Consider the following 57671-nt stretch of genomic DNA (forward strand, 5'->3'; position numbering starts at 1 on the left):
AATCAGATCACTACGTTTCTCTTCGTCCAGGTTCTGACGTTGCGTTTATCTGGGGTGTGTTATGGCACGTCTTTGCAAACCAATGGGAAGACAAAGAGTTCATTAAACAACGTGTATTCGGCATGGACGAGATCCGTGAAGAAGTCGCGAAGTGGAACCCAGCAGAAGTTGAACGCGTAACTGGTGTTAGTGAAAAAGACGTATACCACACCGCGAAACTACTTTCTGAAAACCGTCCGGGTTGTATCGTTTGGTGTATGGGTGGTACTCAGCACACGACTGGTAACAACAACACACGCGCTTACTGTGTACTTGAGCTTGCGCTAGGTAACATCGGTAAATCAGGCGGCGGTGCAAACATCTTCCGTGGTCACGATAACGTACAGGGCGCAACTGACCTTGGCGTACTGTCAGACACACTTCCAGGCTACTACGGCTTGTCTGAAGGTTCTTGGCGTCACTGGTCAAAAGTTTGGGATATCGACTTTGACTGGGTGAAAGGCCGTTTCGACGACAACGCATACGGCGGTCAAAAACCAATGAACAGTGCAGGTATTCCTGTATCTCGTTGGGTTGATGGCGTACTTGAAGACAAAGACAAGATTCGCCAACGCGAAAACATCCGTGCCATGTTCTACTGGGGTCACGCGGTGAACTCTCAGACTCGTGGTCCAGAGATGAAAAAAGCGATGCAGAAGCTGGATATGATGGTTATTGTTGACCCATACCCAACGGTTGCAGCGGTAATGAATGATCGTACCGACGGCGTTTACCTGCTACCAGCAACGACTCAGTTTGAAACCTACGGCAGTGTAACGGCGTCAAACCGTTCTCTACAGTGGCGTGACAAGGTTGTTGATCCTCTATTCGAATCTAAACCTGACCACGAAATCATGTACCTGCTTTCTAAGAAGCTTGGTTTCTCTGATCAGCTGTTCAAAAACATCCGTGTTGAGAACAACCAACCACTGATTGAAGATATTACACGTGAATTCAACAAAGGTATGTGGACAATCGGCTACACAGGTCAAAGCCCTGAGCGTTTGAAAGAACACCAACAGAATTGGCACACATTCCACAAAACGTCTCTAGAAGCAGAAGGCGGTCCAGCAAATGGCGAGACTTACGGTCTACCTTGGCCATGTTGGGGCACACCAGAGATGAAACATCCGGGTACACACATCCTTTACGATACGTCTAAGACGGTTGCTGAAGGTGGTGGTAACTTCCGTACTCGTTTTGGTGTTGAGTTTGAAGGTCAAAGCCTACTAGCAGAAGACAGCTACTCGAAAGGCTGTGAGATCAAAGACGGCTACCCAGAGTTCAGTGACAAACTACTGAAACAACTGGGTTGGTGGGATGATCTAACGGCAGAAGAGAAAGCGGCTGCTGAAGGCAAAAACTGGAAGACTGACGTTTCAGGTGGTATCCAACGTGTGGCAATTAAACACGGCTGTATCCCATTTGGTAATGCGAAAGCACGTGCGATTGTTTGGACATTCCCAGATCGTGTACCACTGCACCGTGAGCCGCTTTACACGCCACGTCGCGACCTAGTTGCTGATTACCCAACATGGGACGACAAAGAAGCTATCTTCCGTGTTCCTACGCTTTACAAGTCGATTCAAGAGCAAGACAAATCTGGCGAATACCCGATTATCCTGACCTCTGGTCGTTTGGTTGAGTACGAAGGTGGTGGTGAAGAAACCCGTTCTAACCCATGGCTAGCAGAACTACAGCAAGAGATGTTTGTTGAAGTGAACCCGAAAGATGCAAACGACATCGGCTTTAAAGACGGTGACGATGTTTGGGTTGAGGGTGCAGAGAAGGGCCGTATTAAGGTGAAAGCGATGGTTACACGTCGTGTGAAACCGGGTCTGGCATTCATCCCATTCCACTTCGGTGGTAAGTTCCAAGGCGAAGATTTGCGTTCTAAATACCCAGAAGGCACTGATCCTTACGTTATTGGTGAAGCTGCTAACACAGCAACCACATACGGTTACGACCCTGTCACGTTGATGCAGGAAACGAAAGTAACCCTTTGTAATATTCGTAAAGCGTAAGGAGTCTTAAAATGGCTAGAATGAAATTTCTTTGTGACACCAAGCGTTGTATCGAATGTAACGGTTGTGTCACTGCATGTAAGAATGAAAATGATGATGCTCTGGAATGGGGTATTCAACGTCGTCGCGTTGTAACACTGAACGATGGCGAACCAGGTGAAAACTCAATCTCAGTAGCGTGTATGCACTGTACTGATGCCCCTTGTATGGCAGTTTGCCCGGCAGACTGTTTTGAACATACGGAAGACGGCATCGTACTTCACAATAAAGATCTGTGTATCGGTTGTGGTTACTGCTTGTTTGCTTGTCCGTTTGGCGCACCTCAATTTCCTAAACAGGAAGCCTTTGGTGAGCGCGGTAAGATGGACAAGTGTACCTTCTGTGCTGGCGGCCCAGAAACAGAGCCAGGTTCTGTTGAAGAGCGTCAAAAATACGGTGCGAACCGTATTGCTGAAGGCAAACTGCCAATGTGTGCTTCGCTTTGTTCAACTAAGGCACTGCTAGCGGGTGACGCAGAGAAAGTTTCTGATGTTTTCCGTCAGCGTGTTGTTGAACGTGGTGCGAAAGGTGCAGGTTGGACAGACGGCAACGACCTTTCTTACGATGCGACTAAGAGCTAAGTAGGAGAGACATATGCTTACAATGTTTAAGCGTCTCTTCCTTGTAGTGCTGCCAATGTTGGCAGCACTAACAATGCTTTCTCCTATGAGTCATGCATCTGAGACGAACTCATCACAAACTCAATCGAGCTCTGCTCAACGAGAAATCACACAACTTGCTGGCGCCGATTTTTGGCGACAAGTGAGAAACGGTGAGGAAGGTTACACCACATCTCAATCAGCTGAGCATGGTGTGTTGATCAGTACTCCAGGTCAAACGTGGTACATATTGAAAGAGAAGTGGATGTCACCAGCCGGTGCCGTCGCTATCTTTGGCAGTATTGCTTTCGTGACTTTGATGTACGTTGTGATTGGCCCGCTAATGCTAAGCGCGCCAAGAACAGGCCGTAAGATCAAACGTTGGTCTCGACTAGACCGTGCCTTGCACTGGAGTATGGCGTTTACCTTCTTAACACTGGCGTTCAGTGGTTTGATGTTGGTTTACGGTAAGCACTTCTTGAAGCCGTACATTCCAACAGACCTTTGGGGCTTCATCGTTCTATTGGCGAAGCAATACCACAACTACATCGGCCCGATTTTCTATGTGCTGTTGATGGCTGTTCTCATCAAGTGGTGGCGCAAGTCTATTTTCAAGATGGTCGATGTACAGTGGTTCATGAAACTGGGTGGTATGGTCGGGAAACATAAAGGTTCTCATCCATCTGCAGAGTTTTCGAACGCGGGTGAAAAAGCACTGTTCTGGCTATTGATTGTTATGGGTAGTGTGGCTGCGATCAGTGGCTTGGTTTTAGACTTCCCAATCTTCGGTCAAACCCGTCGAGATATGGAGCTCTCAAACCTAGTCCACATGTTGGCTGCTTTGATCCTTATCTGTGGTTTCGTGTTCCACATCTACATCGGCTTGTTCGGTATGGAAGGGGCACTAGAAGGCATGGTAACAGGCGAAGTTGATGAGACTTGGGCTAAAGAGCACCATGATCTTTGGTACAAAGAAGTGATGGAACAAGAGAAAAACGGCGTTGAACAAAGCGCTAACGCAGCAACAGAGAAAACGGAAGGGGTGAATAAGAATGAACAAACCTCATAAAGGTATTTGGGTCGCTTACATACTAAGCTGCTTTACGCCATTTACTTGTCTTCTCTCTGGTGTGGTTGCCATCATCTACGCGGGCTATCGTTTAGATAAAGGTGAAGACGGCGAAGTAGTGGATACCCATTACTACGGCTTGATTCGCTCGTTCTTCTTGAACCTGACGTTCTTCGTCGTTCTTATCGTAACGGTAGCGACCTCTAACGGGGTGTTAATCGGTGTGAACGATTACTGGTATCAAAACCATATTATCGATGACATCGCTTACTACATTCCGTATGTAGGCATGCTGTTTGGTGGTGTTGCGATTGTGGTCTGGTTTATCCGCATGTATCAAGGTATGCAGCGTTTAAGTCAAAACCTACCGCAAAACCCATCAACAGGACCAAACCTGTAACGCCAGTGCGTTAGCTAAAACTCAAAAGCAAAGCCCAATGATTATTTCACTGGGCTTTTTGTTTTTAGGTCTCCGGCTCGAAACATAGTAGTCAGCTGTTCTCTGTATTGAATCTATCCATTGACCGCTTCAATATGGTGCAACTCCCTTATTTGGTGCAATTGTCGTTGTGATTTTTTTTGGTTTTTAAGAACCATAAAAGTGCACCTAAATATTTAGAGATTAATAATCAACAACTTAAAGAAAGAAGCTGTTGCACGAAAATTACCCTTCACACTTGGAACACATCTTGCGTTCACTGTTGAGTCTTTAATTAATTACAACATTGAATCGCACGATATCAGTGCAAATCAGATAAAGCGAAGGAGAATGCTTTAATGAGTGAAACGGTGACTCAAGTTCATAGTGCAGTACAAACCCTTACCCAAAGTTCAGATACTTTATTCCTATTACTCGGCGCAATCATGGTCTTCCTGATGCATGCTGGCTTTGCGTTTCTCGAAGTCGGTACCGTGCGAAAGAAGAACCAAGTCAACGCGCTGGTTAAGATCCTTTCCGACTTTGGTGTCTCCGCCATTGCTTACTTCTTTATCGGTTACTGGGTTGCTTACGGTGCACACTTTTTTGCAGACGCAGAAACACTTTCGCAAGGCAACGGATATGAACTGGTTAAGTTCTTCTTCCTAATGACATTCGCAGCGGCAATTCCTGCGATTGTTTCTGGTGGTATCGCAGAGCGTGCTCGTTTCTATCCAATTTTGATTGCGACACTGTTTACGGTTGGTTTCATCTATCCATTTTTTGAAGGTATCATTTGGAACGGCAACTTTGGATTCCAAGATTGGCTAGAAGGTCAGTTTGGTTACGTGTTCCATGACTTCGCAGGCTCGGTAGTGGTTCACGGCGTAGGTGGTTGGATTGCTTTGGTCGCAGTTTACTTCTTAGGGATGCGTAAAGGTCGAATCCGTGCAGGCAAACACACCAACTTCGCACCATCGAATATCCCATTCTTAGCACTAGGCTCTTGGATCTTATGTGTGGGTTGGTTTGGCTTTAACGTGATGTCAGCTCAAGCGATCAATGGCATCAGCGGTCTCGTGGCAATGAACTCTCTCATGGCCATGGTTGGCGGTATTCTTGCGGCTCTAATTGCAGGTAAAAATGACCCGGGCTTCATCCACAATGGTCCTTTGGCTGGTCTCGTCGCTATCTGTGCGGGCTCAGATTTGATGCACCCACTTGGCGCTTTGCTGACGGGCGGTGTGGCAGGTGCGCTGTTTGTTTACCTATTTACTTATATGCAAAACAAAACACAGATCGATGATGTACTGGGTGTATGGCCTCTACACGGCGTATGTGGTGCCTGGGGTGGCGTTGCTGCTGGTATCTTCGGCCAACAAGCTTTCTGGGGTCTAGGCGGCGTGAGCTTTGCTTCTCAGTTGATTGGTACAGTCGCAGGTGTTGCTGTTGCTTTCGTCGGCGCGTTAATCGTATACGGTGTGTTGAGCAAACTAACAGGCCTACGCTTAAGTGAAGAAGATGAATTCAACGGTGCGGATCTTTCTATCCATAAGATCTCTTCTATCAACGAAGACTAACGTTGTTCACTTGGTGTGGTAAAGCACATCAAGTAGACAACTGTTGAACAGAACTAAGCGGCTTCGGTCGCTTTTTTGTTTCTATGGATAGCAAAACAGAGAATTTGAGTAACAACAACCACAACTATCAAGCGAGTTATGTCACAAATAGCCAATGAATTCAGTTGCCTAAGACTATGGTCTAATCCCCAAAACTATTGTTGGAATTTGAACAGTGCTAAGCTGTTACAAAGTGACATATCTAAAAGGACGTTATATGCATTTCCCATATCGAAATATCGTAATTCTTACTGGCGCTGGCATCTCTGCAGAGTCGGGGATACAAACATTCCGAGCACAAGACGGGCTATGGGAAAACCACAAAATCGAAGATGTAGCGACGCCTGAAGGGTTCGCAAAAGATCCTGACTTGGTACAAGCCTTCTATAACAAGCGTCGTCACGGCCTGCAAAGTGAGAGCATTCAGCCCAATTCAGCCCACAAGGCGCTAGGAGAGCTCGAAGACAAGCTTGATGGCAAAGTTACCATCATTACTCAAAACATCGACAATTTGCACGAGAGAGGCGGTAGCAACAACATTATTCACATGCATGGTGAACTTTTAAAAGCGCGTTGCAGTGAATCCAATCAAGTTGTAGAGCACAAAGGCGATATTGAAACGGGTGAACTTTGTCATTGCTGCCAAATCCCTGCACAAATGCGTCCACATATTGTTTGGTTTGGCGAAATGCCACTAAGAATGGGCGACATTTATTCCGCACTGGAAGAAGCGGATCTGTTTATCTCTATCGGAACTTCAGGTGTTGTTTATCCAGCGGCAGGCTTTGTTCACGATGCGAAAATGCATGGTGCACATACTATCGAGATAAACCTCGAACCAAGTGCGGTTGAAAGTGAATTTGAAGAGAAGCGCTACGGCAAGGCGAGTATCGAGGTGCCTAAACTGGTTGGCGAGTTATTATGTACAGAGAAAGGTTCTTTAACGGCCTAAGCCTTGTCTTTAATAACACACATCAGTTTCTGAATCTGAAAAAATAAAGCGGCTTACGCCGCTTTATTTACTTAACTTCTTAACTAACAATAACTTAGTTGTTTACTTTAAGTTTTTGGAAGTACTCGTCATAAATAACGCTCGCTTCACCAACTTCATCTTGCCACACACCGTTATCCATCACTGATTGTGGTGGGAAAACGTTCTTGTCTTCAGCAAATTCTTTAGGAAGAAGAGGGTAAGCGGTTTTAACTGGTGTCGGGTAACCGATCTCTAGAGCAATTTTCGCAGCGTTCTCTGGGCGAAGAAGGAAGTCGATCATCTTATGAGCCGCTTCAGTGTTCTTAGCGCCTGCTGGAATTGCTAGGCTGTCCATCCAGAAGATAGCGCCTTTTTCTGGCCAGATAATGTCAATCGTTGCGCCTTCTTGGCGTGCCATGTAAGCAGAACCATTCCAAAGCATACCAAGAGACACTTCACCTGCTAGGTAAGGGTTCGCTGGGAAATCTGAGTTAAATACCAATACGTTTGGCATTAGCTTACGAAGTTCTTCGTAGGCTTCTTTGATTTCTTCAGGGTTAGTCGTGTTTGGAGAGTAGCCCAGTTTAGATAGAGCGATATGGAAAACCTCACGAGAGTCATCCATCATCATCAGTTGACCTTCCCACTGCGTATCCCACAGATCGCCCCAGTTTTTAACTGAAGACTTGTCTAGCATGTCTGAGTTGATACCAATACCCGTCGCACCCCAGATGTATGGGATTGAGTAGTTGTTATTTGGGTCAAATGGCTTATCTAAGTAATTTGGATCCAAATCTGCAAAGTGGCTTAGCTTGGTTTTATCAAGCTCTTGAAGCATGCCTTCTTTACGCATCTTAGAAACGAAGTAAGTAGAAGGAACCACTAAGTCGTAACCCGTACCTTGAGTTTTTAACTTAGCGTACATGCTTTCGTTAGACTCATAAGTTGAGTAGTAGACTTTAATGCCCGTCTCTTCTGTGAAGTCTTCTAGTACTTCATTTGGAATATATTCAGACCAGTTGTAAAAATACAGTTCTTGGTCAGCTGCGAAAGAGGGTGTAGAAAGTAAAGTAGCAGCACACAATGCGCCGGTATACAGTGTTTTTTTCATTACTGTTCCGTTCATTTGTTTGATTTGGAGCTGGGTAGTGAACCCAAGGTAAAGGATTTCGAAAAATCGCGCTATATTATAGCAGCGATATAATAAAATAGGCAGCCTAAGCTGCCTATTCATTGATATTCTTATTTTTAACTTATTGATTATCTACGTTGACCTGTTAAGTAAACTGGTTACTTAGCCACAGTTAGATAATAAGCTAAATTACTGACCTGCTTTAAGTTTCATGAAGTAATCTTCGTACTTCACTGTCTTATCGCCAACCGCAGCTTGCCATTCAACACGATCAAGGTCTTCTTGCGATGGGAATAGCGCAGGGCTATCTTTGAACTTCTCGTTAGACGCTTTAACGGCCGTTAGGTAGCCTGTGTCACGAGAAATTTGCTCAGCAATTTCAGGGCGAAGTAGGAAATCAATCATCTTATGAGCTGCTTCTACGTTTACCGCACCAGAGCTAATCGCAAAGTTATCAACCCAACCGATACCGCCTTCTTTAGGGAAAACCAGTTTGATTGGTAGACCTTCGTTTTGCGCTGCAGCAGCAGAACCGTTCCACAGCATACCAAGACCCACTTCACCAGACATGTAAGGCGCGCCTGGGTTGTCTGAGTTAAATACTAGAACGTTTGGCATAAGCTTTTGTAGCTCAGCGTACGCTTCGTCGATCTCTTTTTCGTTGGTTGTGTTACCAGAGTAACCTAACTTACGCAGTGCGATGTGGAACACTTCACGAGTGTCGTCCATCATCATCAGTTGACCTTCAAGCTCTGGCTTCCATAGATCAGCCCAGCTTTGGAAATCTTCTGGATCGTACATGTCAGTGTTAACAGCAAGACCTGTGATCGCAACTACGTGTGGAATAGAGTAGTCGTTGCTTGGGTCGTACGGCTTATCTAGATAGTTAGTATCTAGATTCTTGAAGTTGTTCAGCTTAGTTTTGTCGATCTTTTGTAGCATACCTTCGTCACGCATCTTAGATACGAAGTAAGTCGACGGCACAACTAGGTCATAGCCTTTGTTGTGTGTTTTTAGCTTTGCGTACAGGGTTTCGTTCGACTCGTAAGTCGAGTAGATCACCTTGATACCAGTTTCATCAGTGAACTGTTCTAGAATCTCACTGTTGATGTAAGGTCCCCAATTCATGAATACCAATTCTTTGTTATCTTTTGCAAATGATGGTGCAGATAACATTGAAAGCGCACATGCACTACCAGCTAATAGAGTAGCCCATTTTTTCATTGACGTTAGCTCCAAACTAAACGTTGCCCGAAGGCAGTAGATAGAAAAACAGAATGGCAATTTACCATTCTGTTTATGATTAACACTTTTTTTGAACTTGAAGTCTCTTAACTTCTTAATCAAGCCAGTCTCTATATAGAGTAGGAGACTTACTTGATTTTTTCTCTCGCTAATGACTGAGAAATGATCACCAGTATTAACGACACCACTAACATCACTGTTGCTAGGGCGTTTACCTCAGGAGAGATACCCACTTTAACCATTGAGTAAATCTTCAGTGGTAAGATTTCATACGTTGGGCCGGTTACGAAAGAGCTAATGATTACATCGTCCAAAGACAGAGTGAAGCTCAATAACCAACCCGCAGCAACCGCTGGCTTAGCAAGAGGCAGAATGATCTGTTTTAGAATCGTCCATTCACTTGCACCTAAGTCTTTTGCTGCTTCTAGCATCTTCACATCGAAGCCATTCAAGCGACTGTATACCGTTACTACAACAAACGGTAGACAGAAGGTAATGTGAGCAGCAAGTAGGGTAAAGAACCCAAGTTGAACACCCATTACCAGAAATAGCGCAAGAAGCGAAATCGCCATTACGATATCTGGAGACATCATTACGATGAACAGCATGCCATTTACGATGCCTTTACCTTTAAATTGGTAACGGAATAGGGCTACTGCTGTAAGGCTCCCGACAATCGTTGCGGCTGTTGCTGAGAACACCGCTACGTTGATCGAGTGCCACGCAGCCTGCATTAGGCTGTCGTTGTTAATAAGCGCGTCATACCATTTAGTGGTGAAGCCACCCCATTTCATACCAAACTTATTGGCATTAAACGAGTTAGCGATCAATACGATAATAGGTAGGTATAGAAAGGCGTATACCAGCGCCATAAAGCTGAACTTAACTGTGCGCCCCATTAGTCTAGCTCCACTTTCTTGTTCAATAGCTTACCTGCTCGGTAGTAGGCATACAGCATCACAGCCATTGCCATGGTCAGTGCGATACTCGTCGCTGCGCCAAACGGCCAGTCTCGAGCGTTGAGCACTTGGCTCTTAATCACGTTACCAATCAATAGGTTCTTAGCTCCGCCTAATAGGTCAGAGATGTAGAACATACCTAACGCTGGCAGTAGCACTAACAAACAGCCGCCAATAATGCCCGGCATTGTTAGTGGTAGTACCACTTTCAATAGCGTTTGCAGTTTGTTCGCACCTAAATCTTTAGCCGCTTCTAAATACGTATCGTCCAGTTTTTCAATCGCTGAATACAGCGGCAGAATCATAAACGGAAGTAGGATGTACACTAAACCGATCATTACTGCGGTTTCTGAGTACATGATACGTAGCGGTTTATCAATGATATCTAACGCTAACAAGCTTTTGTTCAAGACACCTTGCGTACCCAGTACAATTTTTAATCCGTATGTACGAATCAAAGAGTTCGTCCAGAATGGTACTATCACTAGGAACAACATGATTGGACGCCACTTCGCCGGCATTTTTGCCACGATGTAAGCGAATGGGTAACCAATAATCAAACAAAGTAGGGTTGCGACAATTGCCATATAGAAAGAGTGCATCAACACTTTAAAATACAGCGGGTCAGCCAAACGCACGTAGTTATCGAGAGTGAAGGTCATCTCGATCAAGTTCGCTTCATCACGAGTTAAGAAGCTAGTACCAATGATCATGATGTTTGGAATCATCACGAACAACACTAACCAACCTGTGATTAAAGCAACAATTGCGTTTTGTAAATTAAACTTCTTGCTCATCTTCTAATACCACTTCCCAGCTCTCAACCCAAGTTACTGCAACTTTTTGGCCCAGTGAGTGATCAACATCAGGGTCATCTTCGTTGAAGAATTCGCTAACCATGACACGCATACCAGATTCAAGTTCTACGACTGAATCTAATGTCATGCCTTTATAGGTTCGCTCGACAATGTGGCCAACAATACCGCGTTGCTCTGACTCTTTAATTTCTTCGATTCGAAGATCTTCAGGGCGAAGCAATACTTGCAGTTTTTGACCCGGTGTTACGTCTTTATCGTGATAGATAATGGACTCTTCACCTTCGATTGTCGCAACAATGCGTTTTTCATCTTGACGAGATTTCGCTGTCGCTTCGAATACGTTAATTTCACCAATGAAACGCGCTACAAATAGGTTCTTAGGCTCTTCGTAGATCTCTCTTGGTGTTCCGTCTTGTTCAATCACGCCATCACGCATAACAATAATACGGTCAGACATAGACAGCGCCTCTTCTTGGTCATGCGTTACAAAAATGAACGTGATACCAAGTTGGCGTTGTAATTGTTTCAGCTCGATTTGCATCTGTTTACGTAGTTTGTAATCCAGAGCAGATAGAGATTCATCCAACAAAAGAACTTTAGGCTTATTAACGACAGCACGAGCGATTGCGATACGTTGCTGTTGACCACCAGATAGCTGGTGTGGCTTTCGTTGTGCCATTTGTTCTAGGCGCACCATTTTCAAAGCATCCATTACACGAGGTTCAATCTCGCTGTTTGGAACTTTCTGCATGCGTAAGCCAAATGCCACATTGTCGAAAACGGTCATATGCGGGAATAGGGCATAGCTTTGGAATACAGTGTTTACATGCCTTTGTTCAGCAGGAACTTGGGTTACGTTTTGTTCAGCTAATAGTATTTGACCACTATCTGCCGTTTCAAAACCCGCAATCATTCTTAGCACGGTTGTTTTACCACAACCTGATGGGCCTAAAATCGTGAGAAACTCACCATGATTTACGTTTAAATCCAGATTGCCGATGACTTCCTTACCATCGAAACTTTTACTGATGCCAGTTAGCTGTACTACTGGCTTTCCTACTGATTTTTTAGCGTTCAACGTCTGTTTTTCTCCACCTTGGTTCTATTTGAGACCTGTTGCTATACACCTTTAAGGCGCGCATCATAATCACCAAAAACGTGAATTCAAAGCATTTTTTACCTTTCGAAGATAAAAAATTTCGCAGGTAAAAGTAAACATCCTTTACCATACTGTTATTTACTGGGTCTACACCCTAACAAGTGTCTAATTATTAACCATTAAGACGCAAAAGCAAGCCTTGTTACAGATTCATATTTTAGTTTGTATCCGACATATGAGTATAATGAAGGTAATTTTTTATCAATAAGTTAGGTGGCTTCGCTTAATCGGCACACCTAGGTATCAATATGAACAACGACATCGAAAAAGATTTTAATTTGGGCGGTAGTATCAACCGTGCACTTTCTGGCGATTATGAGCTCAAAGCAACGGCTGTATTCCAAGAAGCTTGGAAACATACGATAAGTCACTTTCTTTCGTTTTCCCCAGCGATTATTGCTTTGATGTTTGTGCAGCTCGCTATCTTTTATATCGCACTAAAACTACAGCTTGGTGATCCTGCGGTTATCTTGGATGCGGTTATCGACCCAGAGTCGTTCACGCCACAAATCGTTGAATCGATTTTTATTGCGAACTTTAGCTATGAAGTGATCAGCGCGCCTATCTATGCCGGTATCTGTTTAATGGCAATGAGCCACGCCGCTGGCCTACAAACCAAAGTACGCCACATCGGTAAAGGTTTGCAGTTTACGGTTCCGGTTATTCTAGTGACTTTGTTTAGCCTAATGCTTCAAGGCATCGCAGGTATGATTCTGCCGTTCTTGTCTATCTACTTCTCACTGGCGTTCAGCCATTCGATTCTGCTGATTTGTGATAAGAAAGTGCCGCCAATGCAATCGCTGCTGCTTTCTCTGCGTGCTGTCAACAAAAAAATCTTCACCGTTGCTTCTATCTACCTATTAGTAATGCTGATGTTCATCGTCGCGGCAATGATGTACGGCATTGGCCTTATCTTCGTTTTACCTTTCTTCTTCCACGTGAAAGGGATTCTTTACCGCGAGATGTTTGGCATTAAACTCAAACTGATCGCGTCAGACAGACCAAAGAGCGACGACGACCACAACGGTAGCAACAATAAAGACCCACAGGTATTCGATGCATAACAACTCTAAATTAAGCGCAAGTAAATCACTTGCGCTAAAAGTGACAGCATTAGCCTTAGTTGGCTCGATCTCGTTAGTTGGCCCAATGCTTTACCAACAAGAAGAAGAGCGCAGGCGAGCGGGGCAAAAGGCTCCAGACTCAGAGCAAAACTTTGGTGACTTGACCGTCTCTTCTGATAAGCCAGATTTCGCAGCGATTGAAGATGTAAATAAAAAGAAAGACACCTTCTTTTCTTATCTTCGCCCAAGTATCAACATCGAAAACAAGCGAATCACCAAAGAACGTGCGTTTCTAACCAAGCTTTCAGAGACGGGGTTGAACAATGTTGACTCTGAAGACGCGTCATACGCAAAGAGACTAGGGAAGCTGTATAGCCTGCCTGTACCTTCATCGGGCTTAGATGACGCTTGGCTGAAAGAAATGTTGAATCGTGTAAACGTGCTACCTGAAGCGCTTGTGTTAACTCAGGCGGCCAATGAATCAGCTTGGGGTACATCTCGTTTCGCCACTAAAGCAAATAACTATTTTGGACACTGGTGTTACACCAAAGGTTGTGGCCTTGTTCCGCTACAACGTAACGAAGGTAGCTCGCATGAAGTCGCAACATTCTCTTCAAGCCAAGAATCCGTACATCGGTATTTCATGAACCTTAATCGTAATCGTGCTTACGCCGATCTAAGAGTGATTCGTGCAAAACTTGATGCGCAAGGTGATGATCTTTTAACAACCGCAACGGCGACAGAGCTCACCAATGGCTTGTTAAAATATTCTGAGCGAGGTTCCGACTATGTGACTGATTTACAAGCTATGATCCGTCACAACGAGGTATACTGGAAAAAGTAACTCATTTTGATACCAACTTGGTTGCCTTCGATAGTCGGCTTATACCAGTAATATCACAAAAAGAGCAGCTCATTGGCTGCTCTTTCTATTTATAAACGCTCAACTTCGACAAGATTATAATAATGAAAAAGACAGCACTCGCTTTATTAGCCTCATTAAGCCTTGGGGTTTCTCTTCCTGCTTCAGCGCAAGAATACATGTTCACGTATTCTAAGCTTTATACTCAGCTGAAAAACAACACCAAAGAAGGGCATGATGATGTCAAAGTTGCGGTCTTCTTTGTTGATCAACAAGCTCAGCAAACCTGTCACATCAGCAAAGCTTGGATGGAAAAAGAAGAGCACTACGAAGAGCTAAAAGTCTCTCCAGCCAATGAACTGCTTCTACCGGTAGATCAAAATCTACGCTCGGCAAATCCTCTTATCTTTGTACAAACTAAAGAACAAGAGTGTGCGTATTCTTTAGTTGTGATGACTCAAGAGCCTTTAGCTGGCACAGTAGAAGTTGCACAGATAGAAAACCTATTGCCACAGATGCAGGCGATGCTTGAAGACGTCAGCGGCATGTTCTCTGGTTGGTTCACGCCAGATATCCAAGGGTTAACGCTAGAGTTCGCTAATAAGCTGGAAGGTAACATCGAGCTTTCAAATGGTAAGCAACTACCAATCAAAGAAGGGCGAGCGAAATTCACCTTAGAAGAACTGAATGGAAGTGACAGCATCACGTTGCCTGAACCAACAGTTCGCGTATTGCCGTACATTCCCGCGCAATAATTTTTAACGGAATCATTGTTAGTGAAGTAAAAGCTTAGCGGAATCATTCCCCTAAGCTTTTACGACATATCTTAAAGCAGCCTCATCGAATAAGAGCAGGCTGCTTTTCTTTATCTGCGATACCAACCGAGAGCTTGTGAAGCCGCGTTTCTCTGCCGTTTAGAGAGCTTATCGAATAATAAAAGCAGAATCTTTCTATTACTCAGCTTGTTTATCCTACCGTTACTATTTCAACATCAAATAAAAATCCGTATAATCCACGCCCTAAAACAGTCCCACTAGCAATCTACAGTCGGTAATACGACGGTGTGAGAGTCGCAATGAACCAAAACGATAATAGAAAAGAAACACTTGAATTCAACAAACTTCAGAAACGTCTGAGAAGAAATGTTGGAAATGCCATCATCGACTACAACATGATCGAAGAGAATGACGTAGTAATGGCATGTATTAGTGGCGGTAAAGATTCATTTGCGATGCTAGACATTTTGCTACGTTTACGTGAAGCAGCACCGATCAAATTTGATGTTGTTGCAGTAAACCTAGATCAAAAACAACCTGGGTTCCCTGAACACATTCTTCCTGAGTATTTTGAAACGCTGAACATTCCTTACTACATCGTAGATAAAGATACGTATTCAGTGGTTAAAGAGAAAGTGCCAGAAGGCAAAACAACGTGTGGCCTATGTTCTCGTCTTCGTCGTGGTACTTTGTACTCATTCGCAGAGAAGATTGGTGCAACTAAGATCGCTCTGGGTCACCACCTAGACGACATCGTTGAGACCATGTTCCTAAACATGTTCCACGGTGCGCGCCTAAAGGCTATGCCACCAAAGCTTCGTTCAGATGATGGTCGTAACGTTGTTATTCGTCCACTGACTTACTGTCGTGAAACGGACCTAATCAAATACGCAGAACATAAAGAGTTCCCAATCATTCCTTGTAACCTATGTGGCTCTCAAGAGAATCTACAGCGTCAGAACATTAAAGCGATGCTAATTGATTGGGATAAGAAAACGCCTGGTCGTGTTGAGAAGATCTTCAAGTCAATCCAAAACGTAAGCCCAAGCCAACTGGCTGACCGCGAGCTGTTTGACTTCGTTAACCTTCCACTAGACCGTAGTGAAGACCGCAAAGCGTACGAATTCGAAGAAGCTGAAATTTCATCTTCAAACATTGATGAGTCAATGTTCATCGACGTAACGAACGTTTAACTATTTGAGTCGATAAAGATGATATTAGCCATTCTGTATTTGGAATGGCGTTGCTCTAGACAAACAGAAACGCCTCAAGCAATGCTTGAGGCGTTTTTTATAAGTAAAACTTGTCGCCGACTTAACCTTTCGAAAGATTAGGATCTAATGGGCTCACGTAACCAGACGGCTTAAGAGCCAACACATCACAGTTAATCTTGTCGATAACATGTTCCGCGGTATTACCAATAAACACGGCAGACAAGCCAGTACGACCCGTTGTACCCAGAATCACCATCGCTGCGTTATTTTCAGAAGCGACGCGAGGAATAACATCTTCAGGCAAGCCTTGCTCAACCACAGTTTGTTCTTCACACATACCATGCTTCTGGCGTAATGCTTTCATCGCCGTTAAGTGATGGCCACGAACCGCGTCGGTATAAGACGTTGGATCAAACTCTGGCAGTTCAATGGTAATATTCGCAGGTGTCACAGGGTAGGCATTCACCAAGAACGGTTCCGCATCCAAACGACCGGTGATCTCTAGCAATCTGTCGACCATCGTATCGTTAAGCTCTAAATGAGCTTCTGTTTCAGAACCTACATGAACGGAAGCAAAAATCTTCGCGTGATCTGGCCAGAAATCGTTTTTAACCAATAGCACTGGGCTAGGGCACTTTCTCAATAGATGCCAATCGGTTGGAGTGAAGATGACAGATTCCAAAGTATCATGCTTACGCGTGCCTTTGATTAAGATGTCGTGTTCGCCACTGTAAACCTCGGCTATGATCGCTTCGTACGGGCGGTTGTGCCAAACCACTTGTACGTTAAATTCAATAGAATCATCTAGGTAAGGTTCTGCGACTTTATTCATCCAAATTTCGCGTTGGTGAATTACGCCTTTGCGCATTGCGTCTCTTTCATCGATAGAGAGCATAGATGTCATTTCATACGAGAAGTCGTATATCGACAAAAAGAAAGTGATGTGGCTTGTTGAGGTGCTTTTCTTAGCAAGTTGGATAGCACGAACTAGAGCAGGTTGCTCATCGTGATTAATGTCTGCGACAACTAAAATTTTGTTATAGATACTCATAACTAAGCCTACTTTTCAGACCGAACATATAAATAATGTAGCGTAGTTATGGAGAGATTAAGAGAAATATAAGAGGTTTTAAGAGAGAAACATGATGTAGCTCATTATTGAACTACATCATTGATATCTAGACTATTCTTTTGAAACGCCAGCAAGTTCCATCAACGCATCGTGATCTTCGATAGTGATATATTTGCCTTTAACGCTCAAGATGTCTGCTTTTTGGAAGCGACCTAGAAGACGGCTGATTGTTTCAACAGTCAAACCAAGGTAGTTACCAATATCGCCACGAGTCATCGTTAGGCGGAACTCACGCGGGCTGAAGCCACGTTGAGAGAAGCGAGTCGAAAGGTTGTAAAGGAATGCAGCAAGACGCTCTTCCGCGTTCTTCTTAGAAAGAAGCAGAATCATTTCTTGGTCACCTTTAATCTCGTTACTCATCAGGCGCATAATTTGCTGACGCAATTTAGGCATTTTTCCTGATAGGTCATCAAGAATCTCATATGGGATTTCACATACCATAGAAGTTTCTAGCGCTTGTGCAAAACTAGGGTGTTGGTCACCAGTAATCGCATCGAAGCCAACAAGATCGCCCGCTAGGTGGAATGCAGTAATCTGCTCATCACCTTGCTCGGTAATCGTGTAGCTCTTGATCGTTCCAGAGCGAATAGCATATAGAGATTTAAGCTCGTCACCGGCTTTAAATAACTCTTGGCCTTTTTGAATAGGCTTTTTTCTCTCAATGATCTGATCAAGTTGATCGAGTTCAGATTCATTCAAAGTAAACGGAATACAGAGCTGGCTAATACTACAATCCTGGCAATGGATCGCACAGCCACCAGACTGAACACGTTTCGTCACAGGCTTTTCAGAAATCATAACAATCTTTCACTATTTGATATACGTCAATATTTTAGCATTCCTTTATCCAGTTGGGTAGTAAAAAAACCGGATTTAAAGAATGGCTATACGGTATAAATAATGAGCTGTAGTGCCATATAACCGGTATAGAAACCGTAAATGAGAATTAAAATTGCGCCTAGTTGGCGAAATAAGTCAGCTTGTTGCAGTTTTTTGAGGAAATTAGCGCCCATGCCTACTGTGAGCATTGCTGGAAGCGTACCTAAACCGAAAGCAAGCATGATACCGGCACCGTTGTACCAACTTCCTGATACGGCCGCCCACGTAAGCATTGAGTAAACTAAGCCACATGGTAGCCAACCCCAAATAAAGCCAAACGGCAAAGCATGGCTAGGGTGCTTCAAGGGTAGAAATGATTTACCTAAAGGAGAGATATAGCGCCATAGTTTCTGCCCGACTTTTTCAAAGAACAACAAGCCGAACCACCATTTACCGATATACAAACCTAAGACGATCATAAAGCCAGCTGCAAATAATCGCAGCCAACCTAGCAGAGCGTTAAAATCGCTTAGCTGACCTATCGAAGAGATTGCACCGCCAATCACACCACCAATCACGGCATAACTTAGCAAGCGCCCTAGGTTATAAAGTAGGGGAATAACAGGGGAAGGTTTACTGTTGCCAATCGAAAGAAGCGACGCAATACCACCACACATTCCCATGCAATGGCCTGCGCCGATCAATCCAACAACAAAGGCTCCGATCCAATCAGGCGTCATCGTTCTTTTTGTCTACGTTAGTTTGGCTTTCGCTGTTAGCTTTCTCATTCTTGACAGGTTTACTATCAGAATGGTTGTGAGCCTTTTCGTCTTCATCAAACAGTATATTGTGACCTTGACGTTCTAGGTCTTCAAACTGTTCGCTCTTCACCGCCCATAGAAAAATACCAACAGCGATGCACACCAGTACAATCGCAATGGGGATCAGGATGTATAAACTTTCCATTATTTACCTTGCTCTTTTAAAAGCCTTAACGAGTTAGACACAACAATAATAGAGCTGGCAGACATGCCCACAACGGCAATGTATGGAGCAACCAAACCCGCGACAGCCAATGGAAGGATCAGTAAGTTATATCCTAATGACCAAGCTAGGTTTTCACGAATTATCTTACGTGTTTTTAACGCCAAAGTACGCGACTTAAGTAATCTATCGAGCTTATCACCCAGTAACACCATATCCGCAGAAGCTTTCGCCACGTCTGTACCGCCACCCATAGCGACAGAAAGGTGGGCACCTGCAAGAATAGGGGCATCGTTAATGCCATCGCCAACCATCATGGTAATGTCACTTGCATCTCGAGAGTTCAGGTAAGCAAGTTTATCTTCAGGTTTCGCGTTAGCAACAATATCAGTAATACCAATCTCTTCAGCAACAGGCTTCGCGTTAATCAAAGAATCGCCAGTAAGCAGAGTTGTTTTGATGCCCGCTTCTTTAAATTGCTTAATAAACTCGATGCTTTCTTTACGGATTGGATCTTCATAAGTAAATGTAGCGATATGACGACCCGCCATCGACAAGTAAATGCCGTTGCTTTCCGATGGTTGAGCTTCACCTAGAATGAATTCACTACTACCAATCGCAACTTCTTGGCCATTCCACTCACCAGTGATACCTGAACCAATCACGTTATTAACTGACTCTACTTCGATCTCATCAGAAAGATGAGTCTTGAACGCTTTAGCGATAGGGTGGTTAGCGTGTTGTTCCAGGCTCGCCGCTACTTTGAGACAAGTGTCTTTATCAAGTTCAGCGAAGGTTTCAACTTGGCTGATACGAATATCACCCTCAGTCAATGTACCTGTTTTATCGATGATCAAGTGATTCACTTTGCACAAGGTTTCGAATACGTGGCCTTTGCGCAGCAAAATACCGAAGTTACCCATGCGAGACGTTGAACAAGTAATCGCCGTCGGTGTTGCCAGTGACAGAGCACAAGGACACGTTGCTACCAATACCGAAAGCATGATCCAGAAAGCGTCTTCTGGTCGTGTTTGGTGCCAGTAAAACCAAGTACCGAATGAGATGATTAAGATCACCGCAACAAAGTATCGAGCCACAACATCAGCAATTTCTGCAATGCGGGGTTTAGACAATTGCGCTTCGTCTTGCAGGCGAACGATATTGGAAATAACCGAATCCGCTTTTGACGTCATTACTTCCAATTCAAATGATTCATCACCATTCAATGTACCAGCAAAGACGGTATCGCCTTCGTTTTTGACCACATGGATAGATTCGCCAGTCAGCATCGATTCATCGATATGAACTCTGCCAGACAATACTTTGCCATCGGCAGGAATGTGCTCACCCGGTAGAACGCGAATTTGGTCGCCAACTTTTAAGGTTTTGACTGGAACTTGTTCGCCATCTAACGTTGTTGCCATAGCAGGAACGAGCTTAAGCAGGTTACCACTAGCAGCGGCGGCTTTACGACGAGCGCGCATTTCAAGGAAACGACCAAGCAGTAGGAAGAAGGTAAACATCGAGATAGATTCGAAGAATACTTCACCTTTCTCTGTCACCGTTGCGACCAAACTTGCAACGTAGGCAAACAAAAGAGCGATCGACACAGGTACATCCATACCCAATGTTCGACCTTTGAGGCTACGCCACGCGTTGATATAGAAAGGCAATGCAGAGTAGAGCAGAACCGGTGTTGCAAAGATTAAGCTCACCCAACGGAAGTAGCTTTTGAATTCGGGCTCAAGGTTACCGAAGACTTCAAGATACAACGCCACAGCCAGCATCATGACCTGCATGGTTGCTAAACCAGCAATACCAAGACGATAGAGATAATTCTTCATCGATCGATGATAGGCGGCTTCTTGTTGATCAGCCTCAAAAGGTGCGGCTTTGTAGCCTAAGGTATGGATTGCAGACAACAGCTCGCTCAGTTTCGTCTGAGTGTTGTCCCAACTGAGCAGGGCGCGGTTAGTCGTGGTATTAACACGAATACTAACAACCCCTAACTTTGAAGAGACTTGCTTTTCAATAAGCCAAGCACAAGCAGCACAAGAGACACCTTCTAGTGACAATGTCACTTCAGAGGTGTTTTCAGAGTTACGGACGAACTCCAATTGAACATCTTCGTTGTCGTAATGACTGAGTGCCAGAAGTTGCTCTGGCACGAGATCCGCTTTTTCAGCTGGAGCGGTACGATATTGGTAGTAAGAGACCAGACCGCTATCAACGATTGTCTGGGCTACGGTTTCGCAACCCGGACAACACATAGGTCGCACCGATCCTAAGATTTCTACTTTAAAATCCGTTTCCGCTGGTACATCTTCACCGCAGTGATAACAGGATTCACACATAAGATTTAGTTCGTTAGTTGAGTAGGAGTATCAATAGGGAAGTTCATGCGACCTTGCACTAACCATTCAGAATCATGCGGAGAAAGCTCGATAAACCATGGACCTTGCATTTCATGATCCAGAGTCAACGTGTAGTTGCCTCTCGCATCAGCGGTCAGTAGCTGAGTAAAATCACGGTCAGGCAGCGTTCGGTGCACGAACATTGCGCTAATAGCAGGGAAGTGGTCTAGTTTGCCTTTGTCGAGAGTAATGATAACTGAGTTACCTTTCTCGCTAACTGAAGCTGATAAGCCAAGCTCTTTAGCAACATTTACTTTCGAAATGTCGACATTAATACCTTTACCTTTTTTATAGTAATCTTCAGTGACAACGTTAACTGAATGGTTGGTAAGTATCGCGACTCGAACCAATGTTAGCATAGAAACGCCAACGGTTAGGAAGATCAAAAACCACGGCCAAAACTGCTTATACCAAGGTTGTTCCATATTATTATTCTCAATATATACAATGAAATAAAACTAATTTTTACAAACACTTAAGGTTATAACTGTAAAAGAAAGACAGCCCCTTAAGAAGGGGCTGTTATTATTATGTTACTCTTTATCTGAGTTGCTGAGGCTCCAGACGTAGGCAGAGACGAGCTGAACCTTATCCTCACCGAGGATGTCCTTCCAAGCCGGCATTACACCAGAACGTCCGTACATGACTGTTTCCGTCACATCAGCGCGAGAATCGCCGAATAGCCAGTCGCGGTCAGTCAGGTCAGGGGCGCCAACAGCAGGGTTACCCTTACCATCAGTACCGTGACACGCTGCACACACTACAAAGCGAGCTTTACCAGCCTCTGCTTCACGTGCGTTTACGCTACGACCAGAAAGGCTAAGCGTGTAGCTAACTACTTCTTTTACGCCTTCTTCGCCAAGAGCGTCTTTCCAACCTGGCATTTGACCGACACGACCATGCATGATGGTAGTAACGATAGCTTGTGGTTCACCACCATATAACCATGCGTCATCAGTTAGGTTCGGGAAACCTTTCTGACCACGTGCATCAGAGCCGTGACACTGAGAACAGTTTTGTAGGAACAAACGTTGGCCCACTTTGATTGCATCAGCATCTGATGCAATGTCAGGGACGGAACGTAGACCATTTTCGTCGTGAGCTAGCTTTCTGAATGCTTCACCAAAGTAGGTGTCTGCATCATCAAGCTCTTTCGCGTATGCGTCTAACTGTTTGTTTGCTTGCGCAGCAGCGATTGCAGAGCGAGACTCTTCTACGCTACGAACTGTTTGGTTTGAACTCGTCCAACCTAGTAGACCTTTAAAGTTGCCAAGGCCTGGGTATAGAGCTAGATAAACAGCTGCAAACACAATTGTGCTAACGAAAAGGTATGTCCACCATTTAGGTAGCGGGTTATTAAGCTCACGAATACCATCGTATTCATGGCCCATATCCTGACCTTCTTCTACACCTGTTTTATCGTTGGAACACCAACGAAGTAAGGCTGCACAGCCAATCAATGTACCGATTGTGATTACTGTTACCCAAATACTCCAGAATGTACTCATTACTTCGTCACTCCTTGATTTTTATCTTTCGCAGGTGCTTCATCAGCGAACACTAGGTTTGCATCTTCGTCGAAGCGCGACTTACGATTTTTACCGAAAGCCCACCAAACGATGCCGATGAAACAAGCAAAAACAGTAACAGTCCAAACACTTTGAAATGTAATAATGTCCATAATTATTCCTTATTTCATTGCGTGGCCAAGCGATTGAAGGTAAGCGATGATTGCATCCATCTCTGTTTTTCCTTCAACATCTTGTTTAGCGTTAGCAATTTGTTCGTCTGTGTAAGGAACACCAAATTGATTACGGAAGATTTCAAGCTTCTGTTTAGTCAATTTGCCATCAAGTACATTCTCAGCAAGCCATGGGAAACCAGGCATGTTTGATTCAGGAACAAGTTCGCGAGGGTCGATAAGGTGAACGCGGTGCCACTCATCAGAGTAACGATCACCAACACGCGCTAAATCAGGACCAGTACGCTTAGAACCCCATAGGAATGGGTGTTCCCAAACGCTTTCGCCAGCTACAGAGTAGTGACCGTAACGTTCAGTTTCAGAGCGGAAAGGACGAATCATTTGGCTGTGACATACGTTACAACCTTCGCGAATGTAGATATCACGACCTTCCATTTCCAGAGCAGAGTAAACACGTAGATTTTCTACAGGTTCAGTAGTCTGCTTTTGGAAAATAAGTGGGGTAATTTCTACTAAAGCACCAAAACTGATAGCAATAACGATAAGAATCGCTAGTAGGCCAACATTCTTCTCTACCAACTCATGGCGATTATTTGAATTTGAGCTCATTCTAAATCTCCTTAAGCCGGTTGAGGGATAGCTTTAAGGCTATCTTTAGGTGCAGAAACAGTTTTGTACGTGTTGTATGCCATTAAGAACATACCAGATAGGAAGATGAAACCACCTAAGAAACGTACAAAGTAGAACGGGTAAGACGCTTCTACAGATTCAACGAAGCTGTAAGTTAATGTACCGTCAGAGTTAACTGCACGCCACATCAGACCTTGCATCACGCCAGAGATCCACATTGCTACAATGTAGAAAACCGTACCAATCGTTGCTAACCAGAAGTGAACATTGATTAGAGATACAGAGTACATACGCTCTTGACCAAATAGTTTAGGAACTAAGTGGTAAACCGAACCGATAGAAACCATTGCAACCCAACCTAACGCACCAGAGTGAACGTGACCGATAGTCCAGTCCGTGTAGTGAGATAGTGCGTTAACCGTTTTGATTGCCATCATTGGGCCTTCGAAAGTCGACATGCCGTAGAATGATAGAGAAACGATTAGGAAACGTAGGATTGGGTCGTAGCGAAGCTTATGCCACGCACCAGATAGAGTCATAATACCGTTGATCATGCCACCCCAAGATGGAGCAAACAGAACCAAAGACATAACCATACCTAGAGATTGAGTCCAGTCAGGAAGTGCAGTGTAGTGTAGGTGGTGAGGACCAGCCCAGATATACAGAGACACGAGAGCCCAGAAGTGAACAATCGACAAACGGTAAGAGTAAACAGGGCGACCAGCTTGTTTAGGAACGAAGTAGTACATCATGCCTAGGAAACCAGCTGTCAATAGGAAGCCTACCGCATTGTGTCCGTACCACCATTGCACCATTGCATCGATCGCTCCGGAATAAATCGAGTACGATTTAAACGCAGAGACAGGAACAGCTAGGCTGTTAACGATGTGCAACACGGCAACCGTGATAATGAAGGCTCCGAAGAACCAGTTTGCTACGTAAATGTGCGATGTCTTACGTTTAATCATGGTTCCGAAGAACACGACCGCATAAGCTACCCACACAAGAGTAATAGCAATATCGATTGGCCATTCAAGTTCTGCGTATTCTTTACCAGAGGTTAAACCTAACGGTAAAGTAATTGCAGCGGACAGGATAATCGCTTGCCAACCCCAAAAGGTAAAGGCTACGAGAGGGCCACCAAAGAGACGCGTCTGACAGGTACGTTGTACAACATAATATGATGTTGCAAACAGCGCACTTGTACCGAACGCAAAAATAACCGCATTAGTATGCAGGGGACGTAAACGACTGTACGTCAACCACGGCGTATCAAAGTTTAGCTGTGGCCAAACTAATTGAGCGGCAATCAAAACACCAACGCCCATACCGACAATACCCCACAAAATTGTAACTAGGGTAAATTGACGGACGACCGTATAGTTGTAGTTTTGTTCAAGCTGCTTTTCTTGGCTCATTTGCATGCTTCCAATTTCTTATTTACTACACTTTACTTCCAACACGACTCACGTCGTAATGCCACCCAAATTAGAAAAGGAAATTCAGCCTATTCAGGGCTTTATTTCCACTTGCTGATTTTAAAAAAAAGTGGCATTTTCAACGCGACACTATACTTGAATTAACAAATCAATGACAGAGTAGTAACCTTACGCTTGGTCTGGAATTGGATTTTTATTTAAAAACTTTGAACTTTGTAACAAGGAGTAAAGATTATAATGGCGGCACAAAAGCTAACAAAAGGCAGGCTTGTTCAAATTATCGTCATGTTGGTTATTTTAATAGCTGCATTTACTTGGAGAACAGTAACATACGATAATAACGAAACAGTAAACTGTATAGTTTCAAAACCTTGTAAATTTGGTATTGATAATCATAATGTTTCAGTTTCAAGCAATAACCTAGGGTATTCGATCGAAACATCTAAAACTGGCAAATTTATCATTAGCTATAATGAAAGCGGAATTCTGGAAGAAAAAGGACCATCAAATTGGCTGTTACAAACTAGTGATAAGACCTCCTCAATAACGGTTACATTTCCACAACAGGTGAGCACGTTTTCTGTAAACCTTTCTAAGGAGTAACAGAGAGAAACTGGGGCACACCTCGGTTCTTTTGATAGAAACATGTACCAAATCAGTGAAACACAATGCATTAAAGTGTTATAAAGAGAGCATTAATAAAGTTACCCAGAATCTATGAAATTTCTATCAAAAGTCTCTTACTCCCTAGACGATAAAATCGCAGTAGATGAGTTGCTCAGCGGGGTGGAAAACCCTGACGATATTGCTTGTCTTATTTGCTACTGCACAGAAGAGTATTCGACACTCGCTGTGCAGAGATATTTCGTAGATGCTCTCCCGAACACTCCCATACATGGCTGTACTACTTGTCACGGCATTATGACCGAAACTGGTTTTCATTCTGGTCCAGTCATTGGCGTCCTCATTATTTATGACTCGGGGATCAACGCCTATGGTACGGGAATCGAACATTTCAGCGACTCCATAGACCGCAGTACCTTCAGCGCGATAGACAAAGCACTCAAGAACGCCAACCGAGAAGGTGAAATTCCTGATCTTATCTTGCTGCATTCCACACCGGGTAACGAAGAAAAGGTGATGGCGGCTATCGATAAGAAATTTGGTACTGAAGTGCCAATTATTGGTGGCAGTGCTGCAGACAACCAGGTTTCCGGAAATTGGAGTATCTTCACCGAAGAGTCGCTGTCTATAAATGGTGTGTCTTTAACGGTAGTGTTTGCGTCTCAGTCCATCTATTCCTCTTTCAGCGCGGGTCATACGCCTACGCGGTATTCAGGCACCGTGACCAAAGTAAGAAACCGAATTTTGTTGGAGATAGACCACAGGCCAGCCGTCACCGTTTACAACGAATGGACTAATTTCCACTTAGATGGCAGTGATGATGGCTACATATTCGAAAAGTCGTCAGTCTACCCATTAGGCAGGAAAGTCGGCTCTTCTTACGATTACCCATATTTCAAATTGTCTCATTCGATCAGAGAGACGGAGTGTAATGGGATTGAGCTGTTCACAGACATCAGTGAAGGCGACACCATCTACCTGATGCAAGGGTCTAAGCAGCAGTTGATTAGCCGCGCCGCGAATATCATTCACTCCTCATACTACAACGACATGGATCTTGAAGAGAAACTAGGGGCGATCAATATCTTTTGTGCAGGCTCAATGTTGAACCTTAAACAAGATATGGATGAGGTTTGTGACCAAATAAATCAAGCACTTAATGGGCTCCCATACATATGTCCATTTACGTTTGGTGAACAAGGCAGGCTCTCTGGTGGCGAGAATGCACACGGGAATTTAATGGTATCGTCTGCAACGTTTTATAGGTTGAAAAAGTAATGGGTTCTGAAGGTCAAGAAGCGCTGCAAGAAGCACGTATTGAACTGCAAAAACTAAAAGCCCGTGAGCGAAAGCTGGCTGAAGAGAACAGGGTGATCTTATCAACCATCTCTGCGATCAGTAAGGCAAGTAACATATCTGAGATATTCTCCAGTCTCGAGTTCGTGCTCAAAAAATACATTAAGTTTGATGACTTTATCGTGGTATCAAGGGTAGGGAACGAAGGCAGTTTCAAAACCCTGCTAAGCAATAACAAAGTCTTCGAACAGATGAATTGGAGTGATTGTGGCAAGTTATCTCGAGTGATCAATGGAGAATGCGCCATCCTTTTTGAACCCAAGTCTCTGGGTGAATTCAATTCCTTACATCCCATTATCCTCGATCAAATCAACTCTGTTCTAATTACTGGTATCGATAGCGGACTAACACAATCCGTCATCATCTTTATCCACTCGAATACCAAGCACTTTAGTATTGAAACTAAGGCCACACTAAACCGTTTTCGACCGTTGATAGAGCGTGCTGTTTTCGATATTGAGAACAAAGAAAAGCTTGAAGCAACCGTTCGAGAACGTACCGCAGAGCTTGTCACAGCAAGAAAAGACGCAGAAAGAGCCAACAAGGCCAAGTCTGAATTCCTCGCGATGATGAGTCATGAATTAAGAACACCGCTAAATGCCATAATTGGCCTAATAGACGCCCTAAAATCCACATCATTGAACGAAGAACAACAGTCTATACTGCTTAATATGAGCACATCATCTGAGCTATTGCTGGCAATTATCAGTGACGTATTGGATTTTTCTAAGATTGAATCTGGGTGTTTCTCGTTGGCTCCTCGATGGAGCAACGTAAGAGACACTGTAACTTTTGTATTATCTGAACAAAAGAAGACAGCAGACGATAAAGGTTTGCCGCTAACAGTAACTAGCGATATCCCTGAAGGTGAACTTCATTACATCGACCCAAGTCGCTTGGCACAGATCCTATTTAATTTGATCGGTAACGCGATTAAGTTCACTGAGCGTGGGCATGTCCATGTTTCTATAAAGTACCAGCAGAGCTCTTTCTATATAACGGTGGAAGACACAGGGATTGGCATTAGCTCGCAACAACTTTCGTCGCTGTTCAGTCCATTTGTGCAAGCTGATAGCACAATCACACGTAGATTTGGTGGCACAGGTTTAGGCTTGGCCATCACTAAAAGACTGGTTGAACTGATGCGCGGGCGCATATCGGTAAAGAGTGAGCCTGGAAAAGGCTCCAAATTCGAAGTACAGTTGCCAGTGCTTACTAGAGTTACGAATAATCTGGCTAACAAAGAAGACGAATCTTCACGAGAGTTAAGAAGCCGTTATTCAGTGTTAGTTGTCGAAGACAATCCAACGAATCAAATGGTGATAAAGTTAATCCTTACAAGACAAGGCCACGAGGTTTTCATCGCAAGTAATGGTGAAGAAGCGATTGGCTTTATTGAAAGAGGCAACGAATCAATAGACATTATCTTAATGGATGTGTCGATGCCGGTCATGGATGGATTAACCACAACCAAATACATGAGAGACGCAAACATCAAAACACCAATCGTTGCGCTAACAGCACACACATCAGTAGAAGACAAATGTTCGTGCTTAGATGTCGGCATGAATGATTTCGTGACCAAGCCAGTAAGAACTAAAGAGATCACAGAAGCAATTGATCGATTAATGCTTGAAGTCTAATAAACGTATTCTTAATCGAAGATTAGGAAATATGTTTATTAGGTATTTTATGGTAAATAGCTTTACTGTTAAATAGAACATCGATTTGGTAGATAAACAAGAGGCAGGGCATCGCACAAAGATACCTGCCTTATAAATACCAAACACCATTTAACATAATATACATAATACGCACCAAAGAGGAGATTGAAATCTGAGAGGTTTCAGGGCCTGTTACTCGCGTAATTTTACGTACAGCGCCGCATGAATCTATCTATTTAATTACTGGCTGGCTTTGACTCCGCGTTAATTGGATTAAATCGTGATGGCTTTATCACATGTCTGCTCAAACTTAATTAAGACTTCTAATTACGGATGCCTCTCCAAAGTTAGTCCAGAGTCTCTGCTGGTTGAGTGTTAAAAGCTATTACCCTGATTTTGCTTACCAAAAGAACCTAGATGATTAACGCTTCCACTAACTCTCGGTCTATTGTCCGTACTACCAATAAACTGAAAAGACTTGGTTACTCTTGTTCGCTAGATTTAAGGGTCCCAAAAGACCAAGCGAACTCCCGAATCATCTAGTCTTGTTTACCTATGTTGGCTTGTTCTTCACCAAATTGAATCAACTATCAACGTCATCAGTAACATCCGTACTCGTTTTTCAAACCACTAACTTTGAATTTTCTGATGCCCAACGGTCATTGTTACCAAACTGCGTTGCCATCCAAAACGAACTTCTATAAACGACTTGGCTAATCGTAAGTTACAGTGCAACATAAATTCTATTAACCTCTGTCTGGACTATATTAACTTGTCTCATAACTGCGATAATGACACTTCTATTACCAACAAGTCTTTAAAATCAGATCTTTAGGCTAGTTCTCAATTAGTTAGAGTATCTTTTGTTTGTTAACATATTCTGGAACAGAATAACTTATTATCTTAGAAGGCTTTACATGAAAATCAGTACAATCGCCCTATCGCTATTCACCGCTTTTTTTGGCATCAGCTCGCAGGCGCTTGCTAGTGAAAACGAAAACTCACCTAGAGAGCATGGTCATTTTTATGCTGGTGTTGATATCGGCTTTTATAATGAAACTGAATTAGAATATCGTGGCAGCGCCATTGAAGATTCATCTGATCTATCAGACTTTAGCTATAACTTGGTTGGAGGCTACGAATTCAATACACATGATGTCGTCAAACTGGGGCTAGAAGCCGAGTACCGAAAAATCGGAAAAGTTAGCTATAACGACTTAATGGATATTGAAGGCCATGCTTTCTTCGTAAACATTAAACCAAAGTTTATTGTTGAAGGTGACGTATTAGATCTGTATGTATCTTTATTAGCCGGTGTTGGCTCTATGGATATGGAAGCGAAAGCTTTTGGAGTATCAGACTCTAAGTCTGAAGCAGCCTACCAAGTTGGTGCTGAGCTTGGTGCGATGGTAACAGACAACATCGATATCCATATTGGTTACCGCTATGCAAACGTTGAAATTGAATCCATCGATGTGTCACCTCAAACCGCTTACCTAGGTGCAAGGTACCACTTCTAAACTTGATTCACTCGTAGGCTCAATACTACTAAAGCCGTCCTTTTAAAGCTCGGCTTTAATTTTGATCACCTATTTCCCTACTCGACCTCTACTTTGACAATTCAATTCAACCATAAATAAAGTTACGTTGTATCTTCTGTAAAAAGTTACAACTTGAAAGCTTTGTCCTAACGCAAAATAAACCACTTTAACAGGCTACTATTTCGTGTTTAAATTTTGATCTATCAAACAGTTATATGAATAAATTTGGTGATTAAGCAATCAAATGCTATGCATTCAATCCTTAAAAATAAATTAAAGTGTTAACATCAGGCAATTTTGTAAACTAGGTGTTTGATATGTTGCCTAAACTTTATAAGTTCAGATCGCTCCACGACAGAAACATACAATCTATTTCCGAGTGTTCGTTGTGGTTTGATTACGCTAAAACTTTTAATAACCCTTTTGAATCTAACCACGCATTCAACAAAGAGCGTCAACAAAACTTTAAGATCATGTGTTTCTCTCAGTCGAACGACCACCCAATACTATGGTCGCAGTATGGTGACAACTTTAAAGGCATGTGTATCGAGTATGATCTCAACTGCTATAACGGTGAGGCCAATCTCAACTGTTTTGAAGTCCAGTATGAAGACGAACCGAATATGTTCCGCCCGGCATCGCTAAGAGGTTTACAAACATCAAGACTGGGAGCTGAGATATTCAAAATTAAGCATTCTAATTGGCGTTATGAAAAGGAATACCGCTGGGTATTACCTGATGACGAGATGATCGGAAATAAACTCTACCTTAATAGAGAGTGCCTAAGCTCGGTGATTCTGTCAGAGCACGCTCCTGCCGACAGGAAATTGAAAGTTCTGATGACTTGCCAGCGCCTTGGTATCCCTGTTAAACACGCAATAGCAAAGCAAGAGTCGTTTACCTTCGAAGTGGTCAGTTAAGTAGAGTGTAATCCTACTGTTTAGCGCCAAAACAAGACATTCACATAAAGTTACAGCGCAACAAAAAAGAGAGCGACATTAATGAGACTCTCTCTTTTTATTACATGTTCACCGTAAGCTTTCCCAATCCTTTATCTTGCATCTGCTCAATCGTCGCGATAGACATTTGAACAGTTGAAAACCAATAAGGTCGGTGCTTAACGTTAAATAGTTCACTATTATCTAACGCCTCGAAAACAGAATATTTTCTACCTTGAGCCAAAGCTGCACCATAAACCGTTCGCTCAAGTACTGGAATGTCATTCACTTCCTCTAGAAGTGCCCTCTTGATGAACTGATTTCCAGGGCTCCAATCTATAAATTCAACGAGGTTTTTTAGTAGCTTAAGCTCTAGCTGCTCGACCATTGATTCAAGAAACTGTGTGTTTGGCATCACCTCAGTACAAGCATAATATTCGTCATGCTTGTCACTTGCTTCACGATAACCAAGCATCGTTTTTACCAATGCGTCTTCAAACGTTGAAGAAAAGTGGTTACAAATTAAAAACAAAGGCAGAACTCTCAACACACCAAGTAAAATGCCTACGTTAGGATCTTTAACCGACGTTTCTTGAAGTCGAATTCGAGTCGCATTTGACGTCACGACCAAGTGTTGCCAAACCTTAGGTGTGATGTGTTTAATGTTGCCATCATTCCACTTAATCAGCTGTTGACTCATTAACAATGGGAACAATAAACGACAATTTTCTATTCCTATTTGTCGTGCTGCAACTTTTGGATCGAGAATTACCTTAGATTTCTTTCCATATTTATCTGCAAACTCTTGATTGGAAACAAACTCGATTAAACTTGAGCTCAATGGCCTACTTTTCGCGGATATTTCATGGAGTTTGGAAAAGTTTAAAGATGGCGAATACGCAACACTAGCGAACTGATTGTAATCGGGTAAGTCTGAAAACAACGAACTTATTAAGGTACCTTGAAGCTTCTCAAGCATTAGCGCAGAAGCGGCATTGCTGACATCATCGATAACGTATCGTAAGGTTTGTTGCTTCGCGTCGACTTTTTCACGATGAGCATTGACTCTATCCTGCTCGCAGCGCAATAAAATACGTTGATTGTGAGATATGCGGTCAGATTCATCAAATATGACACTATCACAATACCTATTTTCCAAACTTAGTAACGTGTCTACTGTAGATTGTGCGAGCTTATATTCAGGTGAGATTAACCATCGATTAAAGCGAGCTTCAACATTGATTGAGACCTTCCTTGAGATCTCAACTACTTCAGGGGTATAACTTTTATTTGCTAACAACAACCGTGACTTTCCTTTGCCGTAAATGCTCTTGTATCGGCATATCCTGCCTTTATAACAAAACTAATATTAATAGAAATTAGAGATTGGTTCACGAAATTGTTTCAATAAAATTAAGGATATTTAGTTATAGTGCGTTGAGAGTGGCTAGTGTGTGATATGTAGCCGGATATACTTTTCTGGAAAGCTGTATTTGAACCTTTTCTTCGTCGGTAGGTGTTTTTTCGCCTGCTTGCAAACTTTACTATCTCCAGACGTTCTCACCTTTTTGATTCTTGCATAACCTTTAGAGTGCTTCATCTCAATCATCAGATCGCAATAACCCTCGAAATCAACATTACTCTTGTTGAGCCCTTTCATGACGGTGACTTTTATCTTTTTAGCTACAGGATTAACCAATGCATCGTCGGGAAAAGCGACTGGGGATAAAAAACATAATAGTAATACTAGATATCTCATACTGCTCTCTCTTTGTTGAGGGTGAGAACAGTATGCGGAGATTTAAGAGAAATGAAGGATTAACTTAGTATGAGGATTGACCAGCTAACGCGTAACTCTCAACGATTACGCTTTCTTTGAGCCTTTAGACTTAAAACCATTATGCGGGAACACGTTACGAATACGTTGCTGTACGTTTTTAGGAACATCTTTAGTGAACTTGAGATTGTAACCAGAACGTTTTGCATACACTTTTAGCTCGCCTTTAAAGATATTGTTATGACCAATCTCTTGAAGGTTGTGCTTAAAGCTCGGTGGAAGATGCCCTTTAACTTGTTCGATCGCCCCGTCGCTAAATTTAATTTTCAATACCGGTCGATCGACTGCTACTAACCAAAAAACTAATACCGCACCGATTAAGATTACGTACATCATAATGTCACCACTACTGTTGATGGTTATTTATCGTCAGAAAGGAGCTTGCTTAAGTCTTCTTTGAGGCTAGTCACCGTCTTGCTGGCCTGCTCACTACGAGACGCTTCGCTAACCAAATACTCGATGGCATCTGAGAGCGTACAACCTAGCTCGTTCGCACGTTGAGATAGCTTTTCCCATACACGGTAATCAAGGTCGATTGATTTCTTCTTTGTATGAACTTGTTCAGCATTGAAGTGGCGTTTTCGCTTAGCTCTGATCGCTTGTTTAAGCTTGTTATCGAGCTCAGGAGACATGTTGTTAGAGATCCACTCAAGAACACCCGTAGGCTGGTGTTCCAGCTTCAATAAGGCTTGAACAGCAACGTCAGCTTCACTTGAATCAATATGGCAAGTAATCGATTCACCTTCTTTCCACTTTTTGACCAGATAGTTCCATTTCCAACCACATTCCAAGTTTTCAAGTTGCTGATATTTCATGTCTAATCTCGAGAGTTAATCCTAGTGACAGCGTAACCCAGAATGGGTTATTTCACAATTATTGTCTTGAAAGAATAGACCAAGATCATACTTATATTAGCTTAGTGATTAGTAACTACCACATAGAGCTACAAGCGAGATCGGTTTTTCTATATACTCCCTACCTCATTATCATAATCAGAAACTTAAATGACTCAAGTAGATTGGCGACATGTTACGCCTCAGTACGACGAATATAGCGCTCAATTAGAGCAGTTCCCTGACATCTCGCCTTTCCCGTTTTCAGATATTCAACATAGATTCAAAGATGCGCTAACCCGCTTTGTTCGCTTGTCTAACCTTTCGCGCGTTTTACTGGTAAATGCTCCGGACAATTCAATCTATCGTCAAATGATTGTTGAATCTCTAGTCACTGCTTTAGATGATCACACTCTGCCGGTTATCAAAACTGAGTCTTTAAATGCTGCCTCTCTATTTGACCAAGTTCAATCGAAAGACGGTAAGGTTATTGCGACAAAACCTGGCCTACTGGCTAGAGCAAACAACGGTTATCTGATCGTTTCAGCAAACCTGATCTTGGCAAACCCAGGAAGCTGGTTACTGCTTAAATCTGCGCTGCTTGGTGAAGCTGTAGAGCCTATCAGCAGTAACCCTGAACACTTGAATCAGTCGCCAACCTTACCTCTTACTTACAATATTAAGTTAATTGTAGTTGGAGACAGAGCTCAACTAGGTGACCTTGATTACCTAGACAGCGATATTCAAACCGGTTTTTGCCTATTCAGCGAAATTGAACAGGACATTAAGCTCTCAGAAGACACTCTGACTCAATATCTTGGTTACCTTAAGTGGCTTCAACAACGCTATGAATTACCAAACATCACGCAACAAGCGTTGACTGGCATTCTTACTGCCGGAGCAAGAGAAACCGAAGATCAAAGCTATATCCCACTGTGCCCTATTTGGCACAACGCGTTATTGAACGAAGCTTTGATTGAAGCCGACAATGGTGAGATTGATATTCACCATATCCAGCAAGCTCAACAGCACAAATACAACCGTGAATCTTATCTACCAGAACGCGCCCTTGATGATATTCGTGATGGCCAAGTCATTATCGAAACTGAAGGTGAACAAGTTGGTCAAGTTAATGGATTGACGGTCATCGATGTACCGGGACACCCAATATCGTATGGTGAACCTGCACGAATTTCCTGTGTTATTCACTTTGGTGATGGTGATATTGCCGATGTTGAGCGCAAAGCCGAGCTGGGTGGTAATCTTCATGCTAAAGGCATGATGATCATGCAAGCATTTGTGAGCAGCGCACTAAACCTTGAAGATCCATTACCATACGCAGCTTCCGTAGTATTTGAGCAGTCTTACTGCGAAGTAGATGGCGATAGTGCTTCTCTTGCGGAGTTGTGTTCTCTGGTTAGTGCTTTGTCTGAATACCCTATCAATCAACAAATTGCGGTTACAGGTGCAGTTGACCAATTTGGACGTGTGCAAGCTGTTGGCGGGCTAAACGAGAAAATCGAAGGCTTCTACCATGTGTGTAAGCACAACGGCTTAACAGGCGAACAAGGTGTGATCCTTCCAAGATCGAACTTAAGGCATCTTGCACTAAAGCCTGACCTTATTGAAAGCATTAAGAATGAAGAATTCCATATTTGGTCTGTGTCTAATGTAGACGAAGCAATTCCTCTCATTATGAACAAACCATTTAGAGACGATGAACAAGAAAGCGTTCTGAGTAAAATCGCGGAACGTATTGAAAACTTTGAAAGACATGAGCACCCTATTGGAATCGTTGGACGCATTAAAAACTGGTTTGTCTAGTACTGATCGGACTTGTTTAGCGTACACCTGTTCACTAATATGCACCTATCAAAAATCGGAGTAATTGATAATGCAAAACAAACGTGATTCTTACACTCGCGAAGAGCTTCTAGCATCAAGCCAAGGCGAACTATGGCCACAAGGCCCTCAACTACCAGCACCGAACATGCTAATGATGGATCGCATCACTAAGATGTCTGAAACTGAAGGTGATTACGGTAAAGGTTTAGTTCTTGCTGAGCTGGATATTACTCCTGACCTATGGTTCTTCGATTGTCACTTCCCAGGTGACCCTGTAATGCCTGGTTGTCTAGGCCTTGACGCAATGTGGCAGCTGGTTGGTTTCTACCTTGGTTGGGTTGGCGGCGAAGGTAAAGGTCGTGCTCTAGGGGTTGGCGAAGTGAAATTCACTGGTCAAATTCTGCCTACAGCGAAAAAAGTAACTTACGAGATCCACATGAAGCGTGTTGTTAACCGTCGTCTAGTTATGGGCCTTGCGGATGGTCGCGTACTTGTTGATGGTAAAGAGATCTACGTTGCTAAAGATTTGAAAGTTGGCCTTTTCCAAGATACGTCAGCATTCTAATCTAATAGTTAGATTTTTAGTAAAGCAGCCCATGGCTGCTTTATTTACGTTCCAATAAATTTAGTTATAGTGCATTAAAGTATCCCGTATTAAGCTTGAAACAGGATAAATCCACCAGCGATACGCTTATGATAGCGAAACTAGAATGCTACATAGCTCTGGGAGTCTTTGTGTTGTTCTGAAACTAACAAGGCTCCAGCCGTTGTAATCAACAGACAATGGAGCCCTGACCTTGAATTCTTTACGCCCTATCTACTTATAGAGACCTGATTGCTTGTCATCTTTGGCGTCACGCCATCCACCTAACCAATAAGACCGAGAATCCATTTGGCTATATGGGCAAGCTTCTTGCGACCGTCCATTTAAACCAGCCTTGTAGCCTTGAGATTGTGCTCGTTCTAGTCGATCACGCTTTTGTCTCTTCATAGTGCAGTCCTCATACGGGTGTTACATTTACTAACATACAATGATTACAACTTTACGGAGTTTTTGTGACTCCAACTTTAAGAATCGGTCAAATTTTCACTTTTCTCAAGGCGAAAAAAAGCCCGAGTTCAGAATTGTGAACTCGGGCCCAAGAGATAAATTATTTAAATTTTCTGCGGAACCCTAACAGACCAAGCACAGTCAAAGTTAACCAACCTAGGCTACCACCTTGACGATCAACTTTCTCTGAGTCGGCACTACGAGTTTGGATATCAGCTTTAGTTGCACCGGCAATTGGTACAAGCTTAACTGCAACAACCTCTTCTACCGCGTTAGATGACGCGCCACCACAGTATGAGTTGTGAGACGTTGTGTCATACGGTTGAGTCGTTCCTCCAACTGTACATTTGATAGCAGTAGCAGAGATCACACCAGCATCGTTAATGTCAGTAGCATCAATAATTCGGAACTTGTTGTTCTCTCCGGAAACATTACCATCATTTGTTAGATCATCTAACCACCAAGCCTGACCGTTAAAGATGTCTACACGACGAGCTTCAGTTGATGAAGACACGTTATAAGGATATATAAAGCCTCTGTGTCTTCTTTCACTACCATCAACCTCACGAGTGGTTTCTGCATCTATTTGACCGACAAACTCATTGAAGTTGTTAACGGCTTTAGCTTCACCACTTGAGCCACCAAAGAAGATACCACCAGACAGGTATGTTGCCGTCGGAGTCACTGCAGATGCATCCGTAACAACGAAAATCTTGTTACCTGCACTACCGCTCTCTGGTACATAACCATTACGCTTAGAATAACCCACAGCAAACAAGTTATCGTTGATGTCAGTAGCAACGGAGTTACTGTATCTCGCATCATCGTTAGATGAACCAGACTTAACCTCTGCACCGCTAATAACTTTCGTTGACCAAGAGCCTGAAATGTCTAATGAATCACTAACAAAAACACTTGCGTTCATGTCTTGAAGGTCGCCATTCCCATCTACAGTGTTGTAACCGACACCATAAAAGATCGAACTCGACTCAACAATTGAACGCATACTGCCTTGAGCAAAATAATCGCCTTGTTGGGCATTACCACTTCTGACCCAATCAATTTCTTTTGTTGTTGTGCCACCCCAAATTGCCGCTTTAGAAGCAAACGCCTTATCTGGTTCAGAAGTGTCAGTCGGATCAAACTCTTCAGAGATACTACCTACATTGTAAACGGTACCGTTGCTTGCCGTTATCGCTTTCCAAGCACGAGTTTCTGAAGCTCCAGTTGGCGCCGCTGTCGTCGTAAACAATGCATTATTGCGAATATCATCTTTGGATTTTATCCCCACAGGTTGGGCATTCTCATCTAAAGAATTGATTACCGTATTGCGAGTTTCAAAAGTATCCCCACCTTCAACAAACGCTTTTGCATTTACGTGAGTAAGGTCATTTCTTTCCTTACTCCAAGTGTCATTCCAACGGTTTTCAGCCCAACTTTCACATGTAGAATATCTCAGCTCTCGATAACAATAGTTTTCGAAATCATCACGCTCTTGAATGTACTGAAATGGTGCATCCATTGCGAATGGTACTTCTTCGCGATAACTTACAGCCTCGACCGTATTGCGAGTTTCACCAGCTAATTTAAATGTCGTATCAGCACAGTTAGTTGCGGTAGCGTCAAAACATCCTAGTGCAAGGTCGTTCGTTCCGTCTGTAGCAGTACCAGGCTGAATAGCTACACCGAATATCTCTGATGTGCCAGTAATCGAAGGCGTCACTTCAACTACCTTGTAAAGCGCAGCGTTCGCGTTAGTTGCAGCAAAAACTAATGCTGCAACTGTTGTTAATTTAAATTTAGTACAAGTCATTATTACTTCTTAACTTTCCTGTTGTAGTGCCTCGAGCTCTTCCCAGCGCTCAAAAGCAACTTCAAGCTCCTGCTCTGCTGCAGATAGCTTATCTAATACTGGTTGTGTCTGCTCTACAGATTTTGAAAAGAAGCTTGGATCGTTGACTTCTTCCTGAAGAGTTTCAATTTGAGTTTCCAATTCTTCCAAACGCATTGGTAGCGCTTCTAGTTCTCGTTGTAGCTTATACGATAACTTCTTAGGTTTAGCCTTAACTGGCGCAGTTTTGGGAGTTTCCTCAACTACTTTCTCAGGCTTTGATGGCTTTTCAACCTGTCGGTACTCTAATGCTTGCTTTCTTTGCTGCTGAGCATCGTGGTAACCACCAACAAATTCTTCAATAACGCCATTACCCTCAAAGATCCAACTTGTCATCACTGTGTTATCAACAAACTGACGATCGTGACTCACTAAAAGCAGCGTACCCTGATAGTTGGCAAGCAAATCTTCTAAAAGTTCCAAAGTTTCGATATCTAGATCGTTGGTTGGCTCATCGAGAATCAACAAGTTGTTCGACTTAAGGAAAATACGCGCCAATAACAGACGGTTTTTCTCACCACCAGATAGTGCTTTAACAGGAGTGCGAGCACGTTTTGGAGAGAATAAGAAATCTTGTAAGTAGCTTAGAGCATGACGCTCACGGCCACCTACAGTGACTTCTTGCTTACCATCCGCGAGGTTATCAATTACAGACTTCTCAGGGTCTAGAATTTCGCGGTATTGGTCAAAGTAAGCGACTTCAAGCTTAGTACCACAATGCAAACGACCTGAATCAGGCTTAAGCTGGTCAAGAAGCAGCTTAAGTACCGTACTCTTACCACAACCGTTAGGACCAATCAGAGCGATACGATCGCCACGCATGATGTTGAAGCTGAAGTCCTTAACAATTTCTTTGCCTTCAAAGCCAAAGTTAAGATTCTCAGCTTCAAATACAATCTTGCCTGAACGCTGGCCATCGTCGATTTGGATAACGGCTTTGCCCTGCACTTCTCGACGGTTTAAACGCTCTTCACGTAGCTTCTTAAGCGCACGCACACGGCCTTCGTTACGAGTACGACGAGCTTTAATGCCTTGACGAATCCAAACTTCCTCTTGAGCAAGCTTCTTATCAAATTCAGCGTTTTGCATTTCTTCTACACGAAGCGCTTCTTCTTTCTCAACAAGATAGTTTTCGTAATCACCCGGGAAAGAGCTCAATTTACCGCGATCAAGATCGACAATACGTGTTGCCATCGATTTAATGAACGCACGGTCATGCGAGATAAAGATGATTGAACCGCGGAAGTCTTTCAGGAAACCCTCTAACCATTCAATGGTCGCAACATCTAAGTGGTTAGTCGGTTCGTCAAGTAGAAGCACGTCAGGGTCACATACAAGCGCACGAGCAAGTGCTGCTTTACGTTGCCAACCACCAGACAAATCCGTCAGTTTGGTTTCTGCAGTTAGCTTAAGCGCCGCCAATACGTTGCTTACGCGATCTTCAAAGCGCCATGCATTCGCATGATCCAATTGCTCTTGAACACGAGTAAGACGATTTAGGTTCTTTTCACTAGGGTCAGTACCGATGAGATCCAGAAGATCATGATAGATCTTCAGCTGTTCACCGATTTCAGCTAGGCCACCAGCAACGTAATCATAAACGGTACCTTGCTCATTGCGCGGTGGATCTTGCTCAAGGCGCGACACAACCACATCTTGTGTGATTTGCATCTTGCCGTCGTCCATGATGATGTTCCCAGACAGGATTTTCATCAACGTAGACTTACCAGCGCCATTGCGCCCTACTAAACACACACGTTCGTTTTCTTGCAGTGCGAAGTCCGCACGATCTAATAACGGGTGATCGCCAAACGCTAATTGCCCATTATGAATTGTAAGTAATGCCATTCTTCTTTAACCAATCATTAAGTTCTAACAAGCCAAATGGCCAGTTAAGCTCTGAGCTTTGAGAAAGGTCAGAGCTTTCAAATTTGAGCACCGGAATAGTGACCCCGTAACGGGAAAAGAGCTCATCATCAAATGCAATGTCAACAACGTTGACGTGATGGCTAATGTTTAACTGTTCCGTGAGTTGGAATGCCATCTCACATAGATGGCACCCTTCTGTACTGTAGAGAGTCAGCACTATATATCCTTATACGATCTCTTAACTACTTATGTGTAATCAACCAGCAGTTATGAATGTGCTTATTGCGAGAGAAGTCCAATGGAAGTGTCTTCGCTGAGATATTCTGAGCCTTAAGACCTAACTCATCTAGAGCTTCCAAGTCCATTTTGAAGTGACGCTTGTTGTTAGAGAACACAATCGTGCCTTCTTCACGAAGAAGACGTTTAAGGTTTTCCATCAGCTGAATGTGATCACGTTGAACATCGAAAGATTGATCCATACGCTTTGAGTTAGAGAACGTAGGTGGATCGATAAAGATCAGATCATAAGAACCCTGCTCTTTAGCTAGCCATTGTAGACAGTCAGCTTGAACAAACTGATGTTGACGACCAACACGACCGTTAAGCTCCATGTTCTCTTTCGCCCACTCTAGGTAGGTATTAGACATATCAACAGTAGTTGTAGAACGAGCACCACCCACAGCAGCATGAACAGATGCACTTCCTGTATAAGCAAACAAGTTTAGGAAATCCTTACCTGCGGCCATCTCACCGATACGACGACGAGTGATCTTATGATCTAGGAACAACCCGGTATCTAGGTAATCATGAAGATTAACAATCAGCTTAACGCCATACTCGTTCACTTCTAAGTTCGATGAGTCTTGAGCCAATTTCTGGTATTGAGAACGGCCTTTCTGTTTCTGACGAACTTTAAGCACAACGTTGTTTGCTTCTACGCCTGTTACTTGAATAGAAGCACGGATGATATCGGTTAAGCGACGTTTTGCCTTCTCTTCCGGTACATCTTTAGGCGCTGCGTATTCTTGAATCACAAGGTGACCTGGGTATACATCAATCGCTACATTGTATTCTGGTAAGTCCGCATCGTAGATACGGTAACAATCTAATTGCTCTTTCTTAGCCCACTTACCAATTTTACCGATGTTCTTTTTAAGACGGTTTGCGAAGTCAGGAGCAATTAACTGTTCTTGCTCGCCCGTTGGACGTTCTGACATCGGACGATCTGAAATTGAGTAGTTCTTTTGGTGACACGGTAACGCACCGTTATTCAATTTGAACTGTTTGTCTGCACGCATGCGTAAGCAGCTCAGTAGTTCGTCTGAACTAGAGAAGATAGACGCGTTACAACCGCCAAATTCAGCTTTAAGCTGCGCGCCAAATGCTGTGTAAAGAGCAATAAGACCCGGCTCTGTACCTAAACGCTCACCATAAGGTGGGTTAGAAACAATCACACCATCAGTAAACTCGGTAGGACGCTTAAGTTTTGCAGCATCACCTACTTCGAATTCAATCAACTCTTCAACACCAGCACGACGAGCATTGTCACGCGCTGTTTTGATCATGCGTTCGTCATTGTCATAGCCATAGAACTTACATTCTACTTTCTTAACGCCACGACGGCCTTGGACGTTCGCTTCTGCTTTCACTTCAGCCCATAGCTCTGGTTCGAAATCTTCTAGTGATTCAAAACACCACTTCTGACGTTTAACACCTGGAGCCATGTTTGCAGCCATCATCGCCGCTTCAATCACTAACGTACCTGAACCACACATTGGATCTAGGAAAGGCTTAGTTGCGTCCCAACCACTACGAAGAAGAATCGCGGCAGCAAGAGTTTCACGTAGTGGTGCTCGACCTGATTCAGGACGGTAACCACGTTGGTGAAGACCGCTACCTACCATATCAACACCAAGAATCGCTTTATCACGGTGTAAACGAACGTGGATACGAATGTCTGGGTTCTCTTTGCTAATAGAAGGACGAGGTAAAGACTTCTTCTCAAAGCAATCAACAACGGCATCTTTTACTTTCATCGCACCGTATTGGCTATTACGGATTTCGTTGTTCGTACCATTGAAGTCAACAACAAAACGCTTAGAGCTATGGAATTGATTTACCCAGTTAACCGCAGTGGTTGATAGGTACAAATCCATGTCGTCCATACAAGTGAATTCAGAAAGGACACGTACAAATCGAGAAGCCAAACGGCTCCACAAACAACAACGATAAATTTGCTCATTGGTCGCTTTGAATTTAACACCTGCTTGAACAGGTTTTGCGTTTGTAATCCCTAGTTGGGTTAGTTCTTCAACTAATAAATTCTCAAGGCCGTTTGAGGTAACCGCTAGATATTGATTCATAGTGTTCTTTTATTGATAAAAATGAGTTCGATTATACCTGAATTTGTAACTAGAGCATCACACTAAACACGTCTTTTCATTGAATCTTTCGACTAACTGGCTAGCAAATGCACAGTCTTGAAGCGATCGCTTACCCACATCCCCTTAGAACATAAGACCTATCAAACCAACTTCATTTCTGACCACTTATTAACCAAAGTAGCAATGTGAATTTATATTCACCCCAAGACTGGTATATACCAAGAGAGATTTATGGATGAAATTTAGCAACAAAAGACCAAAAACAGGGAATAAAGACGGTAGATTTACTCTTCTGGCGATGAAAACGGGCAGAAATTAAGGTGAAAAAATAGTCGTAAGTTCACTATTTAAATGGTTAAGCCGTGATGTATTTATCAGGATGAGGTTTTTTAGGCACAAAAAAATCGGCTAATGAGCCGATTCTGAGGAAGGTTTATACGTTTGTGTGCTGCGATGCGTGGTTGAAATGATGTGCTAGATTAGAGGTTAACCTACCATCGCTATGTGTGTCTGATGAAGGATAGCGTTCGCGTCTACCATTCTATCGTGCATCACCTTGATTGAGTCTCCAAATCGCAGTCCTTTTGAAGGCGTTAACAGGAACTCTTCTAGGTCAACAAATGCACATAGGCTCGCACACTCTCCCACTTCTAATACAATGAAATACCCTAAGCTATGCTCGTTATTCATTTGTACAATATCCCCTTCTTGAGGATATTCATGGCCAGTACCTTGTGAGTCGAAGAACCAACTCTTAGGCTGTACAGGCTTATGGAAACGCTTTGCTGCCACACAATAGAGTGCTAATTCAGCTTGACGAGGCTCAGACAGTTCTAAGCCAGAAATTTGTTCTTTGAAGGTTTGGTATGAAGATGCGTCATCAACGGTGAATTCATTATCTCGAAACGCGCAGTCCACCAGCTTATTGCGGACCAGATTCGTTTTGAAAATCATATCCTCTCCGAGGTTTAGCATTAATGAACATTGCTGCTCATCGTAATACCAACTCCATGTATCGCTAGGTTTAAGCATCATTTCGTCTCACACTGTTGAACCATTCCATTAGGTAAAACGCAAAATTACCTTCAATTACAGTAATTTTACTGAGCAATAGGCAAAAAAAAAGAGGAAATGAATTCCTCTTTCTTATCGCTTTTCTCTACAACTCAGTGAGTTACAGTGTCTCTTTTAGTAAGACGATGCCAGATTGTCGCTTTTCAAAAATAAAAGCAATTTTCAGCTTATAGATTTTTAACGATGTCGCCAACTAGGCCTGGGCCTTTGTAGATGAAACCAGAGTAAACCTGTACAAGCTTCGCGCCCGCCATCATTTTCTCTTTTGCAGCAACATACGAGTCAACACCACCTACTCCAATGATCGGCAGTTTGTCACCCAGCTCTTCGTGAAGTTTACGAACTACTTCAGTACTACGAGATTGAACAGGACGTCCACTTAGGCCACCCGCTTCATCACAATGTTTCATACCTTCAACGATTGAACGATCCAATGTTGTGTTTGTTGCGATCACACCATCGATCTTATTTTTGATCAATGATTCACAAATTTGGCGAATTTCGTCGTCGCTTAGATCCGGAGCAATCTTAAGAGCAAGAGGAACATATTTACCATGCTTCTCTTCCAGTTCAGATTGTTTCGTTTTAAGTTCAGACAATAGATCGTCTAGAGCTTCGCCGTATTGTAGAGAACGAAGTCCTGGAGTGTTTGGTGAAGAGATGTTCACAGCAATGTAACCAGCGTATTGATATACCTTCTCCATACAGATCAAGTAATCTTCAGCGCCCTTTTCAATTGGTGTGTCTTTATTCTTACCAATGTTAATGCCTAAGATGCCATCGTAGTTCGACTTCTTAACATTCTCAACAAGGTTGTCGACGCCTAGGTTGTTAAAACCCATGCGGTTGATGATACCTTCAGCTTCAACAAGACGGAATAAACGAGGTTTGTCGTTACCCGCTTGCGGACGTGGAGTCACTGTTCCTACTTCTACGAAACCAAAACCCATTGCGCCAAATGCATCAATACATTCGCCGTTTTTATCTAGGCCAGCAGCAAGGCCAACTGGGTTTTTAAAAGTAAGACCCATGCACTCTACAGGTCGGTGAGGTAATTGTTGGCGATACAAAAGATCAATAGGTGTGCCTGTGAAGCGCTTGAAATTTTGAATTGCAAGATCATGTGCCTTTTCGGCATCAAGTTGGAAAAAGCCAGTTCTGGCTAGACGGTAAAGCATTGTGCCTCCGATAGAAAAAAGCCCCGTGTAAACGGGGCGCTATTATTTACTTATTTACCCAACTATTCAATCTATTACTGTCTGTAAGGGTAAGATAATCAAGTTTGCTAACGAATGAGGTTCATTATTAAGCAAACGTTATCGTTTCTTCAAGTTATTAAGCCATTTCTAATCTCAACCTTAGTACAGCCATCAGGTCACTTAACAACAAACAACGTTTGCGTCGAAGTTTGTTCTTCAAAAGTCGTTAGGCCTATTGTTTCCACTTTACCGAAACGAAAAAGGCAGACCTTGTGGCCTGCCCTTATACTTTTTCGTCTTATCTAGTAACTAGTCTTTTGACATGCAGTTTAGATTCAACAGCATCAATTCACGCAATGCTACTGAGAACTTAGCAAACTCATGAACAGAACCTACTTTGAATTCGTTTAGGATGCTTTCCCAACGATGTAGAGAAACAGAGTTACTTTCCATCCAGTCATCAAGCGCTTTAATCACATCGATATCTGAAGCACAACCACAGTTAAGTACTTGACCAGTTAACTGGCGTTGCTGCCAATCCAGATCTTCTCTGAATGCTGCACGCGCCAGTGCTTGCCAGTTGTTGTCTATAGCTTGGCCATTGATTTGCTTCAAGAACCAGTGCAGTGACAAACGGTCGCCTAGGTTGAAGTAAAGCTTAGACGCTTGCTGTACTGTTTTACCTGTTTCACGAGCCACTGTAGATATATCCAGTGCTGAGTACAGGCTAGACAAACGAGCCACTGAATTAGCCAGCTCAGCGTTTACACCTTGGTCAATCCATACTTGAGCCATTGCTTGATGCTCTTCTACTTCTGAAGCCACTAGGTTTTCATCCAGCTTCTCAGTAATTGCGACGACATCACCTTGGTAAAGCTCAATCAATGCATTCACTGACTGTTTACCGGTACGGTTTCTTAGCAACCAGCGTGCTAGACGACGAAGCGTACGACGTACATGGTAAAGCAATTCGTATTGAGCTTCAGAACTTGAGATGTTGTCCAGTTCACGGATGCTCTTCAATACCTTACCTAGGCCGTAGATTTCACGTGATGCCGCGTAAGCATTCGCAATATCAACAATGTTCGCGCCCGTCTCTTCTTGCAAGCGAGTCACGAAGTTACAGCCCATCTCGTTAACCATTTGGTTAGCAAGCGCAGTCGCAATGATCTCTGCACGAAGTGGATGGTTATCCATGTGCTGAGAGTAGTTACGGCGTAACTCTGTTGGGAAGTATTGCATCAGTTGTTGAGCATGGAACTCATCATTCGCAATATCATCACTCACAAGATCTTCTTTAAGTACCATTTTACCGTAAGCAACAAGTACAGAAAGCTCTGGTCTTGTTAGGCCTTGACCCTGCTTTTCGCGCTCAAGCAATGTTTCGTCATCTGGGATATATTCCAAACCACGATCCAAGTACCCTGCTTTTTCCATTGTGTGAATAAAGCGGATTTGCTCTTTGACTAAGCCAACACCTTGGTGCTCAGTAACCGAAATAGATTCGGCTTGGCAGTATGCGTCGTCTAGTACGATTTCGCCTACTTCGTCTTCCATAGACTCAAGAACTTGGTTACGTTGTTTGACGGTTAGATCACCATTAGACACCAAACCATTCAAGAAGATCTTAATGTTAACTTCGTTATCCGAGCAGTCTACACCACCAACGTTATCAACGAAGTCAGTATTAACTCGACCGCCCGTTAGAGCGTATTCAATACGACCCAATTGAGTCATACCCAAGTTCCCACCTTCGCCAACAACCTTGGCCTTTAGGTCGCGACCATCGATACGTAGAACGTCATTTGCACGGTCACCTACATCAGTATGAGTCTCGCTTGAAGACTTAACATAAGTACCAATACCACCGTTCCAAAGTAGATCAACGTTCATAGACAGGATCGCTTTGATCAAGTCATTTGGTGCCATTGATGCTTTCTTCGTGCCCAGCATTTTCTGTATTTCAGGTGTCAGAGAGATAGACTTCGCTCGGCGAGAGAAGATGCCACCACCTTGAGAAATCAGGTCTTTATTATAATCTTCCCAGCTTGAGCGAGGCAGATTAAATAGACGATCACGCTCTACCCAGCTTGACGCTGATTCTGGGTTAGGATCAATGAAGATGTGCATGTGGTTAAACGCAGCTTGTAAACGGATGTGCTTAGATAACAGCATGCCGTTACCAAACACGTCACCAGCCATATCACCAACACCTATCGCAGTGAAGTCTGTGGTTTGACAGTTAATACCCATCTCACGGAAGTGACGCTTAACCGATTCCCAACCACCTTTTGCTGTAATCCCCATGGCTTTATGGTCATAACCATTAGAACCACCCGATGCAAACGCGTCTCCTAGCCAGAAGTTGTACTCTGCAGCAACTGAGTTAGCCAGATCTGAGAATGTCGCGGTACCTTTATCCGCAGCAACAACTAAATATGGGTCGTCTTCATCATGACGAACGACGCTCTTAGGTGGGATAACCTCACCCTCGATGATGTTGTCTGATACGTCGAGTAATGCACGGATGAAGCGCTTATAACAACGTTGACCTTCAGCGAAGATTTCATCACGGCCAGACATCATATGCTGACGCTTACAAACGAAACCACCTTTTGCACCAACGGGCACAATCACCGTATTCTTAACTTGCTGTGCTTTAACTAGGCCTAGGATCTCCGTACGGAAATCCTCTTGACGGTCTGACCAACGTAAACCACCACGCGCAACTTTGCCGCCACGTAGATGCACACCTTCAATGTCCGGTGCGTAAACGAAAATCTCAAATACAGGAACCGGTGCCGGGATATCTGGAATCTCACTTGGTCTCATTTTCAGAGCCAACCAAGGCTTAGATTGCTTATTTTCATCTACTTGGTAGTAGTTAGTACGCAGCGTGGCAGTGATCATTTCCATGTAGCGACGAATGATACGATCATCATCCAAGCTCTCTACATGATCCAACTGTTCAGTGATCTTCTTAATAAGATCTTGTTGGCCTTTCACGCTGCCCTTCAGTTTAGGATCGAAACGCTTGCCGAATAAGCTCACTAGCCCTTTTGCTAACTCTGGGTAATGAGACAATGTGTCTTCAATGTATTGTTGGCTGAATGGGAAACCCACTTGACGCATGTAACGAGCATAAGCACGTAAGATTGAGATTTCACGGCCAGAAAGACCAGCGCCAAGTACTAAGCGGTTGAAACCATCGCTGTCTAACTCACCCGCCCAGATTGCCGCAAAGGCTTGTTGGAAAAGATCGCGAGCTTCACGAAGATCAATGGTCTTATCGCTCTTGTGCAGCATAGAGAAATCAAGGATCCAATAGGTCACACCGTTGGTTTTACGCACTTCATATGGAGATTCACCGATAACGCGTAGGCCAAAGTTTTCAAGCATTGGCATAACATCAGAAAGGTGAATTGGCTCATCGCTGTGATAGAACAACTTCAAACGAACGGCTTTTGAATCTGCCGCTTCTTCTTGAGGACGGTAGAAAAGCATACCCAGTTTGTTGTCTTCACTTAGCGCTTCTAAACGTTCAATGTCGGCAACAGCAGAACCTGGCATCATGTCTTCTTTGTACGAACGTGGGAATGCACGCATGTACTCTTTCGACAATGGAAGACCTTTGCTTTCACCGAAGTTTGCAATGATAGATTCAGACAGACGGTCATCCCACGTAGACGATACTTCCATTAAATTTTGCTCAATTGTTTTCACGTCCACATCCATGTTGTTGTTATCAACACGAACAATATAGTGCGTTCTTGCTAGCGGGCTTTCAGAGAAGTACGTTGTAAATTCAACCTCTTCTTCACAACCAAAGTACTGTTTCAAGATGCGCTGTGTTTGGCGACGAAGCTCAGTGTTGTAACGATCTTTTGTTACGTAAACCATGCAGCTAAAGAAACGACCAAACGGGTCTTTGCGAACAAACAAACGCAGGAGATCGCGATCTTGCATTTGTACTACGCCCGTACCGACTTCTAGTAGCTCTTCTTCTCGAGCTTGCAGCAGTTCATCACGTGGGTAGTTTTCAAGAATGTTGTGCAGCGCTTTGTAAGAGTATGAACCTTCACGGTAACCACTCGCATCCAAAATACGTTCTACTTTCTCGCGAACAAGAGGAATCGTTTCAACGGTTTGGTTATAAACGGCAGATGTGTAAAGACCAGTAAAGCGGTGCTCACCAATGACCTTACCGTTCTTATCGAACTTCTTAATACCAATGTAATCGTTGTAAGCTGGGCGGTGAATGCGTGAAGCCGTGTTGCCCTTGGTTACGATAAGCACATAAGGCTTTTTCGCTTCAAGACGTGCCGAATCAGAAAACTCAGATAGCTTAACGTTACGTACACGATCTGAGTTCGCAAACAAACCAAGACCTTGCTCCTTGGTCGGTTGCAGTTCAGTGTCGCCGTTAACTGAAACTAGGTCATATTCCTTATAACCCATGAATGTAAAGTTGTGTTGGCCTAACCAACGAAGAAACGCCAACGTTTCATCAAAGCGCTGGCCGTCTACTGGAATGCTCTCTTTTTGCTGTTCAACTTGATTGGTCACTTCTTCAAGTCTTTCAACCATCTTCAACCAATCGTTCACGACTAAGCTAGTGTCGGTAAAGATATCCAGCAACTCCGTTTTAAGTGCTGTCATTTCAGCTTTACTACTCAGACGGTCAACTTCGATATGGAAAAGCGATTGGAATGCACCTTCGTTATTGCTTACACCGACAACACTGCCCTTATCTGAGCGAGAGATTTGTGTTGGGTTATGAAGCATAAGGTGAGAAGAAAGGTCTAGGCGAGTCAATGCCATTTTTACGGAATCAACAAGGAATGGACTGTCTGGAACGACTATCTCAACGATAGTATGAGTAGACTGCCAACCTTGACGACTTACCGTCGGGTTGAATACGCGTACAGAGATTTCGTCGGCTTTCTTTTCATTGATGTGATGCCATAAGCTAACTACAGCACCATATAAATCGGATTCGTTTCTCTGAGTTAGATCGTCGTGAGAAACGTTACTAAACAAGTGTTGAGCAAGTTGAGTTACGAGAGGTCGATGAGCAAGGTCAAGTTTGTCTTGAATCAGCTTGTAAACTTTTTCAAGTAAAACTGGAACCACAGTTTCACGTGCGGTCATAGTCACACTCCACAATTAGAATTATATTTTATTATTAGGGGGATCACTTAATCTGGTGTTTGAAACGTGCCGTTGAGCGCTTTTCTACTAACGAGTTAAGCAAAGGTAATGCATTCATTTATTGTAAAAGCATTATTGAAAAATAGTTAATTGTTTTGGAGGTGGTAAGAGCTGAAATGTTTGATTATGTGATTAAGATTCCTTTTAACTCACTAGGCACGCCAAGGTTTACAGAGCTTCTAACTTAATAAACTTATTTTTTTGGTCAGTTGTCAGCCTAAACTGCCCTCTAACCCCTATTTGTGTAAGAAATGGTCTGAACCGAGTTGCAGGTAACTGTAAGCGTAAACCTGTTGTTGTTATCACTTGAACTTTACTTGCGGCGCCAGAATAGCTGGCCAAAAACTGCTGATATGAGATGTTAAGTTGGAAAATATAGCGATTCATACGATACCTGTATAAATATACAGTGCCAGTGTTTTTTGGCACTTTTAGATGTCTGACGGTGAAACTGAACTTGAAGCTGCTCTAGCTTATCGAAAATTCGATGAACCAGAAACAAAAAATCAGTGGCAGATATTCTCTACCACTGATGACCTTTCATTATAGCAAACAGTTTATTAGTAAACCGCTTATTAGCAAACAGTTACCTGAATGCGCGCTGACTTAAGCCTCTAGTGCTTTCGTCACTTTCTCAAACAAGTCTTTTGCTAGGTTGTCCATGTTCTTTAACGTCTCTAGTTCTTTTTTGATCAGAGCTTGGCGTTCATCATCGTACTTACGGAACTTAAGTAGCGGGTCAATCAGACGTGAAGCCACTTGCGGGTTGCTGCTGTTCAGTTCACGTAAGATCTCGCCTGCAAATGCATAGCCTTGACCAGACTTGTCGTGGAATTGAACCGGGTTCATGTTTAAGAATGAACCGACCAAGTTACGGGTACGGTTCGGGTTCTTCAAACTGAACGCCTGGTGCGACATCGACGCTTTGATCACTTCAAGTGCGTTTGAACTTGGGTTTGTACCTTGCAATGCAAACCACTTATCCATAACAAGACCATCGTGTTTCCACTTGTCACTGTAATCCACCATCAAGGTTTCACGACATGGTAGTTGTGCACTGTTTGCCGCGCCCATTGCTGCCATCGTATCTGTCATGTTATTCGCTTGTTGATACATCGCAACAACCAAGTCATTACCCTGCCCAGTATGAGCTAAGTAACTTAAGCAAACTTTACGTAGAGTACGCTTACCAATCGAATCGTGATCGATCGTGTATTCTGTTAGTGCGTGGCTGTGATAAACCGCCGCTAACTCGTCTTCAAGTTCTGCAGCTAATGTAACTTTCATCGAGTTAAGAACCGATGCGACCGCATCAATATCAACGCGCTCGTACCAACCCGATACTTCATTGTGGCTTGGTAGAGAAAGCATTTCTGCAATAAACGCAGGCTCTAGTGAATCACTCAGCAGTACGCCACGGAATGCATCAACAACAGAATCAGAAAGCTCAAACGCTTGACCCTGCTGAACTTTCTCCACGTTACTGCGGATGTACTTCGCTAATAGCATTTGACCCGCATCCCAACGAGAGAATTCATTGCGAGCATTCTCCATCAAGAAGATCAGTTCTTCATCTGAGTAGTCATATTCCAATTTCACTGGCGCAGAAAATTCACGAAGTAATGATGGGATCGGTTGCTCAGAAACGTTTTCAAACACGAACGTTTGCTCTGCTTCTTTCACATCTAATACATTATGAACTGGTTTACCGTTACATTGTAACTCAACAACTTCACCCGCAGCTGTGTACAGCTCGATATCAAGAGGAATATGCAGAGCCTGCTTTTCCGTTTGCTCATGAGTTGGCGCTGTTACTTGGCGAGTTGTTAACGTGTACTGTTTCTTCTCTGCGTCGTACTTACTTTCAACAGACAGCGTCGGCGTACCAGACTGGCTGTACCATAAGCGGAACTGAGATAAGTCAACGCCCGACGCATCTTCCATTGCCGCGACGAAGTCTTCACATGTTGCAGCCGTACCATCGTGACGTTCGAAGTACAGCTTCATGCCTTTTTGGAAACCATCTTCGCCCAACAATGTGTGGATCATACGGATCACTTCACTGCCCTTTTCGTACACTGTCAAAGTATAGAAGTTATTCATTTCTATCACTTTTTCTGGACGAATTGGATGAGACATTGGGCTAGCATCTTCTGCAAATTGTGGACCGCGAATGATACGTACATTGTTAATACGGTTTACTGCGCGAGAACCAAGATCAGATGAGAATTCTTGGTCACGGAATACCGTTAAGCCTTCTTTCAGACTTAACTGGAACCAATCGCGACACGTCACTCGGTTACCTGTCCAGTTGTGGAAATATTCATGGCCGATTACTGCTTCAATACCTAGGTAATCTGTATCCGTTGCAGTTTGGTCGTTTGCTAGAACGAACTTCGAATTGAATACGTTCAAGCCTTTGTTTTCCATCGCACCCATGTTGAAGAAATCAACGGCTACGATCATGTAGATGTCTAAGTCGTATTCAAGATTGAAACGTTCTTCGTCCCACTTCATTGAGTTAATCAAAGAAACCATCGCGTGGCTCGCACGGTCTAGATTGCCTTTATCAACAAAGATTTCTAGGTCAACTTTACGACCCGATTGTGTAGTGTATGCGTCACGAAGTACATCAAAGTCACCCGCAACTAAAGCAAACAAGTACGCTGGTTTTGGATGTGGGTCTTGCCACTTCACCCAATGACGACCGTTTTCAGCTTCACCTTCATCTACACGGTTACCATTACTTAATAAGAATGGGTTCTCTGCTTTGTCTGCAATTACCGTTGTAGTGAATTTCGCCAACACATCTGGGCGATCCATGTAGTAAGTGATACGGCGGAAACCTTCAGCTTCACATTGAGTACAGAACGCGCCACCCGACTTGTACAAGCCTTCAAGTGCACTGTTCCCTTCAGGGTTAACTTCGGTAACGATGGTTAGAGTAAATTCTTTTGGAAGGTCATTCAGCGTAAGTTGAGTTTCAGACTGCTCGTACTGAGTCCATTCGTTGCCTTCAACCAAAACAGAAACCAACTTCAAGCCTTCACCATCAAGTACTAATGTCGTGCTGTCTTTCTCCTGCTTAACACTAGAAACAGCCGTAACAATGGATGCTGAATCGTACAAATCGAAAGTAAGATCGATTTCAGAAATCGTGTGAGATGGTGATTGATAATCTTTACGATACTTGGCTTGAGGTGTATGTGCCATGACGGGTTCCTTTTGATCGTTATACGTAATTATTTTTTAACTGTATATATCTAAAGGTTGAGCGCCAATAAAACAAGGGGAATATTAAAAAAAGGAGGCATTGTAAGAAAATGCCTCCATGTTTTGCTATTTTATCAATCAAATCAGACAGGAACGCCTAAGAAATGAACTGTGCACAATATTATCAACGAGTACGCCGTTACTGCTAAAACTCACGATTATCGAATGCGATTGAGTACCGCAAACATATCTCCCTCTTCACCTTGCAGCGTTAACACATCGCTGTTCAGTGTATATCGAGTGCCGTGTTCACCGTTCTCATAAAGTAACACTAGTTGATCGCCTTCTGTGTAATACACCCCGCGACGAATGACTTCACCACCTTCTTCATCTGATACTCGGAACATGAATATAAAGTCCGGCTGAAGGACTAAATCCATTTTTTGAATGTTACTCGCACGTAGATCGCTTCCAGACAGTTGGGCACTTGACCAGATTCCCGCCAATGCATTTGGCAAGGCCTTAGTGAACATAACACCGTTAAGATTCAGCATGTTGTGATTACTGCTGTACGCGTAAACCTGAGGTTCTGAGGTATTCAAACCCAAAATAATCGTGTCTTCATTGGCGTTATACAAACCTTCCCAATGATCGACACTGTAGTCTTTCTTTTGGATATCGATAGTGAATGAGTAGTTTGAATCAAGAGTGAGCTTGATCGCTCTAAAGTTTTCAGTGCCTTGCTCAGGATCAGGATTCATCAAATACCAATCACCAAGCAGCAAAGGAAGGTCAAAATGAGATAGATTACTATCACTTTTTGATTGTTGGCTACTCGAAGCGACCTCGCTCCCAAAAGCCACAAAACTTAAACAAGATAAAAATAGTAGAATCCATTTCATAAGCGTCCCCTCGTTTTCTTTAAGCTTAGGCACGTAATGAATAGAAAGCGAAAAAATATGATCTAAGTCACTAAATTTTAAGTGCGAAGTAACTTAAATGTCATTATCACTCGAAAAATAATACTTAAGTTTAGTTATTTTTACAGTGTACTTCACAGCCGAAAATCAAATAACAGTGGTTCTGCAGCAAGTTAAAAAGCGAGGAAGCATGCCGTTAACATGACATTATTCGAGGCAAGAACACAGGTACAAAAAAAGCGAGCCTAAGCTCGCTTTTCAAATAGTACGTCTTTAAACAATCACCTTATAACAGGTATTTTGTTTATTTCTTGATCATATCCAGCATGATAGCAACTGATTCATCAAGATAAGCATCCGGGGCTTCGTAGTCTTTTGGAATATCATCCAACGTTTTAAATGCCTCTAACTTAGCGGCTTTTTGACGTTGGTTAATACGCTCTAGACGAAGCGCATCCGCATCATCACTCTCTTGTTGACGAACCTTTTCATTCAGAGAAAGGTCATTGTCGTCTTTATCTGCCTTATATTTTTCAATATCTTGCGCGATAAAGCCAAATTCCATGTCTGTTGCGATACGAGCTTCGTGTTTAGCCGTCAACGCTGCGATCTGCTCATCGTTACGCTGTAACACTGAGTACTTCGCTTTGTCGATGCTGTCCCAAGGAAGAGCGTTGTCTTCAACACTTTCACCAGTATCTGCAGGATCAATTGGCGTTGGGTAAGCAATATCAGGTACTACACCCTTGTTTTGCGTACTACCACCATTGATTCGGTAGAATTTTTGGATTGTGTATTGAACGTAGCCTAACTCTTTATCGAACAAATCATAAATATGATTCAAAGAGCGATGCTGTTGCACCGTACCTTTACCGAAAGAGTTTTCACCTAGGATGATTGCACGGCCATAATCTTGCATCGCTGCTGCAAAGATTTCAGACGCTGAAGCACTGTAGCGATTCACCAATACCGTTAACGGGCCTTGGTAACTGATTTGACCATCAGTATCGCTGTTCACTTTGACACGACCGTAGCTATCACGAACCTGAACAACAGGTCCTTCTTTGATAAACAAACCAGAGAGTTCAGTTGCTTCAGTCAGTGCACCACCACCGTTGTTTCGGAGGTCAACAATAATACCTTCAACACCTTGCTCTTTAAGCTCGGTGATCAGTTTATCGGTATCTTTAGAAAGGCCAACGTAGAAACTTGGTACTTCTAATACACCAATTTTCTTGCCGTCTTTCTCGATCACTTCTGATTTAACAGCGCGGTCTTCTAAACGAATCTTATCGCGAACAATTGTGACAACGTGACTTTTTGCATCTTTACCATCTGGCAAGATCTGTAGCTTAACTTTGGTCCCTTTAGGGCCTTTAATAAGTTGTACTACATCGTCTAAACGCCACCCGATAACATCAACAATTTCTTCGCCATCTTGACCAACACCAACAATGCGGTCTCCATCACTCAATTGTTTGCTGTTTGACGCAGGGCCACCAGCAACTAAAGAGCGAATAACGGTGTAGTCGTCTGTCATCTGAAGCACAGCACCAATACCTTCTAGAGATAGGTTCATCTCAGATTGGAATTGTTCTGCATTTCTTGGAGAAAGGTAACTTGTGTGAGGATCAACTTCACGCGCAAATGCGTTCATGTAGATCTGGAAAGCATCTTCATTATGCGATTGCGTAATACGCTTCATCGCATTGTTGTAACGCTTTTCCAAAACTTCTTGAATCTCTGGCCACTCTTTACCAGTAAGTTTTAGATTCAACGCATCATATTTAACGCGTTTTCTCCAAAGCTCATTCACTTCAGCGATATCTTTTGGCCATTCCGCTTCACTACGATTGAGCTCAATACTTTCATCGGTATCAAACTTAATCTCTGTATCTAGCAAAGACAATGCATATTGAAAACGTTCAAAACGCTTCTGCATAGACAAATTATAAACATCGAATGCAATCTGGTTATTGCCTGCTTTCAGTTGATCATCAATTTGTGTAGATGACGCAGCGAAAGAGTCAATATCAGCTTGAGTGAAGATATTACGATTATAATCCAGCATCTCTAAGTAACGATTAAAGATAGCTTGAGAGAAATCATCGTTGAGATTGAAGTGTTTATAGTGAGAACGAGTAAATCGAGAAGTAACACGTTTACTAGCAGTTTCGTGTTGGACCTCAGGAGCGAGTAGAGGTAAATCGTCCTGATCTAATTTGGCTTCAAGAGCCTGAGCTGAAGCTGCTAGCCAAAAGCTAGCAGCAATCAGTGTCAATTTTGAACGGCATTTCATGCGTAGGAGTATCTCCTTTAAGCGCGCAAGTGCTCCGCTTTAACAACCATTTGTAGGCCGTTTGCTAACTGAACACGCACATCTTCCTTATTGATTTCAACAATGGTCGCAGCCATGTTTCCTTTACCCATGTTCACATTTACTTCTTTGCCAGCGATGAATTCGTCAGCGTTCAAAGCGCGTGTTTCTACAGGCTTTTCTACTTTTGGTGCTTTAGGCGCTTGACGACGAGGCTGTTGAGCTTTCTTCGCCTTAGGTTTCGCTTTGCCTTCTTCACGAGCTTTTTGTGCTTGTTCTTTACGACGAGCCTGAACTTTCGCTTTGCTTTCTGCAAGTGTAGCTTTAGCGTGTTCAACGTGCTCTTCTTCTAGTGTGCCACACGCGTTGCCGTCTAGGTCAACACGTTCTGCGCCAGCTTTTACGCCGTGCAGGTAACGCCATGATGATGTGTACTGTCTTAACGCTGCACGAAGCTGAGTCTTACTTACTTTTTCGTCTTCATTTAGACGTTCAGCAAGATCTTGAAAAATACCAATTTTAAGTGGCTTCGCTTCACCTTCTAGAGTAAAGCATTTAGGGAAACATTCAGCAATATATGCGATAACTTCTTTGCTGTTTTTTAACTTTTCAGTGTTTTCCATGTGGGTTCCTGGTTTTTGCGGTTTTCCGCGAGCATTAAGAAAATATTTTTACGTATTATAGAGAGATGCTTGGGAAAAACCACAGTAAGAGAATAATTTATGCCTTGTTCGCGTGCGAATTAAGCAGCTTTTCCACTTCTGCCATGAAAAAT

50 protein-coding genes (2 of these 50 cut by a window edge) are annotated in these 57671 nt (G+C 43.2%); 17 read left to right on the plus strand and 33 right to left on the minus strand.

Features of this window, described 5'->3' with window-relative positions:
- The 6 genes from AB4351_RS12940 to cobB form a co-directional block, all read left to right on the plus strand.
- Positions 1–2063, plus strand: partial view of a formate dehydrogenase subunit alpha gene (locus AB4351_RS12940; RefSeq protein ID WP_017063869.1) — the 3' portion only. It extends 793 nt beyond the left edge of the window; the window shows 2063 of its 2856 coding nt (coding positions 794–2856); its start codon lies off the left edge, out of view; its stop codon occupies positions 2061–2063.
- Between the two features lie 11 nt (positions 2064–2074).
- Complete coding sequence (gene fdh3B, locus AB4351_RS12945; protein ID WP_004742271.1) at positions 2075–2683, plus strand: formate dehydrogenase FDH3 subunit beta; 609 nt, start codon at positions 2075–2077, stop codon at positions 2681–2683.
- A 13-nt stretch (positions 2684–2696) separates the two neighbouring features.
- Positions 2697–3770, plus strand: coding sequence for a formate dehydrogenase subunit gamma (locus tag AB4351_RS12950; protein WP_017068194.1), 1074 nt, complete (start codon positions 2697–2699; stop codon positions 3768–3770).
- A complete protein-coding gene (locus AB4351_RS12955; RefSeq protein ID WP_048658737.1) occupies positions 3754–4170 on the plus strand; it encodes a hypothetical protein in 417 nt (138 codons plus the stop codon). Before AB4351_RS12950 ends, AB4351_RS12955 begins: the two co-directional genes overlap by 17 nt.
- 377 nt (positions 4171–4547) lie before the next feature.
- Positions 4548–5768, plus strand: coding sequence for an ammonium transporter (locus tag AB4351_RS12960; protein WP_372126213.1), 1221 nt, complete (start codon positions 4548–4550; stop codon positions 5766–5768).
- A gap of 256 nt (positions 5769–6024) precedes the next feature.
- Entirely contained in the window at positions 6025–6759 is a 735-nt protein-coding gene (cobB, locus tag AB4351_RS12965; protein ID WP_017063867.1) for a Sir2 family NAD+-dependent deacetylase, read from the plus strand.
- A 94-nt stretch (positions 6760–6853) separates the two neighbouring features.
- Here cobB and AB4351_RS12970 read toward each other — a convergent pair whose 3' ends face one another.
- The 5 genes from AB4351_RS12970 to potA all read right to left on the minus strand — a co-directional run bounded on the left by AB4351_RS12970 (position 6854) and on the right by potA (position 12012).
- Positions 6854–7891, minus strand: a complete 1038-nt coding sequence (locus tag AB4351_RS12970) for an extracellular solute-binding protein (protein WP_017059627.1) — start codon at positions 7889–7891, stop codon at positions 6854–6856.
- Between the two features lie 210 nt (positions 7892–8101).
- Positions 8102–9136, minus strand: coding sequence for an extracellular solute-binding protein (locus AB4351_RS12975; protein ID WP_017059628.1), 1035 nt, complete (start codon positions 9134–9136; stop codon positions 8102–8104).
- Positions 9137–9285: 149 nt separating this feature from the next.
- A complete protein-coding gene (gene potC / locus AB4351_RS12980) occupies positions 9286–10056 on the minus strand; it encodes a spermidine/putrescine ABC transporter permease PotC (RefSeq protein ID WP_017059629.1) in 771 nt (256 codons plus the stop codon).
- Entirely contained in the window at positions 10056–10913 is an 858-nt protein-coding gene (potB, locus tag AB4351_RS12985) for a spermidine/putrescine ABC transporter permease PotB (RefSeq protein WP_017059630.1), read from the minus strand. Before potB ends, potC begins: the two co-directional genes overlap by 1 nt.
- Positions 10897–12012 (minus strand): spermidine/putrescine ABC transporter ATP-binding protein PotA, encoded by a 1116-nt coding sequence (gene potA, locus AB4351_RS12990; protein WP_017059631.1) that lies wholly within the window; start codon positions 12010–12012, stop codon positions 10897–10899. The genes potB and potA overlap by 17 nt, the downstream gene beginning before the upstream one ends.
- 329 nt (positions 12013–12341) lie before the next feature.
- Here potA and AB4351_RS12995 point away from each other — a divergent pair, with 329 nt between their 5' ends.
- From AB4351_RS12995 to ttcA, 4 genes are all read left to right on the plus strand, one after another.
- A complete protein-coding gene (locus tag AB4351_RS12995; RefSeq protein WP_017063864.1) occupies positions 12342–13157 on the plus strand; it encodes a membrane protein in 816 nt (271 codons plus the stop codon).
- On the plus strand, positions 13150–14001 hold the full coding sequence (locus AB4351_RS13000) for a glucosaminidase domain-containing protein (RefSeq protein ID WP_372111318.1): 852 nt from the start codon (positions 13150–13152) through the stop codon (positions 13999–14001). The genes AB4351_RS12995 and AB4351_RS13000 overlap by 8 nt, the downstream gene beginning before the upstream one ends.
- 122 nt (positions 14002–14123) lie before the next feature.
- Positions 14124–14774 carry a DUF2987 domain-containing protein gene (locus AB4351_RS13005; RefSeq protein ID WP_372111315.1) on the plus strand — a complete coding sequence of 217 codons (651 nt, stop codon included), beginning with the start codon at positions 14124–14126 and terminating at the stop codon, positions 14772–14774.
- A gap of 320 nt (positions 14775–15094) precedes the next feature.
- Positions 15095–15988 (plus strand): tRNA 2-thiocytidine(32) synthetase TtcA, encoded by an 894-nt coding sequence (gene ttcA, locus AB4351_RS13010; protein WP_017059635.1) that lies wholly within the window; start codon positions 15095–15097, stop codon positions 15986–15988.
- Positions 15989–16109: 121 nt separating this feature from the next.
- Here ttcA and uspE read toward each other — a convergent pair whose 3' ends face one another.
- The 10 genes from uspE to ccoN all read right to left on the minus strand — a co-directional run bounded on the left by uspE (position 16110) and on the right by ccoN (position 25114).
- On the minus strand, positions 16110–17060 hold the full coding sequence (uspE, locus tag AB4351_RS13015) for a universal stress protein UspE (protein ID WP_017070547.1): 951 nt from the start codon (positions 17058–17060) through the stop codon (positions 16110–16112).
- Positions 17061–17192: 132 nt separating this feature from the next.
- Positions 17193–17939: an FNR family transcription factor gene (locus AB4351_RS13020; protein ID WP_017059637.1), complete on the minus strand. Its 747-nt coding sequence runs from the start codon at positions 17937–17939 to the stop codon at positions 17193–17195.
- Between the two features lie 86 nt (positions 17940–18025).
- Positions 18026–18700, minus strand: a complete 675-nt coding sequence (locus tag AB4351_RS13025) for a sulfite exporter TauE/SafE family protein (protein ID WP_017070548.1) — start codon at positions 18698–18700, stop codon at positions 18026–18028.
- A complete protein-coding gene (gene ccoS / locus AB4351_RS13030; RefSeq protein WP_017059639.1) occupies positions 18690–18926 on the minus strand; it encodes a cbb3-type cytochrome oxidase assembly protein CcoS in 237 nt (78 codons plus the stop codon). The genes AB4351_RS13025 and ccoS overlap by 11 nt, the downstream gene beginning before the upstream one ends.
- On the minus strand, positions 18926–21298 hold the full coding sequence (locus AB4351_RS13035) for a heavy metal translocating P-type ATPase metal-binding domain-containing protein (RefSeq protein WP_029235846.1): 2373 nt from the start codon (positions 21296–21298) through the stop codon (positions 18926–18928). The genes ccoS and AB4351_RS13035 overlap by 1 nt, the downstream gene beginning before the upstream one ends.
- 5 nt (positions 21299–21303) lie before the next feature.
- Positions 21304–21783, minus strand: a complete 480-nt coding sequence (locus AB4351_RS13040) for a FixH family protein (RefSeq protein WP_017059641.1) — start codon at positions 21781–21783, stop codon at positions 21304–21306.
- Positions 21784–21891: 108 nt separating this feature from the next.
- On the minus strand, positions 21892–22866 hold the full coding sequence (gene ccoP / locus AB4351_RS13045; protein ID WP_017063857.1) for a cytochrome-c oxidase, cbb3-type subunit III: 975 nt from the start codon (positions 22864–22866) through the stop codon (positions 21892–21894).
- Positions 22866–23039 (minus strand): CcoQ/FixQ family Cbb3-type cytochrome c oxidase assembly chaperone, encoded by a 174-nt coding sequence (locus AB4351_RS13050; protein WP_004733679.1) that lies wholly within the window; start codon positions 23037–23039, stop codon positions 22866–22868. Before AB4351_RS13050 ends, ccoP begins: the two co-directional genes overlap by 1 nt.
- 9 nt (positions 23040–23048) lie before the next feature.
- The gene (ccoO, locus tag AB4351_RS13055; RefSeq protein ID WP_017059643.1) at positions 23049–23669 is read right to left on the minus strand and encodes a cytochrome-c oxidase, cbb3-type subunit II; all 621 of its coding nucleotides are present in this window, start codon (positions 23667–23669) and stop codon (positions 23049–23051) included.
- A gap of 11 nt (positions 23670–23680) precedes the next feature.
- On the minus strand, positions 23681–25114 hold the full coding sequence (ccoN, locus tag AB4351_RS13060; protein ID WP_009846707.1) for a cytochrome-c oxidase, cbb3-type subunit I: 1434 nt from the start codon (positions 25112–25114) through the stop codon (positions 23681–23683).
- 252 nt (positions 25115–25366) lie between these two features.
- On the opposite strand from ccoN, the gene AB4351_RS13065 reads away from it, so the two are divergent.
- The 5 genes from AB4351_RS13065 (at position 25367) to AB4351_RS13085 (ending at position 31234) form a co-directional block, all read left to right on the plus strand.
- Positions 25367–25732: a hypothetical protein gene (locus AB4351_RS13065; RefSeq protein WP_017059645.1), complete on the plus strand. Its 366-nt coding sequence runs from the start codon at positions 25367–25369 to the stop codon at positions 25730–25732.
- A gap of 114 nt (positions 25733–25846) precedes the next feature.
- The gene (locus AB4351_RS13070) at positions 25847–27031 is read left to right on the plus strand and encodes an FIST signal transduction protein (protein ID WP_017070551.1); all 1185 of its coding nucleotides are present in this window, start codon (positions 25847–25849) and stop codon (positions 27029–27031) included.
- Positions 27031–28752: an ATP-binding protein gene (locus AB4351_RS13075; protein ID WP_017070552.1), complete on the plus strand. Its 1722-nt coding sequence runs from the start codon at positions 27031–27033 to the stop codon at positions 28750–28752. Before AB4351_RS13070 ends, AB4351_RS13075 begins: the two co-directional genes overlap by 1 nt.
- A 938-nt stretch (positions 28753–29690) precedes the next feature.
- On the plus strand, positions 29691–30293 hold the full coding sequence (locus AB4351_RS13080) for a porin family protein (protein WP_017059668.1): 603 nt from the start codon (positions 29691–29693) through the stop codon (positions 30291–30293).
- A 338-nt stretch (positions 30294–30631) separates the two neighbouring features.
- Positions 30632–31234, plus strand: coding sequence for a DUF2971 domain-containing protein (locus AB4351_RS13085; protein ID WP_372126216.1), 603 nt, complete (start codon positions 30632–30634; stop codon positions 31232–31234).
- Between the two features lie 100 nt (positions 31235–31334).
- Here AB4351_RS13085 and AB4351_RS13090 read toward each other — a convergent pair whose 3' ends face one another.
- From AB4351_RS13090 to matP, 4 genes are all read right to left on the minus strand, one after another.
- A complete protein-coding gene (locus tag AB4351_RS13090; protein WP_017066879.1) occupies positions 31335–32555 on the minus strand; it encodes a hypothetical protein in 1221 nt (406 codons plus the stop codon).
- A 144-nt stretch (positions 32556–32699) separates the two neighbouring features.
- On the minus strand, positions 32700–33011 hold the full coding sequence (locus tag AB4351_RS13095; RefSeq protein WP_017059671.1) for a hypothetical protein: 312 nt from the start codon (positions 33009–33011) through the stop codon (positions 32700–32702).
- A 105-nt stretch (positions 33012–33116) separates the two neighbouring features.
- Positions 33117–33425 carry a DUF3634 family protein gene (locus AB4351_RS13100; protein WP_372126218.1) on the minus strand — a complete coding sequence of 103 codons (309 nt, stop codon included), beginning with the start codon at positions 33423–33425 and terminating at the stop codon, positions 33117–33119.
- Positions 33426–33448: 23 nt separating this feature from the next.
- On the minus strand, positions 33449–33904 hold the full coding sequence (gene matP, locus AB4351_RS13105; protein ID WP_010440786.1) for a macrodomain Ter protein MatP: 456 nt from the start codon (positions 33902–33904) through the stop codon (positions 33449–33451).
- Positions 33905–34093: 189 nt separating this feature from the next.
- Here matP and AB4351_RS13110 point away from each other — a divergent pair, with 189 nt between their 5' ends.
- Together AB4351_RS13110 and fabA are read left to right on the plus strand one after the other, a co-directional pair.
- Complete coding sequence (locus tag AB4351_RS13110; RefSeq protein ID WP_017066880.1) at positions 34094–35746, plus strand: Lon protease family protein; 1653 nt, start codon at positions 34094–34096, stop codon at positions 35744–35746.
- Positions 35747–35816: 70 nt separating this feature from the next.
- A complete protein-coding gene (gene fabA, locus AB4351_RS13115; protein WP_017059675.1) occupies positions 35817–36332 on the plus strand; it encodes a bifunctional 3-hydroxydecanoyl-ACP dehydratase/trans-2-decenoyl-ACP isomerase in 516 nt (171 codons plus the stop codon).
- 252 nt (positions 36333–36584) lie between these two features.
- Here the strand turns inward: fabA and rmf are convergent, their stop codons facing one another.
- The 14 genes from rmf to AB4351_RS13185 all read right to left on the minus strand — a co-directional run.
- Positions 36585–36758 (minus strand): ribosome modulation factor, encoded by a 174-nt coding sequence (gene rmf / locus AB4351_RS13120; RefSeq protein ID WP_017059676.1) that lies wholly within the window; start codon positions 36756–36758, stop codon positions 36585–36587.
- A 160-nt stretch (positions 36759–36918) separates the two neighbouring features.
- On the minus strand, positions 36919–38631 hold the full coding sequence (locus AB4351_RS13125; protein WP_372126221.1) for a DUF3466 family protein: 1713 nt from the start codon (positions 38629–38631) through the stop codon (positions 36919–36921).
- A gap of 9 nt (positions 38632–38640) precedes the next feature.
- On the minus strand, positions 38641–40557 hold the full coding sequence (locus AB4351_RS13130; RefSeq protein ID WP_372126224.1) for an ABC transporter ATP-binding protein: 1917 nt from the start codon (positions 40555–40557) through the stop codon (positions 38641–38643).
- Entirely contained in the window at positions 40535–40795 is a 261-nt protein-coding gene (locus AB4351_RS13135; RefSeq protein WP_019823251.1) for a glutaredoxin family protein, read from the minus strand. The genes AB4351_RS13130 and AB4351_RS13135 overlap by 23 nt, the downstream gene beginning before the upstream one ends.
- 25 nt (positions 40796–40820) lie before the next feature.
- Entirely contained in the window at positions 40821–42941 is a 2121-nt protein-coding gene (gene rlmKL / locus AB4351_RS13140; protein ID WP_372122137.1) for a bifunctional 23S rRNA (guanine(2069)-N(7))-methyltransferase RlmK/23S rRNA (guanine(2445)-N(2))-methyltransferase RlmL, read from the minus strand.
- Positions 42942–43448: 507 nt separating this feature from the next.
- A complete protein-coding gene (locus AB4351_RS13145; protein ID WP_017063848.1) occupies positions 43449–43997 on the minus strand; it encodes a cell division protein ZapC in 549 nt (182 codons plus the stop codon).
- Between the two features lie 206 nt (positions 43998–44203).
- Positions 44204–45214: a quinone-dependent dihydroorotate dehydrogenase gene (pyrD, locus tag AB4351_RS13150; RefSeq protein ID WP_017063847.1), complete on the minus strand. Its 1011-nt coding sequence runs from the start codon at positions 45212–45214 to the stop codon at positions 44204–44206.
- Positions 45215–45544: 330 nt separating this feature from the next.
- On the minus strand, positions 45545–50386 hold the full coding sequence (locus AB4351_RS13155) for an NAD-glutamate dehydrogenase (protein ID WP_372126226.1): 4842 nt from the start codon (positions 50384–50386) through the stop codon (positions 45545–45547).
- A 228-nt stretch (positions 50387–50614) separates the two neighbouring features.
- The gene (locus tag AB4351_RS13160; RefSeq protein ID WP_004733645.1) at positions 50615–50833 is read right to left on the minus strand and encodes a DUF2835 domain-containing protein; all 219 of its coding nucleotides are present in this window, start codon (positions 50831–50833) and stop codon (positions 50615–50617) included.
- Between the two features lie 219 nt (positions 50834–51052).
- Positions 51053–53659 (minus strand): aminopeptidase N, encoded by a 2607-nt coding sequence (gene pepN / locus AB4351_RS13165; RefSeq protein WP_372126229.1) that lies wholly within the window; start codon positions 53657–53659, stop codon positions 51053–51055.
- Between the two features lie 218 nt (positions 53660–53877).
- Entirely contained in the window at positions 53878–54561 is a 684-nt protein-coding gene (locus AB4351_RS13170; RefSeq protein WP_017059686.1) for a hypothetical protein, read from the minus strand.
- A gap of 322 nt (positions 54562–54883) precedes the next feature.
- Positions 54884–56878 carry a carboxy terminal-processing peptidase gene (gene prc / locus AB4351_RS13175; RefSeq protein ID WP_017066965.1) on the minus strand — a complete coding sequence of 665 codons (1995 nt, stop codon included), beginning with the start codon at positions 56876–56878 and terminating at the stop codon, positions 54884–54886.
- A gap of 17 nt (positions 56879–56895) precedes the next feature.
- On the minus strand, positions 56896–57519 hold the full coding sequence (gene proQ, locus AB4351_RS13180; protein WP_017057223.1) for an RNA chaperone ProQ: 624 nt from the start codon (positions 57517–57519) through the stop codon (positions 56896–56898).
- A 97-nt stretch (positions 57520–57616) separates the two neighbouring features.
- Positions 57617–57671, minus strand: the 3' end of a protein-coding gene (locus AB4351_RS13185) for a GAF domain-containing protein (protein WP_017630025.1). 437 nt of this gene lie beyond the right edge of the window; only the last 55 of its 492 coding nucleotides appear in the window; the start codon falls outside the window, past its right edge — the gene reads right to left on this strand; the stop codon is at positions 57617–57619.

This window comes from Vibrio sp. 10N.261.51.F11 (genome assembly GCF_041471665.1).
Classification (GTDB): domain Bacteria; phylum Pseudomonadota; class Gammaproteobacteria; order Enterobacterales; family Vibrionaceae; genus Vibrio; species Vibrio crassostreae_C.

Excerpts from the sequence above, each read along its gene's own strand:
- pyrD (WP_017063847.1), bottom strand. The coding sequence starts at position 45,214 with ATGCTTTACCGTCTAGCCAGAACTGGCTTTTTCCAACTTGATGCCGAA.
- AB4351_RS13005 (WP_372111315.1), top strand. The coding sequence starts at position 14,124 with ATGAAAAAGACAGCACTCGCTTTATTAGCCTCATTAAGCCTTGGGGTT.
- ccoO (WP_017059643.1), bottom strand. The coding sequence starts at position 23,669 with ATGAGCTCAAATTCAAATAATCGCCATGAGTTGGTAGAGAAGAATGTT.
- fdh3B (WP_004742271.1), top strand. The coding sequence starts at position 2,075 with ATGGCTAGAATGAAATTTCTTTGTGACACCAAGCGTTGTATCGAATGT.
- AB4351_RS13000 (WP_372111318.1), top strand. The coding sequence starts at position 13,150 with ATGCATAACAACTCTAAATTAAGCGCAAGTAAATCACTTGCGCTAAAA.
- ccoS (WP_017059639.1), bottom strand. The coding sequence starts at position 18,926 with ATGGAAAGTTTATACATCCTGATCCCCATTGCGATTGTACTGGTGTGC.
- AB4351_RS13075 (WP_017070552.1), top strand. The coding sequence starts at position 27,031 with ATGGGTTCTGAAGGTCAAGAAGCGCTGCAAGAAGCACGTATTGAACTG.
- fabA (WP_017059675.1), top strand. The coding sequence starts at position 35,817 with ATGCAAAACAAACGTGATTCTTACACTCGCGAAGAGCTTCTAGCATCA.
- proQ (WP_017057223.1), bottom strand. The coding sequence starts at position 57,519 with ATGGAAAACACTGAAAAGTTAAAAAACAGCAAAGAAGTTATCGCATAT.
- AB4351_RS12960 (WP_372126213.1), top strand. The coding sequence starts at position 4,548 with ATGAGTGAAACGGTGACTCAAGTTCATAGTGCAGTACAAACCCTTACC.
- AB4351_RS13100 (WP_372126218.1), bottom strand. The coding sequence starts at position 33,425 with ATGATGTACGTAATCTTAATCGGTGCGGTATTAGTTTTTTGGTTAGTA.
- AB4351_RS13095 (WP_017059671.1), bottom strand. The coding sequence starts at position 33,011 with ATGAGATATCTAGTATTACTATTATGTTTTTTATCCCCAGTCGCTTTT.
- AB4351_RS13040 (WP_017059641.1), bottom strand. The coding sequence starts at position 21,783 with ATGGAACAACCTTGGTATAAGCAGTTTTGGCCGTGGTTTTTGATCTTC.
- rlmKL (WP_372122137.1), bottom strand. The coding sequence starts at position 42,941 with ATGAATCAATATCTAGCGGTTACCTCAAACGGCCTTGAGAATTTATTA.
- AB4351_RS13160 (WP_004733645.1), bottom strand. The coding sequence starts at position 50,833 with ATGAATCGCTATATTTTCCAACTTAACATCTCATATCAGCAGTTTTTG.
- AB4351_RS12950 (WP_017068194.1), top strand. The coding sequence starts at position 2,697 with ATGCTTACAATGTTTAAGCGTCTCTTCCTTGTAGTGCTGCCAATGTTG.
- uspE (WP_017070547.1), bottom strand. The coding sequence starts at position 17,060 with ATGAGTATCTATAACAAAATTTTAGTTGTCGCAGACATTAATCACGAT.
- AB4351_RS13130 (WP_372126224.1), bottom strand. The coding sequence starts at position 40,557 with ATGGCATTACTTACAATTCATAATGGGCAATTAGCGTTTGGCGATCAC.
- AB4351_RS12955 (WP_048658737.1), top strand. The coding sequence starts at position 3,754 with ATGAACAAACCTCATAAAGGTATTTGGGTCGCTTACATACTAAGCTGC.
- cobB (WP_017063867.1), top strand. The coding sequence starts at position 6,025 with ATGCATTTCCCATATCGAAATATCGTAATTCTTACTGGCGCTGGCATC.
- potC (WP_017059629.1), bottom strand. The coding sequence starts at position 10,056 with ATGGGGCGCACAGTTAAGTTCAGCTTTATGGCGCTGGTATACGCCTTT.
- AB4351_RS12975 (WP_017059628.1), bottom strand. The coding sequence starts at position 9,136 with ATGAAAAAATGGGCTACTCTATTAGCTGGTAGTGCATGTGCGCTTTCA.
- prc (WP_017066965.1), bottom strand. The coding sequence starts at position 56,878 with ATGAAATGCCGTTCAAAATTGACACTGATTGCTGCTAGCTTTTGGCTA.
- rmf (WP_017059676.1), bottom strand. The coding sequence starts at position 36,758 with ATGAAGAGACAAAAGCGTGATCGACTAGAACGAGCACAATCTCAAGGC.
- pepN (WP_372126229.1), bottom strand. The coding sequence starts at position 53,659 with ATGGCACATACACCTCAAGCCAAGTATCGTAAAGATTATCAATCACCA.
- ccoP (WP_017063857.1), bottom strand. The coding sequence starts at position 22,866 with ATGAGTACATTCTGGAGTATTTGGGTAACAGTAATCACAATCGGTACA.
- AB4351_RS13035 (WP_029235846.1), bottom strand. The coding sequence starts at position 21,298 with ATGTGTGAATCCTGTTATCACTGCGGTGAAGATGTACCAGCGGAAACG.
- AB4351_RS13065 (WP_017059645.1), top strand. The coding sequence starts at position 25,367 with ATGGCGGCACAAAAGCTAACAAAAGGCAGGCTTGTTCAAATTATCGTC.
- matP (WP_010440786.1), bottom strand. The coding sequence starts at position 33,904 with ATGAAATATCAGCAACTTGAAAACTTGGAATGTGGTTGGAAATGGAAC.
- AB4351_RS13085 (WP_372126216.1), top strand. The coding sequence starts at position 30,632 with ATGTTGCCTAAACTTTATAAGTTCAGATCGCTCCACGACAGAAACATA.
- AB4351_RS13110 (WP_017066880.1), top strand. The coding sequence starts at position 34,094 with ATGACTCAAGTAGATTGGCGACATGTTACGCCTCAGTACGACGAATAT.
- ccoN (WP_009846707.1), bottom strand. The coding sequence starts at position 25,114 with ATGCAAATGAGCCAAGAAAAGCAGCTTGAACAAAACTACAACTATACG.
- AB4351_RS13025 (WP_017070548.1), bottom strand. The coding sequence starts at position 18,700 with ATGACGCCTGATTGGATCGGAGCCTTTGTTGTTGGATTGATCGGCGCA.
- AB4351_RS12995 (WP_017063864.1), top strand. The coding sequence starts at position 12,342 with ATGAACAACGACATCGAAAAAGATTTTAATTTGGGCGGTAGTATCAAC.
- AB4351_RS12970 (WP_017059627.1), bottom strand. The coding sequence starts at position 7,891 with ATGAAAAAAACACTGTATACCGGCGCATTGTGTGCTGCTACTTTACTT.
- AB4351_RS13070 (WP_017070551.1), top strand. The coding sequence starts at position 25,847 with ATGAAATTTCTATCAAAAGTCTCTTACTCCCTAGACGATAAAATCGCA.
- AB4351_RS13145 (WP_017063848.1), bottom strand. The coding sequence starts at position 43,997 with ATGATGCTTAAACCTAGCGATACATGGAGTTGGTATTACGATGAGCAG.
- AB4351_RS13050 (WP_004733679.1), bottom strand. The coding sequence starts at position 23,039 with ATGGACATTATTACATTTCAAAGTGTTTGGACTGTTACTGTTTTTGCT.
- AB4351_RS13020 (WP_017059637.1), bottom strand. The coding sequence starts at position 17,939 with ATGATTTCTGAAAAGCCTGTGACGAAACGTGTTCAGTCTGGTGGCTGT.
- AB4351_RS13125 (WP_372126221.1), bottom strand. The coding sequence starts at position 38,631 with ATGACTTGTACTAAATTTAAATTAACAACAGTTGCAGCATTAGTTTTT.
- ttcA (WP_017059635.1), top strand. The coding sequence starts at position 15,095 with ATGAACCAAAACGATAATAGAAAAGAAACACTTGAATTCAACAAACTT.
- AB4351_RS13170 (WP_017059686.1), bottom strand. The coding sequence starts at position 54,561 with ATGAAATGGATTCTACTATTTTTATCTTGTTTAAGTTTTGTGGCTTTT.
- AB4351_RS13155 (WP_372126226.1), bottom strand. The coding sequence starts at position 50,386 with ATGACCGCACGTGAAACTGTGGTTCCAGTTTTACTTGAAAAAGTTTAC.
- AB4351_RS13080 (WP_017059668.1), top strand. The coding sequence starts at position 29,691 with ATGAAAATCAGTACAATCGCCCTATCGCTATTCACCGCTTTTTTTGGC.
- potB (WP_017059630.1), bottom strand. The coding sequence starts at position 10,913 with ATGAGCAAGAAGTTTAATTTACAAAACGCAATTGTTGCTTTAATCACA.